Genomic DNA, 57,671 nt, shown 5'->3' on the forward strand with positions numbered 1-57,671 from the left:
CGAACTTCACCCGTCCGCTGAAGCTGGTGGTGAACTCCGGCAACGGGGCGGCGGGGCACGTGATTGATGAGGTGGAGAAACGCTTTGCGGCGGCCGGGGCGCCGGTGACCTTTATCAAGGTGCATCATCAGCCGGACGGCCATTTCCCGAACGGTATCCCGAACCCGCTGCTGCCGGAGTGCCGCCAGGACACCGCGGATGCGGTGCGTGCGCATCAGGCGGACATGGGGATCGCCTTTGACGGCGACTTCGACCGCTGCTTCCTGTTCGATGACGAGGCGTCGTTTATCGAGGGGTACTACATTGTCGGCCTGCTGGCGGAAGCATTTCTGCAGAAGCAGCCGGGGGCGAAAATCATTCACGACCCGCGCCTGACGTGGAACACGGTGGACATCGTGACCCGCAGCGGCGGGCAGCCGGTGATGTCGAAGACCGGGCATGCGTTCATCAAGGAGCGGATGCGCCAGGAAGACGCCATCTACGGCGGGGAGATGAGCGCGCACCACTACTTCCGCGACTTCGCCTACTGCGACAGCGGGATGATCCCGTGGCTGCTGGTGGCGGAGCTGCTGTGCCTGAAGAACAGCTCGCTGAAATCGCTGGTGGAGGACCGCCAGGCGGCGTTCCCGGCGTCGGGGGAGATCAACCGCAAGCTGGGTAATGCGGCGGAGGCGATCGCGCGCATCCGGGCGCAGTATGAGCCGGCGGCCGCACACATCGACACAACGGACGGTATCAGTATTGAATACCCTGAGTGGCGGTTTAACCTGCGCACATCCAACACGGAGCCGGTGGTGCGCCTGAACGTTGAGTCCAGAGCGGATACGGCGTTGATGAACGAGAAAACCGCCGAGCTGCTCAACCTGCTAAAAGAGGAATCGCTTTGAGTCCTATGTTTTCAGCGATCTATCGCTACCGTGGCTTTATTATTGACAGCGTTAAACGGGACTTTCAGTCCCGTTACCAGACCAGCTTTTTAGGCGCGGCATGGCTGATCTTGCAGCCGATCGCCATGATTTCCGTCTATACATTAATCTTTTCTGAATTAATGCGTGCCCGCCTGGCGGGCATGGACGGCCCTTTTGCCTATAGCATCTACCTCTGTTCCGGGGTGTTAACCTGGGGGCTGTTCACGGAAACGCTCAGCAGTCTGGTCAACGTTTTTCTGACCAACGCCAATATTCTTAAAAAGCTCAGCTTTCCACGGATCTGTTTACCGATCATCGTCACCGCTTCGGCGTTCATTAACTTTCTGATCATTTTCGGTCTGTTTGTGCTGTTTCTGATCGTCACGGGGAATTTCCCGGGCATGATTTTCTTTGAAATCATTCCGGTGCTGATCGTCCAGATGCTGTTCACCCTGGGCCTGGGGATTATCCTCGGCGTGCTGAACGTTTTTGTCCGCGACATCGGCCAGTTCGTCAATATCCTGCTGCAGTTTTGGTTCTGGTTTACGCCTATTGTTTACGTGTCCAAAACGCTGCCGGAATGGGTTTCAGGCCTGCTGGCCTATAACCCGATGGCGACCATTATCGGTTCCTACCAGAACGTGATGCTCTATCACCAGAGCCCTGACTGGATGGCGCTGCTTCCGGTCACGGTGGTGTCGGTCATTCTGTTTTTATTTGCCTGGCGTTTATTTAAAAAACATGCCGCTGATATTGTGGACGAGATTTAATCATGAGTATCAAAGTTCAGCACGTCGGCAAGGCGTATAAATATTACCCATCCAAATGGAACCGGGTCATCGAGAAACTGCTGCCGGGCGATAAGCCGCGGCACAGCAAAAAATGGGTGTTAAAAGACATCAATTTCAGCATTGAACCCGGTGAAGCAGTCGGTATTGTCGGGGTGAACGGCGCAGGTAAAAGTACGTTGCTGAAGCTGCTGACCGGCACCACCCAGCCCACCAAAGGCAGCATTGAGATCCAGGGGCGCGTCGCTGCGCTGCTGGAGCTGGGCATGGGTTTCCATCCCGACTTTACCGGCCGGCAGAACGTGTATATGTCCGGGCTAATGATGGGCCTGAGCCGGGAAGAGATCGAGCGCTTAATGCCGGAGATCGAAGCCTTTGCGGATATCGGCGACTACATTGAAGAGCCGGTGCGCATCTATTCCAGCGGCATGCAAATGCGCCTGGCGTTCGCCGTGGCCACCGCTTCTCGCCCGGATATTCTGATCGTCGATGAAGCGCTCTCCGTTGGCGACTCCCGCTTTCAGGCGAAGTGCTACGCCCGCATTGCGGACTTCAAAAAGCAGGGCACCACGCTGCTGCTGGTTTCCCACAGCGCCGGGGATATCGTCAAACACTGCGACCGCGCCATCTTCCTCAAAAATGGTGACATTTGCATGGACGGCACCGCCCGTGACGTGACCAACCGTTACCTGGATGAGCTGTTTGGCAAACCTGATAAAGACAGCGCCAGGAAAAGCGAAACGGCTACCTCGTCAGTCAGTGGCGAAAGCCAGATGTCGCTTGATGAGATTGAAGATGTGTACCACACGCGACCAGGCTACCGTCCGGAAGAGTACCGCTGGGGGCAGGGCGGCGCGAAAATCATCGATTACCATATTCAGAGCGCCGGGGTTGATTTTCCGCCCTCGCTGACGGGCAATCAGCAGACCGATTTTCTGATGAAGGTCGTGTTTGAATACGATTTTGATTGCGTGGTGCCAGGCATCCTGATTAAGACCCTCGATGGCTTATTCCTCTACGGAACCAACTCTTTCCTCGCCTCAGAAGGGCGCGAGAATATTTCGGTTTCCCGCGGCGATGTTCGGGTGTTTAAATTTAGCCTTCCGGTGGATTTAAACAGTGGCGATTACCTGCTGTCATTTGGTATCTCTGCCGGCAACCCGCAGACGGATATGACGCCGCTGGACAGACGTTACGACTCCATTATTTTACATGTGACCAAGAGCATGGATTTTTGGGGTGTCATCGATCTTAAGTCGTCCTTTACTAGCTACCAATGACGTTGAGAAAAACGATTCCATGACTAAAAACTTAAACACGCTGGTTAGCGAATTACCTGAGATTTATCAAACTATTTTTGGCCATCCCGAGTGGGATGGCGACGCCGCTCGCGATTGTAATCAACGTCTCGATTTGATTACCGAACAGTACGATAACTTATCCCGCGCGCTGGGCCGCCCGCTTAAAGTTCTCGATCTGGGCTGCGCTCAGGGCTTTTTCAGCCTGAGCCTGGCAAGCAAAGGCGCGACTATCGTTGGTATCGATTTCCAGCAGGAAAATATTAACGTTTGCCGCGCGCTGGCCGAAGAAAACCCCGACTTTGCCGCCGAATTCCGGGTAGGCAGAATTGAAGAGGTGATCGCCGCGCTGGAAGAGGGCGAGTTTGATCTGGCCATTGGCTTAAGCGTGTTTCACCATATTGTTCATCTTCATGGTATCGATGAAGTTAAACGTCTGCTTTCGCGCCTGGCGGATGTCACCCAGGCGGTGATCCTTGAGCTGGCGGTGAAAGAAGAACCGCTATACTGGGGCGTTTCTCAGCCGGACGATCCACGCGAACTGATTGAGCAGTGCGCGTTTTATCGCCTGATTGGCGAGTTTGATACCCATTTATCCCCCGTTCCGCGCCCGATGTACCTGGTTAGCAACCACCGGGTGCTGCTCAACGATTTTAATCAGCCGTTCCAGCACTGGCAAAATCAGCCCTATGCCGGGGCCGGCCTGGCGCATAAGCGCAGCCGTCGCTACTTCTTTGGCGAAGATTATGTGTGCAAGTTTTTCTATTACGACATGCCCCACGGCATCCTGACGGCAGAAGAGAGCCAGCGTAATAAACATGAACTGCATAATGAAATAAAGTTCCTGGCGCAACCGCCAGCGGGCTTTGACGCGCCGGCATTACTGGCCCACGGCGAAAACGCCCAGTCTGGCTGGCTGGTGATGGAAAAGCTCCCGGGTAGCTTGCTGAGCGATATGCTGGCGGCCGGGGAAGAGATCGATCGTGAAAAAATCCTTGGCACCTTGCTCCGTTCCTTAGCGGCGCTTGAGAAGCAAGGGTTCTGGCATGACGATGTGCGCCCATGGAACGTGATGGTCGATGCCCGGCAGCATGCCCGCTTAATCGACTTCGGCTCTATCGTCACCACCCCACAGGACTGCAGCTGGCCGACAAACCTTGTCCAGTCGTTTTTCGTGTTTGTGAACGAGCTGTTTGCCGAAAACAAAAACATAAACGGTTTCTGGCGCTCGGCGCCCGTGCATCCGTTCAACCTGCCGCAGCCGTGGTCAAACTGGCTGTATGCGGTCTGGCAGGAGCCGGTTGACAGCTGGAACTTTGCCCTGCTGTTAGCGCTGTTCGACAAGAAAGCGAAACTGCCTTCAGCTGAACAGCAGCGTGGGGCGACGGAGCAGTGGATCATCGCTCAGGAGACGGTGCTGCTGGAGCTCCAGTCCCGGGTGCGCAATGAAAGCGCCGGCTCGGAGGCGATGCGTGGTGAAATCCATGCCCTGGAGCAACAGATCGTTCAGCTGCAGGCGGCACAGGATGCGTTAGTCGAGAAAGCGCAACAGCCAGTGGAAGTCAGCCATGAGCTGAGCTGGCTGACTGAGAATATGGCGCAGCTGACCGCGCTGCTGGAGTCGGCACAAGCGCACGCCCAGGCTGACATTCAGCCCGAGCTGCCGCCGGAAACCGCTGAGCTCCTCCAGCGACTGGAAGCCGCTAACCGGGAGATTCACCATTTACATAACGAAAACCAGCAGCTTCGCCAGGAGATTGAAAAAATCCATCGCAGCCGTTCCTGGAGAATGACCAAGGGTTATCGTTATATTGGACTGCAGATCCATTTGCTGAGGCAGTATGGTTTCGTGCAGCGTTGTAAACATTTTATTAAACGCGTCCTGCGGTTTGTTTTCTCGTTTATGAGAAAACATCCGAAGGTAAAACATACCGCGGTAAATGGGTTACATAAGCTGGGCCTTTATCAGCCGGCCTACCGTTTGTATCGTCGTATGAATCCGCTGCCGCACAGCCAGTATCAGGCTGATGCGCAAATTTTATCGCAGACTGAGCTGCAAGTGATGCATCCGGAGCTTTTACCTCCGGAGGTTTATGAAATTTATCTCAAACTAACGAAAAATAAATAAGGAGATTAACTTGCATATTTTGATTGATGTCCAGGGTTACCAGTCGGAAAGTAAATTCCGCGGTATCGGTCGCAGTACCCTGGCCATGAGCCGCGCCATTATTGAAAATGCCGGCGAGCATCGCGTCAGTATTCTGATCAATGGTATGTATCCCATTGACAATATTAATGATGTAAAAATGGCCTATCGGGACCTGCTGGCGGACGAGGATATGTTCATCTTCTCCGCCGTTGCGCCAACGGCCTATTGCAATATTGATAACCACGGCCGTAGCAAAGCCGCCCAGGCGGCCCGCGATATCGCTATCGCCAATATCGCGCCTGATATTGTCTATGTTATTAGCTTCTTCGAAGGCCATGGGGATAGTTATACCGTGTCCATTCCGGCGGACAATGTGCCGTGGAAGACAGTGTGCGTATGCCACGATCTGATCCCGCTGTTAAATAAAGAGCGTTATCTCGGCGATCCGAATTTCCGCGAATTTTATATGAACAAGCTGGCGGAGTTTGAGCGGGCGGACGCGATCTTCGCTATTTCGCAGTCGGCGGCCCAGGAAGTGATCGAATATACCGACATCGCCAGCGATCGAGTGCTGAACATCTCCTCGGCGGTGGGTGAAGAGTTTGCGGTTATCGACTATTCCGCCGAGCGTATTCAGTCTTTAAAAGACAAATACAGCCTGCCCGATGAGTTTATTCTGACGCTGGCGATGATCGAGCCGCGGAAAAACATCGAAGCGCTTATTCACGCCTACAGCATGCTGCCTGCCGAATTGCAGCAGCGCTATCCGATGGTGCTGGCGTATAAGGTGCACCCGGAGGATCTGGAGCGGATTCTGCGTCTGGCGGAAAGCTATGGCCTGTCACGCAGCCAGCTTATCTTTACCGGCTTCCTGACCGACGACGATCTGATTGCCCTGTACAACCTGTGCAAACTGTTTGTGTTCCCGTCGCTGCATGAAGGTTTCGGCCTGCCGCCGCTGGAAGCGATGCGCTGCGGGGCGGCGACCTTAGGTTCAAACATTACCAGCCTGCCGGAAGTCATTGGCTGGGAAGATGCCATGTTCAATCCGCATGACGTGCAGGATATTCGCCGGGTGATGGAGAAGGCGCTGACCGATGAGGCGTTTTACCGTGAGCTGAAGGCGCATGCCCTGACGCAGTCGGCCAAATTCTCCTGGGCCAACACCGCCCATCTGGCGATCGATGGTTTCACTCGCCTGCTGCAGTCGTCCAAAGAGGCGCATGCCGGGCAGGTGGAAGGCGTGACCGCCTCGCGCATTCAGACGATGCAGAAAATTGATGCGCTGAGCGAAGTCGACCGTCTGGGTCTGGCGTGGGCGGTTGCGCGCAACGGCTTTAAGCGCCATACTCGCAAGCTGCTGGTGGATATTTCGGTTCTGGCGAAGCATGACGCGAAGACCGGGATCCAGCGCGTCTCGCGCAGTATTCTTAGCGAATTACTGAAATCCGGCGTGCCGGGTTATGAGGTTTCCGCCGTCTACTACACCCCAGGCGAGTGTTATCGCTACGCCAACCAATATCTGTCCAGTAACTTCCCGGGCGAATATGGTGCCGACGAGCCGGTGCTGTTCAGCAAAGATGATATTCTGATCGCCACCGATCTGACCGCGCATCTCTTCCCGGAGGTGGTGACGCAAATTGACAGCATGCGCGCCGCCGGGGCGTTCGCCTGCTTCGTGGTGCATGATATTTTGCCATTACGTCGCCCGGAGTGGAGTATCGAAGGCATTCAGCGTGAATTCCCGATCTGGCTGTCCTGCCTCGCAGAGCACGCAGACCGGCTGATCTGCGTCTCTGCCAGCGTCGCCGAGGATGTGAAAGCGTGGATTGCGGAAAATAGCCATTGGGTGAAACCGAATCCGCTGCTGACCGTCAGCAACTTCCATCTGGGCGCCGACCTCGATGCCAGCGTACCGTCCACTGGTATGCCGGACAATGCACAGGCGCTGTTAGCCACGATGGCCGCAGCCCCGTCATTTATCATGGTTGGCACCATGGAGCCGCGCAAAGGCCACGCCCAGACGCTGGCCGCCTTCGAGGAGCTGTGGCGCGAGGGCAAAGAGTACAACTTGTTTATCGTCGGCAAACAGGGCTGGAACGTTGACAGCTTGTGCGAAAAATTACGCCATCATCCGCAGCTGAACAAAAAGCTGTTCTGGCTGCAGAATATCAGCGACGAGTTTTTGGCCGAGCTATATGCTCGTTCACGCGCGCTGATCTTTGCCTCGCAGGGCGAGGGCTTTGGCCTGCCGTTGATTGAAGCGGCGCAGAAAAAGCTGCCGGTGATTATCCGCGATATCCCGGTGTTTAAAGAGATTGCTCAGGAACATGCCTGGTATTTCTCCGGGGAAGCGCCGGCCGACATCGCGAAGGCCGTCGAAGACTGGTTAGCCCTGTATGAGCAAAACGCGCATCCTCGCTCAGAAAATATCAACTGGTTAACCTGGAAGCAGAGCGCGGAATTTCTCCTGAAAAACCTGCCGATTATCGCGCCAGCCGCGAAGCAATAATCGCTATCAACAGGGCCGCCCCGGTGGCCCTTGTGATGAGTTCGTTATGAAAATTATTTTTGCTACTGAGCCAATTAAATACCCATTAACGGGCATCGGTCGGTATTCCCTGGAGCTGGTTAAGCGGCTGGCGGTCGCTCGCGAAATCGAAGAGCTGAAGCTGTTTCACGGCGCGTCGTTTATCGATCAGATCCCCCAGGTTGAGAATAAAAGCGATACCAAAGCCAGCAATCATGGTCGTCTGTCAGCGTTTCTGCGCCGCCAGCCGCTGCTGATTGAGGCGTATCGCCTGCTGCACCCGCGGCGCCAGGCATGGGCATTGCGCGACTATAAAGATTACATCTACCATGGTCCCAATTTTTATCTGCCGCATCGCCTGGAACGCGCTGTGACCACGTTTCATGACATCTCCATTTTTACCTGCCCGGAATATCATCCAAAAGATCGGGTTCGCTATATGGAGAAGTCCCTGCACGAGAGCCTCGATTCGGCAAAGCTGATCCTGACCGTCTCTGACTTCTCGCGCAGTGAAATCATCCGCCTGTTCAACTATCCGGCGGATCGGATCGTCACCACCAAGCTGGCCTGCAGCAGCGACTATATTCCGCGCAGCCCGGCGGAGTGCCTGCCGGTCCTGCAGAAATATCAGCTGGCGTGGCAGGGCTACGCGTTGTATATCGGCACCATGGAGCCGCGTAAGAATATCCGCGGTCTGCTGCAGGCCTATCAGCTGCTGCCGATGGAGACCCGCATGCGCTACCCGCTGATCCTCAGCGGTTATCGCGGCTGGGAAGACGATGTGCTGTGGCAGTTAGTCGAGCGCGGTACGCGGGAAGGGTGGATCCGTTACCTGGGTTATGTCCCGGATGAAGACCTGCCTTATCTGTACGCGGCGGCCAGAACCTTTGTTTATCCCTCCTTCTATGAGGGATTCGGTTTACCTATTCTTGAAGCGATGTCTTGCGGTGTGCCGGTAGTATGTTCCAATGTCACTTCTTTGCCTGAGGTGGTTGGCGATGCCGGCCTCGTTGCCGATCCTAATGATGTAGACGCGATTAGCGCGCATATTTTGCAGAGCCTGCAGGATGATAGCTGGCGGGAAATCGCCACCGCGCGCGGTCTTGCCCAGGCGAAACAGTTTTCGTGGGAGAACTGTACGACCCAGACCATTAACGCCTATAAATTACTCTAAGGGTGTCAGTTGAGAGTTCTACACGTCTATAAGACCTACTATCCCGATACCTACGGCGGTATTGAGCAGGTCATTTATCAGCTCAGTCAGGGCTGCGCCCGCCGGGGAATCGCAGCCGATGTATTTACTTTTAGCCCGGACAAAGAGACAGGACCTGTCGCCTACGAAGACCATCGGGTCATTTATAATAAGCAGCTTTTTGAAATTGCCTCCACGCCGTTTTCGCTGAGAGCGTTAAAGCGTTTTAAGCAGATTAAAGATGATTACGACATCATCAACTACCATTTTCCGTTTCCATTCATGGATATGTTGCATCTCTCGGCGCGGCCTGACGCCAGAACGGTGGTGACCTATCACTCTGATATTGTGAAACAAAAACGGTTGATGAAGCTGTACCAGCCGCTGCAGGAGCGATTCCTCGCCAGCGTAGACTGCATTGTCGCCTCGTCGCCCAACTACGTGGCCTCCAGCCAGACCCTGAAAAAATATCAGGATAAAACCGTGGTGATCCCGTTTGGTCTGGAGCAGCACGACGTGCAGCACGATCCGCAGCGGGTGGCGCACTGGCGGGAAACCGTCGGCGATAACTTCTTCCTCTTCGTCGGCGCTTTCCGCTACTACAAAGGGCTGCACATTCTGCTGGATGCCGCCGAGCGTAGCCGGCTGCCGGTGGTGATTGTCGGGGGCGGGCCGCTGGAGGCGGAAGTGCGTCGTGAAGCGCAGCAGCGTGGGCTGAGCAATGTGGTATTTACCGGCATGCTCAACGACGAAGATAAATACATTCTCTTCCAGCTCTGCCGTGGCGTGGTCTTCCCCTCGCATCTGCGCTCCGAGGCGTTTGGCATTACGTTACTGGAAGGCGCGCGCTTCGCCAGGCCGCTGATCTCCTGCGAGATCGGCACCGGGACCTCGTTCATTAATCAGGACAAAGTGAATGGCTGCGTGATCCCGCCGAATGACAGCCAGGCGCTGGTGGAGGCGATGAATGAGCTCTGGCATAACGATGAAACCGCCAGCCGCTATGGCGAAAACTCGCGTCGTCGGTTTGAAGAGATGTTTACTGCCGACCATATGATTGACGCTTACGTCAATCTCTACACTACGCTGCTGGAAAGCAAATCCTGAGGCCAGCTACCCCCGCCGTTGCGGCGGGGGTCAACGCGTTAGTGCCGACTTTTCAGATTATCAATCACTTCCCCGAGATCCAGCCCCTGGTCCTGCAGCAGCACCAGCAGGTGATACATCAGGTCCGACGCCTCATTCTTCAGCTCGAAGCGGTCGTTCACCGTGGCGGCCAGCGCGGTCTCCACGCCTTCTTCTCCCACTTTCTGCGCGATGCGCTTGGTGCCGCTGGCATACAGCTTCGCCGTGTAGGAGCTCTCCGGGTCGGCGTGCTTACGCTCGGCCAGCAGCTGCTCCAGCTGATAGAGGAACAGCCACTGGTGGCCGGCGTCGCCGAAGCAGCTGGTGGTGCCTTTGTGGCAGGTCGGCCCGATCGGATTCACCAGCACCAGCAGCGTATCGTTGTCGCAGTCCGGCGTGATGCTCACTACGTTGAGGACATGGCCCGAGGTTTCACCCTTGGTCCACAGCCGCTGTTTGGTGCGTGAGTAAAAGGTGACCTTGCCGGTGGCTTCGGTTTTCTCCAGCGCCTCCTTGTTCATGTAGCCCAGCATCAGCACTTCGCCGGATACGGCGTGCTGCACGATGGCCGGCATCATGCCGTCCGTTTTTTCCCAGTCCAGCTGTTCAGTCAACATACCCTTATCTCCACGCCCTGTGCCGCCAGGTACGCTTTCAGTTCGCCAATATTAATAATCTGTTTGTGGAATACCGAGGCCGCCAGCGCGCCGTCAACGTCGGCATCGCGGAAGGCTTCGAGGAAGTGTTCCATGGTGCCCGCGCCGCCGGAGGCGATCAGCGGCACATGGCACACCGCGCGAACCTTCGCCAGCTGCTGCAGATCGTAGCCGTTGCGCACTCCGTCCTGGTTCATCATATTGAGGACGATCTCGCCCGCGCCGCGCTTCTGCACTTCCTCCACCCAGTCGAGGGTTTCCCACTGCGTCACCCGGGTGCGGCTCTCGTCGCCAGTGTACTGATTGACGTGATACTTGCCGGTCTCTGCATCAAACCAGGTATCAATCCCCACCACAATGCATTGCACGCCAAAGCGGTCGGCAAGGCGGGTGATTAGCGTCGGGTCGGCGAGGGCAGGGGAGTTAATCGAGATCTTATCGGCGCCAAAGGAGAGGATCTGCGCCGCGTCTTCCAGCGACTTGATCCCGCCCGCCACGCAGAAAGGAATATCAATCACTTCCGCCACCCGCGACACCCAGCTCTTGTCGACCACCCGGCCGTCGCTGGAGGCGGTGATATCATAGAACACCAGCTCGTCGGCGCCTTCGTCGGCATAGCGCTTGGCCAGCGGGACGATGTCGCCGATGATCTCGTGATTACGGAACTGCACGCCTTTCACTACCTGGCCGTCGCGGACGTCGAGGCAGGGGATTATCCGTTTTGCCAGCATTGAATGGCCTCCGTTACGTTGAATTTACCTTCCAGCAGCGCGCGACCGACAATCACGCCGCGCACCCCGGTGCCGCGCAGGGCGGCAATATCATTGAGATCGCCGATGCCGCCGGATGACTGAAACGCCACCTGCGGGTAGCGGGCGCAGACTTCCTCATACAGCGAGACGTTGGAGCCCGCCAGCGTGCCGTCACGGGAGATATCGGTGCACAGCACATGCTGCAGGCCGACCGGCAGATAGCTCTCCACCAGCTCCTCCAGGGTCACGCCGGAGTTTTCCTGCCAGCCGCTGACCGCCACCTGCTTATTGCCGTCGGCGTCGATACGCACGTCGAGCGCCAGCACCAGTCGTTCAGGGCCAAAGCGTTTAAACCAGCCTTTCACTTCCTCCGGGGATTTCACCGCGGTGGAGCCGACCACCACGCGGGCGACGCCGGCTTCAAGCAGGGCCGCGACATCCGCCTCGGTCCGCACGCCGCCGCCGACCTGCACCGGGACGTCAACGCCGGCGACCAGCGATTTCAGCAGCGGGAGCTGGCGCTTCGCCGGATCCTTCGCCCCGGTCAGGTCGACCAGGTGCAGGACTTCCGCCCCCTGAGCGGCATAGGACTGCAGGCGCGGCAGCGGATCGCTGCCGTAGTCGCGCTGCTGGCCGTAATCGCCCTGGTGGAGACGAACGACGGTGCCGTCGATTAAATCTAACGCAGGAATAATCATCACATCTCCAGGAAGTTTTTCAGCAGCTGCGCCCCGGCGCTCCCGGAGCGCTCCGGGTGGAACTGCACGCCAAAGAAGTTATCTTTCTGCACCGCGGCGGTAAACGCCTCGCCGTAATTGCACTGGGCGATGGTGTACGGGTTGACCGGCATGGCGTAGCTGTGGACGAAGTAGAAATACGCGCCTTCTTCAATGCCGCGGAACAGACGATCGCCCGCTTTGGCATACACCCGGTTCCAGCCCATGTGCGGCAGCGGCAGGCCGTGGTCGGTCATCTTCGGCACTTCTTCCTCGATAATGCCCAGCAGATCGACGCCGTTGTTCTCTTCGCTGCGCTTGCCGAGCAGCTGCATGCCCAGGCAGATACCCAGCACCGGCTGGGTACAGGCTTTGATCAGGTCGATCAGCTCGCGGTCGCGCAGCTGGTCCATCGCCGCCTGGGCGGTGCCGACGCCCGGAAGAAACAGTTTATCGGCACGCAATACCACCTCCGGGTCGCGGCTGACCACCGGCTCATAGCCGTGGCGGCCAATCGCCGATTTCACCGAATTGAGGTTGGCGCACCCGGTATCAAGGATCACCACATTCATTACAGCACCCCTTTGGAAGACGGCAGGGCATCGCCCTGGACGCGGATCGCCTGGCGCAGCGTACGGCCAAAGGCTTTGAACAGGCTCTCCACGCGGTGGTGATCGTTCTTGCCCTTGGTTTTCAGGTGCAGCGTCACCGCCATGGTGTAAGAGAGCGAGCGGAAGAAGTGTTCCACCATCTCGGTGCTCAGATCGCCGACGCGCTGGTACGTGAAGTCCGCTTTATATTCCAGGTGCGGACGGCCGGAGATATCCAGCGCGCAGCGGGCGAGACACTCGTCCATCGGCAGCACGAAGCCGAAGCGGTTGATGCCGCGCTTGTCGCCGAGCGCCAGCTTCAGGGCTTCGCCGAGGGCCAGGCCGGTATCTTCCACCGTGTGGTGATCGTCGATGTACAGATCGCCGCCGACGTTGACCTCCATGCGGAAGCCGCCATGGGTGGCGATTTGGTCGAGCATATGGTCAAAAAAGCCGACGCCGGTGTGGATCTTGCTGCCGCCTTCGCGGTCCAGCCACACTTTCACATCCACCTGGGTCTCTTTGGTGATGCGCTCGACGTGGGCATAGCGGTCGCGGCGGGTCAGCTGCTCGCAGATGGTCGGCCAGTTGAGGGTCTCGCGGTCATAGCGCAGACCGATAATCCCCATGTTATCCGCCAGCTCAAGGTCGGTGGCCCGGTCGCCAATCACGTAGCTGTGGGCTTTATCCAGCACGCCCTCTTCCAGCCACGGCAGCACCAGCTGGGTTTTCGGCTTGCGGCAGGCGCAGTTGTCGCCCGGGAAGTGCGGACAAATCAGCACTTCCTCAAAGTTAATGCCCTGCGAGGCGAAGATCTGCATCATCAGGTTGTGTGGGCCATCAAACGCCTCCTGCGGCAGGCTGTCGGTACCCAGACCGTCCTGGTTGGTGATCATCACCAGCTTATAGCCTTCCTGCTGCAGCTTCAGCAGCGCCGGGATCACCTGCGGCTCAAACGCCAGCTTGTCGAAACGGTCCACCTGGAAATCTACCGGCGGTTCGGAAATCAGGGTGCCGTCACGGTCAATAAAGAGATACTTCTGGGTCATACATTCTCCGCAGTCAAGGCGTCAATCACGCGCTGGCTCTCGGCACGGGTACCGATAGTGATACGCAAACAGCCGCTCAATGAAGGTTGTTTATTCTGGTCACGTAAGATAATGCCCTGATCCCACAAAGATTTAAACACTGCGCTGGAGGCGGTTATCCGCGCCAGGACGTAGTTGGTCTCGGAATCGAAGACCTGCTCCACGCAGGCGATGCCGCGCAGCTGTTCCACCAGGTAGCGTCGCTCGTCGAGGATCTGCGCCACGCGCTGACGCATCGCGGCGATCCCTTCCGCGCTCAGCGCCTGGGCGGCGATATCGGCCACCGGCGTGGAGAGCGGGTACGGCGCGATCACTTTCAGCAGGACGTTAATCACCTCGGCGTTGGCGAGGGTGAAGCCGCAGCGCAGGCCGGCGAGGGCGAAGGCTTTGGACAGCGTGCGCAGCACCACCAGGTGCGGGTAGTCGCTGAGCCAGCCGGCGAGCGTCGCCTGCGGGCAGAATTCAATATAGGCTTCGTCGGCCACCACGATGGCTTTGCCGCGGGTCATCTCCAGCAGGTCGCGCATCGACTGCGGGTCGATAATCTGCCCGGTCGGGTTGTTCGGGCTGCAGACGAAGACCACTTTCACCCCGTCCAGCTTTGCCTCAATGCCCGGCAGGTCGAGCTGCCAGTCGGCGAGGGTCGGCACGGTGCGGCATTCGACGCCGATGGTCTCGGCGCTGACGCTGTACATGCCGTAGGTGGGCGGGCAGTAGAGCACCGCGTCTTCGCCTGGCTCGCAGAAGGCGCGGATCAGCAGCTCAATGCCTTCGTCGGCGCCGCGGCTGACCAGCACCTGCTCCGGTTTAACCCCGGCGTAGCGGGCGTAGTTCTCAATCACCGCCTTCGGCTGCGGCTCCGGGTAGCGGTTCAGCGTCTGCTCGGTCAGCTGGAAGGCCACGGCGGTGGGGAATTCGTTAGCGTTCAGCCAGACGTCGCCTTTCCCGCCCAGGCGGCGAGCGGATTGATACGGGGTCAGCGCGCGGACGTTGGCGCGGGCTAAATCTTCAATGCTCATGCTTGCTCCTTCAGGGCGGCAACGCGCAGCGTTACGGCGTTTTTGTGGGCGTCAAGGCGCTCGGCGGCGGCCAGAATCTCAATCGTCGAAGCGAGGGCGGCAAAGCCGTCGCGCGACAGCTCCTGCACGGTCATCCGCTTCTGGAAGTCGGCCAGGCCGAGGCTTGAGCAGGTGGCGGTATAGCCATAGGTCGGCAGAACGTGGTTGGTGCCCGAGGCGTAGTCGCCCGCGGATTCTGGCGACCAGTCGCCGAGGAAAACCGAACCGGCGCTGGTGATGCTGTCCACCAGCTCACGGGCCTGGCGGGTCTGAATGATCAGGTGCTCCGGGCCGTACTGGTTGGAGATAGCCACGCACTGCGCCAGGTCGCGGGCCACGATGATCCGGCTGGCGGAGAGCGCCACGCGGGCGGTTTCGGCGCGAGGCAGGGCGGCCAGCTGGCGCTCCACGGCCTCGGCGACGCGGCTGCCCATCCCGGCGTCCGGGGTCAGGAGGATCACCTGCGAGTCCGGGCCGTGTTCCGCCTGGGACAGCAGGTCAGAGGCGACAAAGTCCGGGTTGGCGCCGCTGTCGGCGATCACCAGCACTTCCGACGGGCCGGCCGGCATGTCGATGGCCGCGCCGTCCAGACGCTGGCTGACCTGGCGTTTGGCTTCCGTGACGTAAGCGTTACCCGGGCCAAAGATTTTATCCACCTTCGGCACCGACTCGGTACCGAGGGCGAGGGCGGCGATGGCCTGCGCGCCGCCGACGTTAAAGATGGTTTTCACGCCGCACAGCTGCGCGGCGTAGAGGATCTCATCGGCGATCGGCGGCGGCGAGCAGAGCACCACCTGCTGACAGCCGGCGATGCGCGCCGGCGTCGCCAGCATCAGCACCGTGGAGAACAGCGGCGCCGAGCCGCCCGGAATATACAGCCCGACGGAGGCGATAGGGCGGGTCACCTGCTGGCAGCGCACCCCCGGCAGCGTTTCGACATCCACCGCCTGCAGCTGTTGCGCGTTGTGGAAGGTCTCGATGTTTTGCACCGCCACCGCCATCGCCTGCTTCAGCTCGTCGCTGAGGCGCTCGCCGGCGGCAGCGATCTCCGCCTCGCTCACCTGCAGCGCGGCGACGGTGGTTTTATCAAACTTCGCGCTGTATTCGCGCAGCGCCGCGTCGCCGTTGGCTTTGACGTTATCGAGGATCGCCGCCACCGTTTTACTGATGCTGTCGGAGGCGGAAATCGCCGGGCGCGTTAAGAGTTGTTGCTGTTGGTCTGCGCTACAGCCGTTCCAGTCGATGATTGTGTTGAAGCTCATGATTGTTTTCCCCTGTGTGTCCCGTGACCGGCTGGCCGATTACTCCATCATCTTCTCAATCGGCAGCACCAGAATGGAGCTGGCGCCCAGCGCCTTCAGTTTTTCCATGGTCTCCCAGAACAGGGTTTCGCTGCTGACCATGTGCATCGCCACGCGCTGCTTGTCGCCCGCCAGCGGCAGAATGGTCGGCCGTTCGGCGCCCGGCAGCAGGGCAACCACTTCTTCCAGACGTTCGGTCGGGGCGTGCATCATGATGTATTTCGACTCGCGGGCCTGGATCACGCCCTGAATACGGGTCAGCAGGCGGTCAATCAGCTGCTGTTTGGCGTCGTCCATTTCGCCGTCGCGCTGGATCAGGCAGGCTTTGGAGCGGTAGATCACTTCCACTTCGCGCAGGCCGTTGGCTTCCAGGGTGGCGCCGGTGGAGACGAGGTCGCAGATGGCGTCGGCGAGGCCGGCGCGCGGCGCCACTTCCACGGAGCCGTTCAGCAGACAGGATTTAAAGGAGATACCTTTTTGATCGAGGTAACGCTTCAGCAGGTGCGGGTAAGAGGTGGCGATACGTTTGCCGTCCAGCGCCGCCGGGCCGTTCCAGGCTTCATCCACCGGGGTCGCCAGCGACAGGCGGCAGCCGCCGAAGTCCAGACGACGCAGGGTGAAATAGCGCGGGTCTTCGCCCTGGGCGCGGCGGCTGAGCAGCTCTTCTTCCAGCACGTTTTCGCCGATAATGCCGAGGTCGACAACACCGTCCATCACCAGGCCCGGGATATCGTCATCACGCACGCGCAGAATGTCGATTGGCATATTTTCCGCCAGCGCAATCAGACGCTGGGTGTGCAAATTGACTTTAATGCCGCAGCGGCTGAGTAATTCGCGTGAATCTTCGCTTAAACGGCCTGATTTCTGAATAGCTATGCGTAAACGGGTGTTGTCTAACATTGTTCTTTTCCTCTGAATACCTGTCTGAATCTGTCCGAATTTGGTCCAAAAAAAAGCCCCCGGAAGTGAATCTTCCGGGGGCTCTCTGCGCGTTCATGCACCACTGGAAGATCCAAATGTCTTCCAGCACACATCGCCTGAAAGACTAGTCAGGATGATGGTGATGATGGTGGTGTTTAAATTGAACGCGGTTCATAAAAATTCTCTGTGAATGACTATGCATTTGATGTCCTTTAACCTAAACCACTTTCGCCGCAGAAAGCAAGGGCTTTTTTCTATCATTAATTCATTTCACATTGAGCGAAGAAATTGTCAGTTGCCGCTGGCTGGCGTAGCCTGTAATCAGCACAGCGAAAGAGTCAGGAGCCTGGGATGAAAAAGGTCGCGATAGTCGGTTTGGGATGGCTGGGGATGCCGCTGGCGCTGTCGTTGACGGCGCGAGGCTGGCAGGTCACCGGCAGTAAAACCACGCAGGATGGCGTGGAGGCGGCGCGGATGTGCGGGATCGACAGCTATCCGCTGCGCCTGGAGCCGCAGCTGGTCTGTGATACCGAGGACCTCGACGCGCTGATGAACGTCGATGCGCTGGTGATCACGCTGCCGGCCCGGCGGACCGGGGCAGGGGAAGGGTTTTATCTGCAGGCGGTGCAGGAGATCGTCGATACCGCGCTGGCGTACCATATTCCGCGGATCGTCTTCACCAGCTCCACCTCGGTGTATGGCAACGTCAACGGTACGGTGAAAGAGAACTCCCCGCGCCTGCCGCAAACCGCCAGCGGGCAGGTGCTCAAGGAGCTGGAGGACTGGCTGCACAATCTGCCGGGGACCTCGGTGGATATTCTGCGCCTGGCCGGGCTGGTGGGGCCGTCCCGCCATCCGGGGCGTTTTTTCGCCGGCAAGTCGGCGCCGGATGGCCAGCACGTGGTCAACCTGGTGCATTTGCAGGATGTGGTGGCCGCCATCGAACTGCTGCTGCAGGCTCCGAAGGGCGGGCACATCTATAATCTATGTGCGCCCCGCCATCCGGCGCGCGGCCTCTTTTATCCGCAGATGGCCCGCGAGCTGGGGCTGCCGCCGCCGGTCTTCAGCGACAGCCCGGACGGCGGCCAGGGCAAGATTGTGGATGGCAATCGTATCTGCAATGAGCTGGGGTTTGAGTACCAGTACCCCGATCCGCTGGTGATGCCGATGGAGTGATCCGCCAGCGGTGATTCGCATACCGTAAGGGGGTAGCGATGAAACCACTGCTGGATGTCCTCGTGATCCTCGACGCGCTGGAAAAAGAGGGGAGCTTTGCCGCGGCGTCGGCAAAGCTCTTTAAAACGCCCTCGGCGCTGAGCTACACCATTCACCGGCTGGAAAGCGATCTCAATATTCAGCTGCTCGACCGCAGCGGCCACCGCGCGCGCTTTACCCCCACCGGACAGATGCTGCTGGAGAAAGGGCGGGAAGTGTTGCACATCGCCCGCGAACTGGAGATCCGGGCGGTTAAGTTGCAGCAGGGGTGGGAACATACCCTCCGCCTGGCGGTGGACAGCACTTTTCCCGTGGCGCAACTCTCGCCGCTGATCGCCGCCTTTTATCAACAGCAGCCGCTCACCCGGCTGCGCTTCACGCTGACCCCCTCGCTGCTGGACTGGCGGCCCTTGACGGAAGGGCAGGCCGATCTCCTGCTGGGGGCGCTCGGCGAGCCGCCGCCGCTGAGCGGCTATGATTATCTTCCCCTTGGCGAGCTGGAGCTGCTGCTGGTGGTCTCCCCGCAGCATCCTCTGGCGGAGCGCCGCGCCCCGTTGAGCTGGCGAACCCTGCGGCGTTACCGCGCGGTGGCCACCGGCGAGGGTGGGGCGCTGCTCGCCGATCAGGATACCCTGACGGTGTGTGACGCCGCGGGGCAGCTGGCGCTGCTGCGCATGGGGCTGGGGTGGGGTTGCCTGCCGCGTTATCAGGTGCAGGGGCTGCTGGAGAGCGGCGAGCTGGTCAGCCTGGCCGTGCGCGGGCTGTCGCCTCGTCAGCGCGCGTGGATCGCCTGGAATGACGCCGCCTGCGGTTTGGCCGGGAAATGGTGGCGCGAAGCGCTATTAGCAAATAGTGCTATTTTTACAATTTATCATACGGAAATCGTATAGATATTAGCATCTTAAAAATTATGCTCACGCAATGAACTTCATAACATCTTGTCAACGCCGTTGATATTGTTGCAAAATATGCGGCCTGAAAACCAGAGACTAGCCGACGCTTTTTTTAAAGTGTCGGTTATTTTTTTGGTCGAAAGACACATCATTCAATACCAAGAGGCCGGGCTTCGTACCGGATAGATATTTACTAAAAACCGACAGTCGTTGTCGCTGAGGAATAGAAAGAAATGGGGCAATTTTTTGCTTACGCGCTGGCGTTCACCGTAAAAGGGGATAACTATGTCGCATAACGCTACTCCAAATACCTCTCGCGTGGAATTACGTAAAACACTTACGTTAGTTCCGGTTGTAATGATGGGCCTGGCCTATATGCAGCCGATGACGCTGTTCGATACGTTTGGTATCGTCTCTGGTATGACCGACGGTCACGTGCCGACGGCCTACGCCTTTGCGTTAATCGCTATCCTGTTTACTGCCCTGAGCTATGGCAAGCTGGTACGTCGTTACCCGTCCGCCGGCTCGGCGTATACCTATGCGCAGAAATCCATCAGCCCGACCGTTGGCTTTATGGTGGGTTGGTCCTCGCTGCTCGACTACCTGTTCGCGCCGATGATCAACATTCTGCTGGCGAAAATCTATTTTGAAGCGCTGGTGCCTTCGATTCCGTCGTGGGTGTTTGTTATCGCGCTGGTCGCCTTTATGACCGCCTTTAACCTGCGCAGCATTAAATCCGTGGCCAACTTCAACACTGTGATCGTGGTGCTGCAGGTGGTGCTGATTGCCGTTATCCTCGGCATGGTGATTTATGGCGTGTTTGGCGGCGAAGGCGCCGGTACGCTGGCCAGCAGCCGTCCGTTCTGGTCCGGTGACGCGCACGTGATCCCGATGATTACCGGGGCGACAATCCTGTGCTTCTCGTTTACCGGCTTCGACGGCATCAGCAACCTGTCTGAAGAGACCAAAGATGCAGAGCGCGTCATTCCGCGCGCGATCTTCCTGACCGCGCTGATCGGCGGCCTGATCTTCATCTTTGCCACCTACTTCCTGCAGCTGTACTTCCCGGATATCTCGCGCTTTAAAGATCCGGATGCGTCACAGCCGGAAATTATGCTCTACGTGGCAGGTAAAGCCTTCCAGGTTGGCGCGCTGATCTTCTCCACCATTACCGTACTGGCGTCCGGTATGGCGGCGCACGCTGGCGTGGCGCGTCTGATGTACGTGATGGGCCGTGACGGCGTGTTCCCGAAAAGCTTCTTCGGCTATGTGCACCCGACCTGGCGCACCCCGGCGATGAACATCATCCTGGTCGGCGCTATCGCCCTGCTGGCGATTAACTTCGACCTGGTGATGGCGACGGCGCTGATTAACTTTGGTGCGCTGGTGGCGTTTACCTTCGTTAACCTGTCGGTGATTTCGCAGTTCTGGATCCGTGAGAAACGCAACAAGACGCTGAAAGACCACTTCCAGTATCTGTTCCTGCCGATGTGCGGCGCCCTGACCGTCGGCGCGCTGTGGGTCAACCTGGAAGAGAGCTCGATGATTCTGGGCCTGATCTGGGCCGGTATCGGTCTGGTCTATCTGGCCTGCGTGACCAAAAGCTTCCGCAACCCGGTGCCGCAGTACGAAGACGTGGCGTAAGGCGTAGCGTGATGTGAATGAGAAAAGCCGGAGGGAAACCTCCGGCTTTTTTTTCGTCTGCTGTCTGCGTCTGGGCCTGCTTTTTTGCCCGGCGGCGCTGCGCTTGCGCGGGCCTACGGTGATGGTTAATCTTCTGAAATTTAATGGTTATGTAGGCCGGGTAAGCGAAGCGCCACCCGGCAACATATTGGGCACGGAGCCTGATGTATTGCGCGGCGGCGGTGGAGACTGTTATCGGTTTACCACGTTCTCAGACTCCGTAGGCCGGGTCAGGCGCAGCCGCCACCCGGCAATATGTTGGCCACGTAAACGATGGCCGGACAGCTCCGTCTCCCCTGGGAGAGGGCCAGGGGGAGGGGAAGCAACGCCGATTGGTTCTTTATGTTATCTGTGGCTTCAGCGCACATTGCGCTCCCGGTTAATTTTCTGCGTTATGTCTCTTACGGTGCAGGGAGCGCACAGGGGGCGGCCAGTCGCCGCCGCCCCCTGTACCCCCGGGCTCCGGCCAGCAAAATCGCCGCTACGCGGTCCCCTCGACTTATCTCTGCAGGCTGCGGGTCGGGCCGAGGCAGCGTCCGTGCAAAACACGGCCCTCAGCCCGCATCCATGCGGGCTGCCCCGGCCTTCCGGGAACGTCTCAGCGATTTTGAGGCCGCCAGCACCGGCAGTTTCAGCAAGGCTGGTGAAAAAATTAACGACAGGTCGCACGAACTCCAGGCCGGGTAAGGCGTAGCCGCCACCCGGCACAGAAGCGGCACTGCGCCCGCTGTCCTTGCCCGGAGGCGCGGCGCTTGCCGGACCTGGGATGTTGAGTAACCTTCTGATAGGTAGATGACTTTGTAGGCCGGGTAAGCGAAGCGCCACCCGGCAGAAATCCGCGTAAAGCGGTTAAACAGGGGCATTTTGGGGGCAGCCGCAGGGGCACCTGCGGGGTGTTTATTGCGGCGGCGGTTCGAAGCAGAGGCTACGCTCCAGGCATTCGTCGCAGCTCGGCGAGCGGCAGACGATCTCCCCCTGTGACTGCAGGCAGCGCTGGCGATAAAAGAACTTCTTCCAGCGCATATGGTGGACGTTCTGCGCCACCAGCTGCGGAAAGCAGTCGCTCATCAGCCGGCCCAGTTCCGCCCGCGAATCCAGACCCAGATCCTCCCATAGATGATTAAACGCCAGCGCTGCCCCGGCGACGATCGGCGCCATCGGTTCGGCTCCCGGCGCGATCCACTCCGCCAGCCATCGCGCCAGCTGGCGGCGCTCTTCGTCGCGGGTGGCATTCAGCTCCGTCATCAGCCGGCGACGGCTCAGCGCCTCGCTGTCCAGCGGCGTCGCCACCTCGCCCAGCCGCTGCTGCAGGGCCAGCCACGCCTCGACGCTCAGCCCCATGCGCAGCGGAAAGCAGCCTTTTCCGGCGTGATACCGTCGCCACAGGCGGGTCAACCAGTCGACCGGCGCCATCAGGCGACCCCCTGACGCAGGCGCGATGCCGCCAGGCTCTGTCGCCGCCGCTGCCACCAGGCGGGCAGCACCTCGGCGACCGACCGCCACGCGCCGTCCACCTGCGGCTCAATGCCCTGTCGCTCGAGCTGTTGCCATGGCGTATGGCCGATACGCACGCAGAACACCGCTTTCACGTCGGCGAGCAGCGCGAGAAGCGCCGCCAGTCTGGCTTCGTTCTCCTGTGGCTCGCACTCCTCCGCGCCGCGGCAATATTTCGGCGTAAAGCGCTCGCCCACCAGCACCATGCCGGCGGCAGACAGGCTGTAGATCGAGAAGCGGTCGGCATGGCCAAAATGACAATCAATCACCTCGCCGCGGCTGGAGGCCACTGCCACCAGACAGGCATCATCGGCCTCCGACTCTCCCCGGGTGGCGAGGCTGGCATGAAGTTCGGCGCGCTGATGGAGGATGGGCAGCCAGTCGGGGAGGCTGTCCGGGTCCGGCAGCTGGGTAAACTGCTGGCTGCGGTCTTCGCCCAGCATGCCGATGGCGTCGGCGCGGCACTGGTGGCAATGCGTCATCTGCGGCATCGCGGCCCCGCACTGGCTGCGGATCGCGGCGAGCATCCCGGCGTCCGGCTCTGGCTGGCCGTTGAGGCCAAAGACCGTGCCGTGCTCCGGTCTGGCAATCAGCGGCATAATATTGTGAATAAACGCGCCGCTTTCCCGCAAACAACGGCTGACCTCGGCCATGCCGCTGTCGTTGATCCCCGGGATCAGCACCGAGTTTATCTTGACCAGCACCCCGGCGTTGGTCAGCCTGCGGACCCCCTCCAGCTGGCGGGCTATCAGGATCTCCCCGGCTTCCCGCCCGCGGTAGCGTTCGCCGTCGAGCCACAGCCAGGCGTAGATTTGTCCGGCGATGCCGGCATCCAGCGTATTGATGGTCACCGTAACGTGATCCACACCGACCTCCAGCAGGCGATCCACCGCGTCGGGCAGCATCAGCCCGTTGGTCGACAGGCATAATTTCAGGTCCGGAAGCCGATCGCGGACCAGCTCCAGGGTGCGGAAGGTGCGGGTCATATTGGCCAGCGGATCGCCGGGCCCGGCAATGCCGACCACCGACAGCTGCGGGATGGCCTGGGCCACCTGGCGCACTTTCAGCACCGCCTGCTCGGGGGTCAGCAGCGTCGAAGACACCCCGGGGCGGGATTCATTGCTGCAGTCGAATTTACGATTGCAGTAGTTGCACTGCAGATTGCAGGCCGGAGCGACCGGGAGATGCATCCGGGCGAAACGGTGGTGCCCGCTGCGGGAGTAGCAGGGGTGCGCGGCGACCTTATCGGCCACCCGCGGCGCTAACGCGCTGGCGTCCGCCGACTGACAGGCGTTGCCGCCGGAAAAAGAAGAGCAGGAAGTCATGGTCGTACCTTCTTGGTTGGGCGATACCTTCCTGCTGCAAAGGGCATACCAGAGAGGGATTTTTTATCATGCTGAAAAGAAAGGTGTTATTCCGCATCCCTGCGGCAAAATATTGTCGCGTTCCCGCCGCGCAGGCGACAATGTCCTGAACCTGACACCGTGGCTTACAGACGCGGCAGGGTGATATCCATGATCTGGATCCGGTAGGCGACCTGGCGCGGCGTCATCCCCAGCAGCCGCGCCGCCTTGGCCTGCACCCAGCCGGCTTTTTCCAGCGCGGCGATCAGCCGCTGGCGTTCGTCCAGGCTGTTGTCCAGCCAGCTGTCTTCCGCCGGCCCGCTGGCGGGCAGGGCTTTGGCCGGACGTTCCTGGTGGGTGAAGAGGATCACGTCGCGATCGATCAGGCCGCTCTCGGACATCACCGCCGATCGTTCGAGGCAGTTCTCCAGTTCGCGAACATTGCCCGGCCAGCTGTACTCCATCAGCAGACGGATCGCCCCCTCGCTGATCCGCAGCGTGCGCCCCTGATGCTGGCCAATTTTGCGCACCAGAAAGTGCGCCAGCTCGGCGATGTCCTCCTGACGCTCGCGCAGCGGGGGCAGGGCGATGGGCATCACGTTCAGGCGATAGTACAGATCCTCGCGGAAGTGGCCCAACCGGACCTCCTCCTCCAGGTGGCGGTTGGTGGCGGCGATGATGCGGACATTCACCCGCAGGGTCTCATCGCCGCCGACCCGTTCCATCTCTCCCTCCTGCAGGATGCGCAGCAGCTTAGCCTGGAACGAGGCGCTGCTTTCGCCAATTTCGTCGAGGAACAGGGTGCCGCCATCCGCCAGCTCAAAACGCCCCTTACGCTGGCGCACCGCGCCGGTAAAGGCGCCTTTTTCATGGCCGAACAGTTCGCTTTCCAGCAGGTTGTCCGGCAGCGCCGCGCAGTTAAATTTGACGAAGGCGGCGCCAGCCCGCGGGGAATGGTGGTGGATGGCATTGGCGATCAGCTCTTTCCCGGTGCCGCTTTCGCCGCGTACCAGCACAGTGGTGTCCCAGCGTGAAACCTGGCGGATCACCTCCACGATCTGGCGCATCGCCGGGCTCTTGCCGACCATATTGTCAAGGCCCACCCCGCGCGACGACGAGCAGGCAGGCGGCCGTTCCACCTTCGGCGGCTGGCGGCCCGGCAGGGTGGCGGAGGCCGGGAGGATCATCAGCCGGATGGTCTGGGCGATGAGGTTGGCGACGGTTTCGAGAAAGCGGGTGCAGGCCGGCAGCCGCTCTTCCTGGCGCGCCATCGGCTGGGCCGCCAGCACGCCCATGGGCCGGGCGTTGGGCCCCATTAGCGGCACGGCGATAAACGGCAGATCGTAATCGTAGAGGCTCAGGCGGTCGAGAAAACGCTGATCGTCGGCGACCCGGGGCAGCACCAGCGATTGCCCCTGGGCCAGCACCGTCCCCACCAGCCCCTCGCCGGGACGATAGCGGATCTGCGCGCTGCCGGGGAGAGTCTGCTGCTCGGTTTGCTGCAGCGCTTCGATACTGAGGATCTCCTGCTCGCTGTCGTACAGACAGATCATCCCGTGCTGCATAAAGGCATCGTTGTGCAATACGCTGAGCACCTCCTGCAGCGTTTTGCTGGCCTCGGTGGCGCGGCTCAGCACCACGCTTATCCGCTGCATGGCGGTGAACTGCTGAGAGAGGTCGAAGCGTCTGACGGTGGTGTCCGGGTCGGATTCGGGGATCATGCTTCACCTCCGGTCAGGGTGTTAAACAGCGGGAAACGCAGGGTCAGGCAGGTGCCGCCCTGCGGCCGGGAAGTCAGCTCGATGGCCCCGCGATGGTGCGCCACCAGGGTCTGGATCAGCCGCAGCTCCATGCCTTTGCCCGGCGAGTTCAGCGCGTCGGGGGAGTGGGCGTAGCGCACCTGCAGCAGCGGCACGTTGTCGGTCAGGTACAGCGCCAGCCAGCCGTCGTTTTCCTCGGCATAGAGCTGCATCGCCAGCGGGACGGAAGGCAGCTCGGCGGCGAGGGCCAGGGTGCGGTCGAACCACAGGCTTAAGCACGCCAGCAGCTGAGTGCGCTGGCCAAAGCCGATCAGATGCGGCGAGGCCATGTCCAGCTGCAGCCCCTCGGCATCGAAGCGGGTGCGGTAGAGGGCGCACAGGTCGTCGAAAAAGGGCTGCAGCGGCCAGACGGCGGGGTTTTCGAGATCCAGCGACGGACGACAGCGCTGGAGCCGGGCCATCGCCTCTTCCCCTTCGCGCCAGGCGGCCTCCAGCGCCACGTTGCCGCTGCTCTCGCCGTTCAGCCGACGGGCCGCCGCCAGCATGTTAATCGGGCAGTTCAGCTGGATCAGCGCGGCGTCCAGCGACTCGCGGATCGCCGCCAGCAGCTTGCCGGCGGTCATTTGCTGCTTCAGCCGGTCGAGGCGGCCCTGCTCCTGCTGCTGGCGCTGCTGGGTACAGTCGGCGATCACCACCAGGGTTCGCGCCAGGGCGCTGTCGATAAAGTAGCGGCTGGCCTCTTCGCTGACGCCGGGCAGCGGCCAGCAGGTCACCGACAGCCAGCGCGCGGCCCCGCGGATCGCCACCGGCAGGATCTGCTCCACGCCGGGCGTCATCCGGCCTGGGGAGACCTGCAGCTCGGTGAGCAGCTCCCGGCCGCCGCAGTCGGCGCAGAAGGTTTTATAGGCAAGGTTGTCCATCACCACCCGATCCTGCTCGTCCACTACCACCACGGCGGCGGGAATATTATTCAGCACCGCCTCCATCAGGGTCATATGGTTGCGCAGCCGCTGCTCCAGGGTATAGCTGACGCTGATATCCCGCTGCATTGCCAGATAATGCTCCAGTTCCCCTTGCGGACTGAGCACCGGAGTGATGTCAATCTCCACCAGGTACAGGCCACCGTCCCGCCGCTGGTTAATCAGCTGGCCGCGCCACGGCTGACGCTGGAGCAGGGTATGCCACATCTCCTGATAGATCTCGCGCGGCGTCTGGCTGCTGGCCAGCAGGCGCGGGTTCTGATTTAACAATTGCGCCAGCGAATAGCCGGTCTGGCGGCAAAACGCCGGGTTGGCGTAGATGATCCTGGCGCTGGCGTCGGTGAGGGAAATCGCCACTGAGGCCTGTTCCACCATGGTAAAAAACAGCCCCGGATGTTGTTGAGTCAGCGCGCCGGCGATGGCTTCCGGCGCGGCGTTATCGAGCATCATATTCAGGGTCATCGCAAACTCCTGTGTCGCAGTTATGACAAATTGTCCGACACCCTGCGCGGATCGCGGCGGGCTGAGCCGAACCCGGATAACCATGCAAACGGTGCGCCCTTATCGAAACGACCGAACGAAACATTGATCCGACAGGGGGAAAATCCGCTGATTTTTACCTTTCGGTCCGCCGGGGGCGCCTTGCGCGGGCGCTGCGGCGGCGGAAAGCGATCCTGTTGGGGCAGGGATGAGCCGTCACGGTGCAGGGCAACCTGGCACAGCCTTCGCAATACCCCTGCGGTAATCCCTATTTCCGACACCATTCCGACAGGAGCGTACTATGGCGAACATTGGCATTTTCTTTGGCACCGATACCGGTAAAACCCGCAAGATCGCGAAACTGATCCACAAGCAATTGGGGGAGGCCGCCGCCGCCCCGGTCAATATTAACCGCGCCACGCTGGCGGACCTGCTGGCCTACCCGGCCCTGCTGCTGGGCACGCCGACGCTGGGCGACGGCCAGCTGCCGGGCCTTGAGGCCGGGGGCGAGAGCGAGTCGTGGGCCGAGTTTATCCGCAACCTCGACGACGTCAGCCTGCAGGGAAAAACGGTGGCGCTGTTTGGCCTCGGCGATCAGCGCGGCTATCCCGATAACTTCGCCAGCGGGCTGCGGCCGCTGTACGACGCCCTGCGCGCCCGCGGGGCGACAATGATCGGCAGCTGGCCGAACGAGGGGTATGAGTTCAGCGCCTCATCGGCGCTGGAGGGGGAGCGGTTTGTCGGGCTGGTGCTGGACCAGGATAACCAGTTCGACGAGACCGAAACGCGTCTGGCGACCTGGCTTGAGGAGATCAAACCGCACCTGCTGTAGACGCTGGCGGGTGGCCTGTCGGCTACCCGCACAGCCCCGGCTGGCGCGCTAACATCTCAGCCAGCCACTGGCGCTGGTGGCGGCGCTGGCTCTGTTGAATAAGGTAATCGCGGGCGCTTTCCAGCGCCTGTTCAGGCGTCATCGGCGCGGCGGGGCGGATGGCTTCGCACCATACCAGGTGCCAGCCCAGCTCGCTGGCCACCGGCGCGCTCAGCGCATTTTCCGTCAGCGCAAACAGGGCCTCCTCCAGCTGCGGATAGAGTAACCCCCGCCCGATCCACCCCAGTCGCCCGCCGTCCAGCGCGCTCGGGCAGTGGGAGTGTCGCTGGGCCAGCGGCGCAAACGCCTCGCGGGAGGCCGCGATTTGCCCATGAAGCGCCTGGATGCGCGAGTAAACCGCCTGCTCATCGCCATCGACGGTGAGCAGCAGATGGCGGGTCAACCGCTGTTCCGGGCGCATAAACTGCGCCTGGTGCCGCAGATACCACGCCTGCACCGCGGCGGGATCCGGCAGCGGCGCCTGGCTGGCAATCCCGGCGAAGGCGGTTTCCAGCCGGGCATGGTGCAGGACGATCGCCGCCCGCTCCGGCGGCGTAAATCCGCCCTCATCCAGCCAGAGGCGCAGCGAAGCGGCGAGGCCTTCCCGTAGCGCGGCGGGGATCGCCTCCGCCGCGACCTCGGCGACCAGCGCCTGCTCCACGCGGGCCTGACGCTGCCAGGCCGCCTCGAAGGCCTCCCGGTCCGCCGCGGCGATGGCCGCCGGTTCGCAGTTCCAGCGGCTCTGCGCCAGCCGCCGCCGGCCAAATCGTTGCCATGGCTGCATTATTCTTCCTCCTCTGCCAGGGCCAGCGCGGTCACCGGAACCTGGAACCAGCGGCCGCCGAAGTCGACGATATAGCCGTCCCCGCGTTCGCCCCGATCGGTGGCCTCAATACGCCCCTGCTGACCGATGTTGACCACCACTTCGCCCTGCAACGTCAGCGCCGTCTGGCAGGTGACGTTATCGCCATACTGCAGATTCCCCGCCAGCCAGGGACGATCGCCGGCAATCAGCTCCTGTTCGCGGCAGCCGACGATCCGGTCGCTCTCCGGGAAGTGCACCTGGTAGATGACCTGGTCCTGCAAGAATACCCCCCAGTCGCGGACATAGCCGATGCTGCCCCGGCGCACCAGCAGGGCGCCGGACGGCAGGCCCGCATAGGTGCCATCGTTACGGATGGCACGCACGACGCGGACCGCTTCGCTAAAGGTAAATGTGGGTCTCATGGCGTGTTCTCCTCGAACTGCTGCTGATAACTCTCCGCCAGCAGCCGGCGCGCCAGCAGCCAGTGGGCGCGCGGGTTCTCCTCCAGCTGGTTGAGCAGGGGCACTTCCGCCCGCAGCTTACGGTGAAAGGCGGCCAGCACCGGCAGGCTGCAATGGGCCAGACGCTCGGGCTGGTAGGGAACGGCGAAAAACTGAAAGAAGGCGTCGGCGGAGCGCAGGTCGTCTACGCCGGGGATCTGATAAAACCACTCCATGCTTACCCCCTGGCCTGCAGCGTTTCGGCGCCGCAGAGCGCGTGATAGATTGCCGCCAGCTCTTCATCCCGCGGGCTGCGTTTGCCGGTTTCCGCAAAGTGGCGGAGCGCCGGCAGCAGCTGGTCAATTTGCGCTGACGTCAGGTGATAGCCCATCCGGTCGAAGACGCCGTTAACCGCCTGGCGACCGGAGTGTTTGCCCAGCACCAGCCGATAGCCGCGGCCCAGCAGGGCGGGGTCGATCGCCTGATAGCTCTCGCTGTCGCGCAGCAGCGCCGCGACGTGCACGCCGGACTCATGGGTAAAAACCAGCTCGCCCACCAGCGGCTGCTGGGGATCGACAGGGCGGCGGGTGGCGAGGGCCACCTGTTCGCACAGCGCCGGCAGGGCGGTGAAACGCACCCCGGTCTCGACGCCCAGGCAGCGCTCCAGCCCAAGCGCCACCGTTTCCAGCGCCGCGTTGCCCGCCCGTTCGCCCAGGCCCAGCACGGTGGTGTTCACGCTGGTGGCCCCGGCGCGTACCGCCGCGAGGGTGTTGGCGGTGGCCAGCCCGAGATCGTTATGGGCGTGCATCTCGAGTTCGCCGGGCCAGACGTTACGCAGGGCGGCGATCTGCGCCGCGGTGGTAAACGGGTCGAGGATACCGACGGTGTCGGCATAGCGCAGACGGGCAGCCCCCGCCTCGCCGGCCTGCCGGGCAATATCCCGTAGCGTCGCGTCGCTGGCCCGCGAGGCGTCCTCACAGCCAATGCAGACCTTCAGGCCAAGGGTATGGGCGAGGTGGATCAGACCCGTCAGCCGCTCCAGCAGCAGCGGTAAGCTCTCGCGCAGTTTGTACTGCCGCAGCTTGTCGGAGGCGGGGATGGAGATATCCACCCAGTCCATGCCCAGCTCGGCGCTCAGGCGAATTTCGCCGGCCTGCATCCGGCACCAGGTCATCAGCGTGGCGCCCGGAAGCTGACGGCGCACCAGCCGGATACGGGCGCACTCCTCCTCGCCCATCGCCGGGGTGCCGACTTCCAGCGCCTCGATCCCCGCCGCGTACAGCGCCTCGGCGATGGCGATTTTTTCGCTGGCCTGGAAGGCCACGCCGGGACTCTGTTCGCCATCGCGCAGGGTGGTGTCATTGATCAGTACGCGTCCCATTGTCGTCTCTCCGTCTTAACCGTAGACCGGCGCGAAGGCGCCATCCTGCAGGAGCGGCTGGCCGTTTCGCCAGTAGGGCGACAGGGCGCGCAGCCGGTCGATAACAGGAGGCAGGGCGGCGATGACGTAGTCGATCTCTTTTTCCCGGGTGTAGCGCGAGAGGGAGAAGCGAACGGTGCCGTGGGCCGCGGTGTAAGGAATATTCATCGCCCGCATGACGTGCGACGGCTCCAGCGAGCCGGAGGTGCAGGCGCTGCCGCTGGAGGCGGCGATCCCGGCCTGATTCATCAGCAGCAGGATCGCCTCGCCTTCAATGCACTCGAAGGCCAGATTAAGCGTGCCGGGCACCCGCGGCTGGCTGCCGCCCATCACCGTTACCGCCGGAATGGCGCTCAGGAGATGATGTTCAAGGCGATCGCGCAGCTGGCTAATCTGCGCCATGCCCGGGAGGTGGACCTGCGCCAGCTCGCTGGCGGCGCCCATGCCGACAATGCCGCTGATATTTTCCGTACCGGCCCGCCGGCCATGCGCCTGGTGGCCGCCGCGCAGCAGCGGACGAAAACGCGTTCCCCGCCGCAGCCAGAGGCAGCCCACCCCTTTGGGGCCGTGGAATTTATGCGCCGAGCAGGAGAGCATATCGATCCGCGTCTGGCTGAGCGCCATCGGGATTTTGCCCACCACCTGCACGGCGTCGCAGTGAAACAGCGCGCCCTGCTCATGGGCCAGCTCCGCCAGCTCGGGCACCGGGAACATGACGCCGGTTTCGTTATTGGCCCACATGATGCTGACCAGCGCCACGCGTGGGCTAAGCGCCGCCCGAAACTGCGCCATATCCAGAGCGCCCTGCCGATCCACGGCGATACGGTGGATCAGGTATCCCTGGCGCTCCAGCTGTTCGCACACCGCCAGGGTGGCGGGATGTTCGACCGCGCTGGTGATGATCTCGCGCCGCTCCGGCATCAGGGCCACCGCTGAGGCGATGGCGGTGGTCGTGGCCTCGGTGGCGCAGGAGGTAAAAATGATCTCGCTGGGGTAGTCGGCCCCGAGCAGAGCGGCCACCTGCTGGTGCGCCCGTTCAAGGGCGGCCTGCGCCGGCAGACCAAAATCGTGAATCGACGAGGGATTGCCGTAAAAGTCGGTCAAAAAGGGCATCATCGCGTCGAGAACCATCGGGTCGAGACGGGTGGTGGCGTTGTTATCGAGATAAACAGGTTTCATTGTGTCCCCCTGGGGTTAGTTAACCGCGGCCGGGGCCGCCACCACATCCATGTAACTTCCGGTGCGCTCCATCAGCTTTTGCTGCAGCCAGGCGAGGGTCATGTCGGTCATCATGCAGCCGCTGCAGCTGCCGGAGAGGCTGACGGTGACCTGGCGCGGGGTGACGCTCACCAGCGTCATGTCGCCGCCGTCGGCCTGAATGTGCGGGCGCAGCTCGTTGATGGTATCGACCACGCTTTGCCACTGCGCATCGTGGGCCGTCTCCGCCGGCAGGGGGGCGGGCGGCTGTTGGGCGAGGATCGCCGCCAGCGCCAGCTCAATTTTTTCATGGCAGGCGGTACAGCCCCCGCCGGCCTTGGTGTAGTTGATCACCTCCTCGAGGGTGGTCAGGCCGTTGTTCACCACGGCCCGGCGAATATGTCCTTCGTCGACGCCGAAGCATTTACAGATCAGCTTGCCCTCCTCATGCTCCTCCTCAAGGCTTTCGCCGCGAAAATGGGCGATAGCCGCACGCAGCGCCTCCTGGCCCATCACCGAGCAGTGCATTTTCTCCGGCGGCAGGCCGTCAAGGTAGTCGGCGATCTGCTGGTTGGTGATCTGCCCGGCTTCGGTCAGGGTGTGGCCGATAATCAGCTCCGTCAGCGCGGAAGAGGAGGCGATGGCGCTGCCGCACCCGAAGGTCTGGAAGCCGGCCTCCTCGATGATCTCGGTGTGCGGATCAACCCGCAGCATCAGGCGCAGCGCATCGCCGCAGCTTAATGAACCCACATCGCCCACCGCGTTGGCGTTGTCGACCACGCGCGCGTTGCGGGGATGAAAAAAATGGTCTTTCACTTTCTCGGAGTAGTTCCACATGCTGTCAGCTCCAGGGATGATGACGAAAACGCCGGGGCGCGGTGCACCGCAGACTGGCGGTGGTACTGTTCCCCAAGCAATTGCGGTACCAACGCATAAAAACCTTATTTGTTAATGACCTGGTGGGTTAACTGCCCCCGACAGAGCCGACACTGTTGTGGCGTTTTGTGGGCTTTGTCACATAAACGACAGGCTCAGGGCTGCGGGTCGGGCTCTTCCCGCCACGTCTGCTCCTCCAGCAGGCGGTTAAAGCGCTGCGGATCGCGTTGCCGCGCGCTGCGGCGCTGCGCTTTTTCATACCAGGAGAGCTGGATCTCCTGCAGTAAGCCGAGGATGGTGGTCTGATCGGGAACCCGTTCGGCGCGGACGCCCACCTGCAGCAGCTGGCGAAAAACCGCCTCGCCAATCGCCACGCAGAACAGGGTGACGCAATCCTCCAGGGCGTGGATGCGCTCGGCAATTTTCTCGGTCTGATGGCCGCTGACGACCGGGAACTCCACCACCCGCAGCAGGGTGACCCGATCCGCCTTGACGCCGTAGACCACCAGCCGCGGCGTGGCGCCAAAATGCTGATCGACATGGCGGTAATCGGAGCTGGCGAAGGCGACTTTCATCGACCACTCGTCGGCGTCGACCATCTCAAACTGACGGTTAATGGGCGGCATAAGCGTCTCCTGAAGCTTGCTGGGGGTCGGCGCCCTGGCGAAGCGGCGATCGGTAGAGGGCGGTGTGGTGATGGCGGTCGCGCAGTAGATTGGCCAGCTCAAAAAGCGTGTCGCGCATGCCGGCGTACCCCTGGCGGACCCGGCGAAATTCGCCGAGCCGATCGAAAAGGGGAAAGCCGACGCGGATCAGCGGCAGGGCAAACTGCTCCGCCAGATCGCGGGCGTGAGAGTTAGCCACCAGCAGATCGGCGGGTTGCTGGCTCAGCAACTGCTGGAGATCCTCCAGATCCCCCGGCACCACCCGCTCGACCGGCAGCTGGCGCAGGCTGGGGTGGCTGGTGGGGGCGACCAGCGGGCCGGGCTGTATCCCCTGGCTGCGGGCGAAATCACACCAGGCCGCCAGCAGGTCGCCCTCCGCGGCCATCGCCATGCGCTGGCCCTGCAGCCACATATGGCAGTCGATCATCGCATCCTGCAGCTGGCCGCGCTGGCGCTCAATCCAGGCCGGTACGCGGCGCCCGGACAGCTTCGCCAGCTGATGGATAAAGGTATCGCAGTGGTCGAGGGTCATCAGGTGCGGCAGGGCGATCACCTCTCCTCGGCTGCGCTGGCTCAGGAGCGATGCCGCCCGCTGCAGCGACACGCCGATGGCGAAGCTGCCCAGACTCTGGCCCATCTGCGCAATCTGGCGCAGCGAGGCGCCGCCCTGGGTCAGGGGCGTAAAATCCCCCTGACCCAGGTGGCCATCCATCGACAGGGAGAGGTCCGGCAGGACCACCGGCTGCAGGCCAAAGGCCTCCACGCAGCGGCTCAGCCATTCGATATCCCCTGGCGAACAGAGGTGGCTGACCAGCAGGTTGACCCGCCGGGGCCGCTGCCCCGGACGCGGCGTCGGCGCCACCCACTGCTCGATGATGCTCTCGATCACCGCGCTGTAGCCGTTTTCCATGGAGCCAAAAAAATCCGGGGTGTTGACGGTGAGGATCGCCACGCCGTGATGGCGGGGATGCGCCTCGCGAAACTGGCGTACCACCCGGGCGATATCGCTGCCCTGCGCCTCCGCCAGTCCGGTGCTGAGCAGCACAATGGCCTGCGGACTGTGGCGCTGGAAGAGGGTGTCGAGCGCGGTGAAGATATTGCCGTCGGCGCCCATGATCGTGGCGGTCGGATCCATGGCCGTCGACTGCAGGGGCACCGGGTCATGAAAATGCTGAATAAAGAAAACTTTGGCGAAGGCGCTGCAGCCCTGGGCGCCATGGACCAGCGGGATGGCCTGGGCCAGCCCAAGGCTGGCGAGGATCGCCCCGAGCGGTTGCCCGGTTTTAATCGGGCTCACCGCCAGCGGTTTTTCGCTACGGATAAGGTCTGCCATGGTGTTCTCCTAGCGCCACGGGGCGCGGGCATGCGTTTGCGGCCAGACGGGGCTGGCGAGGGTCAGACAGAGCTGGCGGGCGAGGGTGATGATGCCCTGGTAGCCAGCGTAGGCGTGCTCCCGCTCCTGATTGATATCGAGGAACGGCAGCCGGGCTTTCCAGGCGGTGTACATATTGCGTCCGCCGGCGATCATCAGATCCGCCTGATAGCGGTACACCACGTCGAGCAGGGTGCGGGCGTTGCCCTCCTCAAGCATCACCGCCTCGTCGCCCATCAGCTCCCGGATCCGCTGTTTGTCCTCCTCGGTGGATTTCCGCGTGCCGGTGGCCACCACGGTCATGCCGAGATCCTGCAGGGCCGAGACCACCGACCAGGATTTCACGCCGCCGGTGTAGAGCAGCACTTTGCGCCCGCGGAGCTGCTCGCGCCACGGCGCTAGCGCCTGCTCCGCTGCTCGCTCCTCGCGGGCGATCAGTGCCTCGGTGCGGCGGCACAGGTCGTCATCCCCCAGCAGCGCCGCCAGCTGGCGCAAGGCGTCGGAGGTGGCGCGGATCCCGTAGAAGCTGCCCTCAAACCACGGCGTGCCGTAGCGTAGCTCCAGCCCCCGGGCGACGTTGATCAGCGCTCGCGAGCACACCAGCATATTGGCCTGCGCCCGGTGCAGGGTCTGGATCTCGGCAAAGCGGCCGTCGCCGGAGAGGCTGCCGAGGACGCGGATCCCCAGTTCGTCGAGCAGCGGCTGGACCTGCCAGAACTCGCCGGCGATATTGAATTCGCCAATCAGGCCGATATCGTGGCGCTGGGCCGGGGCAAAGGGCGTGTTATCCGGCCATGGGGCGGGTTCGCGCTGGCCAATCACCTGCCTGAGCATTACGTCGCCCGCCATCCGGTTGCCAAGATTTTTGCTGCCGTAGAAGCCGGCGGCGTCAATGGCGATGACCGGGACGCCGGTGGCGGTCTGCGCGGCCTGGCACACCGCCTCAATGTCATCGCCTTCCATCGCCGGTACGCAGGTGTTGTAGATAAAGACCGCCGCCGGGCGATAGCGGTCGACGATGTGACGCACGGCATGGAACAGGCGGCGTTCGCCGCGGCCCATAATCACATCCTGTTCGTTGAGATCGGTGGTAAAGCCGAGCCGGTTGAGGGCCGGGCCGGCGCTGACGCTGCCGCGGTTATCCCACGAGCTTCCCGCGCAGCCGATAGGGCCGTGCACCAGGTGCGCGACGTCGGCAATGGGCAGGAGCGTTATCTGCGCGCCGTCGAAGGCGCAGCCGCCGGCGGTGGCGCCGGGCTTAGGGGCGCTGCAGCCGGATTTTTGCTTCTGGTTGTGTTCGCAGGCGGGTTCGTCCAGCAGCGCCAGAATTTCCTTTCCCTTCATAGTGACCTCGTTGACGGTGGGAGACCGGGGAGGTGATGCAATTCGCGCTCCAGGGAGAGGGGGGTTGATTTTTAAGGAAAAAGGGTTGTGGGCTTTGCGACAAAGGCAACAATCAGACAGGGGGGAGGCATGATTTATCGCGCTGATAACTGGATTTACCGCGACAGTATTGCCGCATATTGGCGAATGACGGGAAGCGTCGATAAGGTGGAATATTCCGTTCACCAACCTTCCTCTCTATTTCATCGCGCCCTCTGCGGGTGAACGGCATGGGGGGCGTTTCGCCCGCCCCCCATGACCCCCCGCATGGCGCTGAAAATTGCCGCTGCGCGGTCCGCTCCACTCCGGCTTCATCTGGCGGAACGGGCGGACTCGACATCCTTGTCTCGACCGCCCTCTGGCCGCCGTCCTGGCGGCCAGTCCTGGATGCGCGCCTGCGTTCTCGCCAATTTTCCTGATGCGCCTAACCCCCCGCTGTCACTTTTGTCCCTGTCCTGCGGCGCTTGCCTAGCTGAAAGAAAGGATGTCCCTGCAGGGGCAAAAAAAAATCCCGCAGGGTCGACGGGCAACCAGCACAACATTTCCTGATGCGCCTAATCCCCCGCGGTCACTTTTGTCCCTGTCCTGCGGCGCTTGCCTTGCTGAAAGAAAGGATGTCCCCTGCAGGGACAAAAAAAGCCCGCGGGGTCGGCGGGCAACAAGCACAACACAACGATTAAAAAACACGTTCCTCCAGAGGGTTATCCCGGTTGAGGCGCTTCGCCAGCCACGGCGGCAAACGGCCGGCCAGCAGCGTATTGATCGCCTCGCACTGGGCCTGGATCGTCGTGCCCGGCGGCGCTTTCATCGGATGGATCTGATGGCGGATCAACCTCGCGGCGGCAGGCCCGCCAATCTCCTGGCAAAACAGCAAATGGCAATCCTCCAGCAGCCTGGCGCGCATCTCGCTGGCGTCAGACGTCGCCGAAGGGGAGGCATAGCGGCGCAGATCCGCCAGCCAGCCGCCCTGGTCATCGAAGGCATAGATAAAAAACAGCCGGTTCTGGCCAAAATGACCATTGATGACCAGGCCATCCTGTGAACAGAAGGCGACCCGCAGCTGCGGCGTCCGCTGGGGTGACCGGGCGATGCGCAAATGGCCGGGCAGCACCCCCTGCAGGCAGGCGATGACCCGCGCCCAGCGGGCCGGGGACATCACCGCCGTCGCCGAAGGAAAGCTGGCGGCCAGCTGAGGCTGCGTCAGGGTGGTTAACCGTGCCGGGGTCAAGGTTTCGCCGCACTCCTGCGCCAGCCAGTCGACGACTTGCACCGGCTGCAGCTCCGGCAGCGTCTGGAACAGCGCCAGCAGACGCCAGAAAAGGGTATCGTTATCGGACATTTCCAGCTCCTTATAGCAGCGTGCTGCGGGTGGCGCGCAGGCTTATCGGAAAGACCGGCCGCCCCGGCTGCGGATTGACGTAGTAGCGACGTCCCCCTTCAAGGGCAATCGCGCCGCCCCAGCGGTCCGTCTCGTCATGTTCGACCTGAAGCACCCGGGCCTCCAGATCCTGTTTGGCGATATAGGCATACAGCGCCTCGCCGCGCTCACGGAAAATCACGATGGGCATACTCCCTCCTGGCCCCGCCTGCGGCGGGGCGCCTGATGGTTAACGAACGAGGTCGAAGCTGTAATCGGTTTTGCCCAGCTGGCTGGTGTCGTGGTCCAGTTTTTCCAGCACGGCGTTCACCAGCGTCGTGACGATGTTCATCGCGCCTTCATAGCCCCAGGTGGTCTGGCGGTGCAGATGATGGCGGTCGAACAGCGGAAAGCCGAGACGGATCAGCGGCACTTCGAAGGCTTTGCCCTTCGCCAGGGTATCGCGCTGGATAAACTTGCCGTAGGAGTTACCGATCATAAAGTCCGGCTGACGGGTGAACATCAGCGACCGGAAGTGCCACAGGTCGCAGTTGATGAATACTTCGCTGTCCTGGCCGTATGGCGAGGCGTCGAGCATTTTCTTCATCGCCTTTTGCCAGCGTTTATTGGCGTTATGGCTGAGGATCACCGTCGGCTCGCAGCCCAGCTCCAGCAGGAAGCGCGTCAGGCCCATCACGAAATCCGGATCGCCGTAGAGGCCGAATTTTTTGCCGTGCAGCCAGGTGTGGGAGTCCAGCATCATGTCCACCAGCCGGCCGCGCTCAAGGGTCAGGGCGTCGGCGATCGGTTTGCCGGTCAGTTGACTGACGGTCATCAGCAGCGCGTCGGTAGCGGCCAGACCCAACGGAACGGCCACCTCCGTGGCGGGCTGATTCCACAGCTCCTGAACCACCTTTTTGCTTTTCACCAGCTGCCATGGCTGCAGCAGCAGGGTGTCAATGGCGTCCGGCGCGGTTTTGATCTCCTGCTGGCTGGTGCCGCCGGCGTACATCCGGTAATGGCCGTCGGCGGGGGTGTCGAGCACCTCTGAAGGGTCGGAGAGCAGGCTGCAGGGGACATCCATCTGCGCCATCATCCGCTTCAGCACGCGGAAGTTGCCGAGATAGGTCTCAAATCCGGTCACCAGATTGAGCTTTTGCAGTTTGCCCGGCTGCCCGGCGTAGTCAGCGGTAAAGGTCTTCGCGAACCCTTCGAACATATTGTCCCAGCCGGTGACATGGCTGCCGATAAAGCTGGGGGTATGGGCGTAAGGAATGGCGATACTGTCGTCAACAAATCCCTCTTTTTTGGCGTTGGCGATAAACGCCTGCAGATCGTCGCCGATCACCTCGGCCATGCAGGTGGTGGAGACGGCGATAATCTCGGGTTTATACAACGCGCTGGCATTCTGCAGGCCCAGATTCATGTTGTTGTTGCCGCCGAACACCGCCGCGTCCTCGGTCATCGAGTCGGAGACGCAAGCCACCGGCTCCTTAAAATGGCGGTTAAAGTAGGTGCGGAAATAGGCGACGCAGCCCTGAGAGCCGTGGACGTAGGGCAGGGTGCCGGCGAACCCCAGCGCGCAGAGCACCGCCCCGAGCGGCTGGCAGGCTTTGGCCGGGTCGACGGTCAAAGCCTCGCGCTGGAAGTTCAGCGCTTCATACTCGGCGGTGGTGGTCCAGGCAAATACCTCCTGGACGCGCTGCGCGTCGTGCGCCTCTTCAAGGCTCTTTTTGTTCTGGAACAGGGTCTGGTATTCATCCTGTTCAAACAGCGGATAACAGCTGTGAATTTTATCGATCGTTTGGCTCATGGTGTTCTCCTCCCGCGCCACAAATCGGTGGACTGACGGGACAGTGAAGTGGCAATCACGCAGACTTCAGCCACGGGGCAGTCAGTTCGTTCCACGCCGGATTGTTCAGGGTCATATCCATATCGCGGGCAAAGATGGCGAAGCCGTCATAGCCGTGATAGGGGCCGGAATAGTCCCAGGAGTGCATCTGGCGGAACGGCACCCCCATTTTCTGGAAGATATATTTCTCTTTGATCCCGGAGCCGATGAGGTCGGGCTTCAGCGCTTTGACGAAGGCCTCCAGCTCATAGCTGCTGGCATCGTCAAACAGCAGAGTGCCCTCTTTCAGGTCCGGCAGGGTGCGGTCGTAATCATCGTTATGGGCAAACTCGTAGCCGGCGGCGATGATCTCCATCCCGAGATCCTCATAGGCGCCGATGACGTGGCGCGGCCGCAGCCCCCCCATGTACAGCAGCACTTTGCGCCCCTCCAGCCGCGGGCGATATTTGGCGATGATGGCCGCCATCTGCCCCTCATATTTGGCGATCACCGCTTCCGCATTGGCGCGAATGGCGTCATCAAATTGATCGGCGATCTTGCGCAGCGATTCGGCGATTTTGGTCGGGCCGAAGAAGTTATATTCCATCCACGGGATCTGATGTTTCTCCTCCATATGGCGGGCGATATAGTTCATCGAACGGTAGCAGTGGACGAGGTTTAGCTTAACGAACGGGGTGTTCTCCATCTCCACCAGGGTGCCGTCGCCGGACCACTGCGCCACTACGCGCAGCCCCATCTCTTCCAGCAGAATGCGCGAGGCCCAGGCGTCGCCGCCGATGTTGTAATCGCCAATGATGGCGACATCATACGGGGTGCTGGCAAACGGCTGCCCTTCGCGGTTGTTCAGCACCCAGTCGCGCACCACGTCGTTGGCGATATGGTGGCCCAGCGACTGCGAGACGCCGCGAAAGCCTTCGCAGCGCACCGGGATCACCGGTTTATCCAGCGCCTTGCTGCTGGCGTTGGCCACGGCGCTGATGTCATCGCCGATGAGGCCCACCGGGCACTCCGACTGAATAGTGATCCCTTTGGTCAGCGGGAACAGCAGCTCCATCTCTTCAATCAGTTTGCTCAGCTTTTTATCGCCGCCGAAGACAATATCGCGCTCCTGAAAATCAGAGGTGAAGTTCAGGGTGCCGAAGCTGTCGACGCCGCTGACGCCGGTATAGTAGTTGCGCCGTCCGGCGCGCGAGTACTGGCCGCAGCCGATGGGGCCGTGCGAGATATGGGCCATGTCTTTAATCGGCCCAAACACCACCCCTTTCGAGCCGGCGTAGGCGCAGCCGCGCACGGTCATCACCCCGGGCTGCGATTTACGGTTCGAGATAATGCACTTGCCGACGCTCTCCATCTGCGGATCGCTGATCATCATGTGCTTTCTGCGCTCTTTGCGCGCGGTTTCGGGAAACACCTCCAGGACTTCCTGGATGAGCGCAAGGTTACGTTCGCCTGTTGCGTTGGTCATGGTGAGGATCCTGTGCTCAGGCCGCGTTTTCTTCAGCGGCGGTTTTACCAATGATGCTGGTGTCTTCTTCTTCCATGATGCCGAATTCCATCAGCAGCGACTCCAGCTCGTCCATGGTGCAGGGGGTCGGCACCACTTTTTTGGTGTTATTGACGATCTTCTGCGCCAGCTGACGATATTCGTTGGCCTGCTGACAGGTCGGGTCGTACTCGATCACCGTCATCCGGCGGATCTCTGCGCGCTGCACAATGTTGTCGCGGGGAACAAAGTGGATCATCTGGGTGCCGAGCTTTTCCGCCAGGGCGATGATCAGCTCGTCTTCGCGGTCGGTTTTGCGCGAGTTACAGATCAGGCCGCCGAGGCGTACCTTGCCGGATTTGGCGTACTTCACGATCCCCTTGGAGATATTGTTGGCGGCATACATCGCCATCATCTCCCCGGAGCAGACGATGTAGATCTCCTGGGCTTTGTTTTCGCGGATCGGCATGGCGAAGCCGCCGCAGACCACGTCGCCGAGGACGTCATAGAAGACGAAATCCAGATCTTCTTCATAGGCGCCTTCTTCTTCGAGGAAGTTGATGGCGGTGATCACCCCGCGTCCGGCGCAGCCAACGCCTGGCTCCGGGCCGCCGGATTCGGCGCAACGTACATCGCCATAGCCGATTTGCAGTACGTCTTCGAGCTCCAGATCCTCGACCGAGCCCACTTCCGCCGCCATCTCCATAATGGTGTTTTGGGCTTTCGCGTGGAGGATCAGACGGGTGGAGTCCGCCTTCGGATCGCAGCCGACGATCATCACTTTCTTACCCATCTCGGCGAGGGCCGCGACAAGATTCTGGGTGGTGGTGGATTTACCGATACCGCCTTTACCGTAGATAGCGCATTGACGCATGGTCATGGTGACTTCTCCTGTTGTTGAGTGTTTGCCAGCAGAGAAGTGCAGGGAACATACCAGCTTTGATTTTTTATGCAGTTATTTGATAAATAATTATTTTCTGTAAACCGGCCGCGCCGGGGGCCTGCGCAAACGGCACAATAACGCCACCAAATGTGCGAAACAGGACAATTTCCCGCCACCGGCCCGGCGCGGCGCTTTGTCGCCTGTTCAACAGCTTGTCGCGCCCTGTGTCTTATTCCCCGCAATTCCGCCGGACGGACCTGCGCCTCTCTTCCCTTAACCTGTTGAATTATTAAGCGACAGGCGGCAATCCGCGAGCTGGCACAGGCTGTGCTTGAAGAGGAAACAGGGTTTGCCGCGGGCTGTCGCGGTAAAGAGAACGCTCACCTTCGAGGATTGAACGATGTCCGGAAACATGAAAACAATGGATGGCAACGCGGCGGCGGCCTGGATCTCCTACGCCTTTACCGACGTGGCGGCCATCTATCCCATTACCCCCTCCACCCCGATGGCGGAGAATGTCGATGAATGGGCCGCTAAGGGGAAAAAGAACCTCTTTGGTCGGCCGGTGCGCCTGATGGAGATGCAGTCTGAAGCCGGCGCCGCCGGGGCGGTGCACGGCGCGCTGCAGGCGGGGGCGCTCACCACCACCTACACCGCGTCGCAGGGGCTGCTGCTGATGATCCCCAATTTGTACAAAATTGCCGGGGAGCTGCTGCCGGGCGTCTTTCACGTTAGCGCCCGGGCGCTGGCGACCAATTCGCTGAATATTTTTGGCGACCATCAGGATGTGATGGCGGTGCGCCAGACCGGCTGCGCCATGCTGGTGGAGAATAACGTTCAGCAGGTGATGGACCTGTCGGCGGTGGCGCATCTGGCGGCGATCGCCGGGCGGATACCCTTTATCAACTTCTTCGACGGCTTTCGCACTTCGCACGAAATACAGAAGATCGAGGTGCTGGAGTATGAGCAACTGGCGGCGCTGCTGGACCGCCCGGCGCTGGAGCGCTTTCGTCGTCAGGCGCTGCATCCGGATCACCCGGTGATCCGCGGCACCGCGCAAAACCCGGATATCTACTTCCAGGAGCGGGAGGCCGGTAACCGCTTCTACCTCGCGCTGCCCGATCTGGTGGAAAGCTATATGGCGAAGATCACCGCGCTCACCGGGCGGGAATATCACCTGTTTAATTACCACGGCGCGCCGGACGCCGAGCGGGTGATTATTGCCATGGGCTCAGTGTGCGACACCGTCCAGGAGGTGGTGGATGCGCTGAATGCGGCGGGGGAGAAGGTGGGGCTGCTCAGCGTTCATCTCTATCGCCCGTTCTCGCTGGCGCACTTCTTCGCGCAATTGCCCGCCAGCGTGCAGCGCATTGCCGTCCTTGACCGCACCAAAGAGCCGGGGGCGCAGGCGGAACCGCTGTGCCTCGACGTCAAAAACGCTTTCTATCAACGCGACGATGCGCCGCTGATTGTCGGCGGCCGCTACGCCCTCGGCGGTAAGGATGTGCTGCCCAACGATATCGCCGCGGTGTTTGACAATCTTCGGCAGCCGCAGCCGAAGGACGGGTTTACCCTGGGCATTGTCGATGACGTCACCTTTACCTCGCTGCCCGCCCGGCAGGTGCCGCTGGCGGTCTCCCACGCCGGGATCACCGCCTGCAAATTCTGGGGCATGGGCTCGGATGGCACCGTCGGGGCGAACAAAAGCGCCATTAAGATCATCGGCGATAACACGCCGCTCTATGCTCAGGCCTACTTTTCCTACGACTCGAAAAAGTCGGGGGGGATCACCGTCTCGCACCTGCGCTTTGGCGACCGGCCAATCACCTCGCCCTACCTGATCCACCGGGCCGATTTTATCGCCTGCTCTCAGCAATCCTATGTCGACCGCTACGACCTGCTGGAGGGGCTGAAGCCGGGAGGCACCTTTTTGCTCAACTGCAGCTGGTCCGAGGCGGAGCTGGAGCAGCACCTGCCGGTCAGCGTCCGGCGCTATCTGGCGCAGGAAAAGATCGACTTTTATACCCTCAACGCGGTGGACATCGCCCGCGAGCTGGGCCTCGGCGGGCGCTTTAACATGCTGATGCAGGCGGCGTTCTTTAAGCTGACGGCGATTATCGATCCGCAAACCGCGGCGGACTATCTCAAACAGGCGGTGGAGAAAAGCTATGGCAGCAAAGGGGCGAGCGTCATTGAGATGAACCAGCGGGCGATCGAGCTGGGGATGGCGGCGCTGCGTCGGGTGACGGTTCCCGCCCACTGGGCGACCCTCGAGGCGCCGGCGCCGCAGGCGACAACCCTGATGCCGGACTTCATCCGCGATATTCTGCAGCCCATGAACCGCCAGCGCGGCGATCTGCTGCCGGTGAGCGCCTTCGCCGGGATGGAAGACGGCACCTTTCCCTCCGGCACCGCCGCCTGGGAGAAGCGCGGCATTGCCCTGGAGGTGCCGGTCTGGCAGCCCGACGGCTGCACCCAGTGTAACCAGTGCGCCTTCGTCTGCCCGCATGCGGCGATCCGCCCGGCGTTGCTGAACGCGGAAGAGCAGGATACGGCGCCCGCCGGGCTGCTGAGCAAACCGGCCCAGGGGGCCAAAGACTACCACTATCATCTGGCTATCTCGCCGCTGGACTGCTCCGGCTGCGGCAACTGCGTGGAGAGCTGCCCGTCGCGCGGCAAGGCGCTGCAGATGGCCTCCCTCGACAGCCAGCGCGCGATGGCCCCGGTCTGGGACTACGCGCTGGGGCTGGCGCCAAAAGACAACCCGTTTCGCAAAACGACGGTCAAAGGCAGCCAGTTCGAAACGCCGCTGCTGGAGTTTTCCGGCGCCTGCGCGGGCTGTGGCGAAACGCCCTATGCCCGGCTGATCACCCAGCTGTTTGGCGACCGAATGCTGATCGCCAACGCCACCGGCTGCTCTTCGATCTGGGGCGCCAGCGCGCCTTCGATGCCCTATACCACCAACCACCGCGGCCACGGGCCGGCCTGGGCAAACTCGCTGTTTGAGGACAACGCCGAGTTCGGGCTGGGCATGATGCTCGGCGGCCAGGCGATCCGCCAACAGATCGCCGGGGAGATGACCCGCGCCCTGGCGCTGCCGGTCAGCGACGCGCTTCACGCCGCGATGCGGCAATGGCTGGCGCAGCAGGACGAGGGGGAGGGGACCCGCGAGCGTGCGGACCGCCTTAGTGCGTTGCTGGCGGCGGAAAAAGAGGGGGTTCCGCTGCTGGAGCAGCTCTGGCAGAACCGTGACTATTTCGTCCGGCGTTCGCAGTGGATCTTCGGCGGCGACGGCTGGGCCTACGATATTGGCTTCGGCGGTCTCGATCATGTGCTGGCCAGCGGGGAAGACGTCAATATTCTGGTGTTCGATACCGAGGTCTACTCCAACACCGGCGGCCAGTCGTCCAAATCGACCCCGGTGGCGGCGATCGCCAAGTTTGCCGCCCAGGGGAAACGCACGCGGAAAAAAGATCTCGGCATGATGGCGATGAGCTACGGCAATGTTTACGTTGCGCAGATCGCCATGGGCGCTGATAAAGATCAGACCCTGCGGGCCATCGCCGAGGCTGAAGCCTGGCCGGGACCGTCGCTGGTGATCGCCTACGCCGCCTGTATCAACCACGGCCTGAAAGCCGGGATGCGCTGCAGTCAGCGCGAGGCGAAGCGGGCGGTGGAGGCGGGATACTGGCACCTGTGGCGCTACCATCCACAGCGCGAAGCCGAGGGCAAAACGCCGTTTATACTGGACTCCGAAGAGCCGGAAGAGAGCTTCCGCGACTTTCTGCTTGGCGAGGTGCGCTATGCCGCGCTGCACAAAACCACCCCGGATCTGGCGGACGCGCTGTTCCGGCAAACGGAGGAGGATGCCCGGGCCCGTTTCAGGCAGTACCAGCGGCTGGCGGGGGAGTAGCAGGCAGCAGGTTAGCGATTCACGACTGCTGCATCACGTTCAGCAGTGTATCCAGCAGGCCGGGAAAACGGGCGTCCAGATCTTCCCGGCGCAGCGAAATCATATTCTCCCGTCCCTGAGGCCGCTGCCAGATCACACCGCTGTCGCGCAGGACGCGCCAGTGGTGGGTCATGGTGGACTTGGCCACCTCTTCCTGACGCAGAGCGTTACAGCTCTGCTCGCTGCCGTCGGCCAGCGTGCGGATGATCTCCAGTCGCAGCGGGTTGCCGAGCGCGGAAAGGACATTTTCCAGGCGAATTTGTTCTCGTTCAGGGTGATTGGCGATCATAATAATCCTGTGTCGGCGGTGGCGCGGCGCATGGCGGTCGCAGTCCGTATCGGCGGCTGGCGGCTACTATACCCAAACTCCTGTTCTCATGCCACGCGCGCCGCCGCATCCTGACCAATCATAATAATAGTAAAAATAGTTCGAATATACTCGTACAATTGTACTATCATAAGCGGCAGTGAAATGAACTGCGGATCATTCCGACCGCAGACTGACAGTCAAAACGACTAAGGACGCATCATGCCCCGACCCATCCCCCTCGAACGTTATCGCAACATCGGTATCTCCGCGCATATCGATGCCGGTAAAACCACCACCACCGAGCGCATCCTGTTTTACACCGGGATGAGCCATAAGCTGGGTGAAGTACACGATGGCGCGGCAACCACCGACTGGATGGCCCAGGAGCAAGAGCGCGGGATCACCATTACCTCGGCGGCGGTGAGCTGCTTCTGGCCGGGTATGGACCGCAGCTTCGAGCCGCACCGGATCAATATCATCGACACTCCGGGGCACGTGGATTTCACCATTGAGGTGGAACGTTCCATGCGCGTGCTCGACGGCGCGGTGATGGTGTATGACTCCGTCGGCGGGGTGCAGCCCCAGTCGGAGACCGTCTGGCGCCAGGCGAATAAATACCATGTCCCGCGGCTGGCCTTCGTCAACAAGATGGACCGCCCCGGCGCGGACTTCTTCCGCGTGGTGCAGATGATGATCGACCGCCTGAAGGCCAACCCGGTGCCGATTGTCATCCCCATTGGCGCTGAAGAGCATTTCACCGGCGTCGTCGACCTGGTGAAAATGCGCGCCATCCTGTGGGATGACGCCACCCAGGGCATGACCTTCAGCTACGGACCGGTCCCTGACGATCTGCTGGCGACTGCCCGCGAGTGGCGGGAGAAAATGGTCTCGGCGGCGGCGGAGGCCAGCGACGCGCTGATGGATAAATACCTCGAAACCGGCGAGCTGGACGAGGCGGAGATCGTCGCCGGTCTGCGCCAGCGCACGGTGAAGGGTGAAATCCAGGCGGTGCTCTGCGGTAGCGCCTTTAAAAACAAAGGCGTGCAGCGCATGCTCGACGCGGTGGTGGAGCTGATGCCGTCGCCGCTGGATATTCCGGCGATACAGGGCGTGGATGAGAAAGGCCAGCCGGCGGAACGCCATCCGAGCGACGATGAGCCGCTGTCGGCGCTGGCGTTCAAACTGATGACCGACCCCTACGTCGGCCAGTTGACCTTTATCCGCGTCTACTCCGGGACGCTGAAGAAAGGCGATGCGGTGTGGAATCCGGTGAAGGGCAAGAAAGAGCGCATCGGGCGTATCGTCCTGATGCAGGCCAACGATCGCCACGAAGTGGACGAACTGCACGCCGGGGATATCGCGGCCTGCGTTGGGCTGAAGGATGTCACTACCGGCGATACGTTATGCGACCCGGATGCGGTGATTACCCTTGAGCGGATGGAGTTTCCGGAGCCGGTGATTTCGCTGGCGATTGAGCCGAAGACCAAAGCGGACCAGGAGAAAATGGGCATCGCGCTGCAGCGGCTGGCGGCGGAAGATCCGTCGTTCCGTCTGCATACCGATGAAGAGTCCGGCCAGACGATTATCTCCGGCATGGGCGAGCTGCATCTGGAGATCATTGTCGACCGGATGAAGCGCGAGTTTAACGTCGAGGCCAACATTGGTCGTCCGCAGGTCACCTACCGCGAAACCCTGCGCAAGAAAGTGACGGACGTGGAGGGCAAATTTGTGCGCCAGTCCGGCGGTAAAGGACAGTACGGGCACGTCGTGCTGACCCTTGAGCCGCTGGAGCCGGGCAGCGGTTTCGTCTTCGAGGACGCCACCAAAGGCGGGGTAGTGCCGCGCGAGTACATCCCTTCCGTGGAGAAAGGGCTGCGCGAAGCGATGGGCACCGGCGTGCTGGCGGGCTATCCGGTGGTTGACGTGAAAGCGACCCTGACCTTCGGATCGTACCACGATGTGGACTCCTCGGAGATGGCGTTCCGTATGGCGGCGATCTTCGGCTTCCGGGAAGGGGCGCGCAAAGCGGACCCGGTGATCCTTGAGCCGGTGATGCACGTGGAGGTGGAAACGCCGGAAGAGTACGCCGGGAATATCATGGGCGATCTCTCTTCCCGTCGCGGGATGGTGCAGGGAATGGAAGAGCGCTTCGGCAGCCAGATCATCCGCGCCGATGTGCCGCTGGCGGAGATGTTTGGTTATTCCACCACGCTGCGCTCGATGTCTCAGGGACGAGCAACCTACAGCATGGAGTTCCACCACTACGCGGAAGCGCCGCGCAACGTAGCGGATGAAATCATCGCCAGCCGCGCGAAAAGTTAAGCCAGTCATCCCGGGTAGCGGCTTCGCCTTACCCGGGCTACTCTGGCACCAGCGCCCAGGCCCGGTAAGGCGAAGCCGCCACCGGGCAAAAAGGTAAGCACGAACCGGGGATGCAATGCCCGGCGGCGCTGCGCTTGCGCGGGCCTACGGTCAGGTGTCCTCCCCGGTCATCGTTTGTAGCCCGGGTAAGGCGGTAGCCGCAACCCGGGAATTTCAGCCAATCAGACAATATCCTGCGCGTACTGACACAGCGCCTTCAGCTGCGCCAACTTCTCTTTATCATCCGCATACAGCTGATACAGTTTGTAGCCCGGGTAAGGCGTTAGCCGCAACCCGGGAATTTCAGCCAATCAGACAATATCCTGTGCGTACTGCCACAGCGCCTTCAGCTGCGCCAGCTTCTCTTTATCATCCGCATACTGCTGATACAGCATCTGCAGTTCATCGGCATAGGCCTGCAAAAACTCAGGCGTAAATACCTGACGACGGTGCTCTAACCAGCGCTGCTGCTCGGCTTCATCGAGCGTGCCGGGAAAGTTGCGCGCCCGGTAGTTAAACAGCAGGCGTTCGATGCGCTTGTCGGCGAAGGTGATATCCAGCGCCGGCAGATTGCGCGGTTCCGTTTCCAGCACGATTTTCATCGCCGCGCGGTCGGCATCGCTAAAGAACCCATTGTAAAGCTGGGCGTCGACGTTTTCGGACGGCACGAACGGCTCGGCTTCGGCATAGACCGCCACCACTTTCTCCCGCACCTGCGGATTCGCCCGCAGCAGCTGGGCATTCTCCAGACAGCGCTGAATGGAGATCCCCAGCCGGTCGGCATCCTGCGGGCGCAGGGTATTGGCCTGAGCCAGCACCGGACATTTGTTCAAATGCACCAGCTTAATCGGCGCCGCCGGCAGATCGCCAAGCTCGGCGCGCGGGGTGTAAAGCCGCTCGCGCAGGGCGTCCGCATCCAGCTCCAGCAGCGGCGCCATATCCCCCGCCAGATCGACCATAATCACCGCATTGCGGTTTTCCGGATGCCAGGCCAGGGGCGCCACCAGGCTGGTGTTGCCGCGCGCGGCGCCGAACATGCCGGAGACATGCACCAGCGGCTTCATCTGCGGTACGTCGATGAGCGTCGCCAGCTTGCGCTTATTGCGGTGGCTGTAGAGATAGTCAAACAGCCGCGGCTGCCGGGTTTTCACCAGCTTCGCCATGGCGATGGTGGCGTACACGTCGGCCATCGCGTCATGGGCGTTCTGGTGTTCAATACCGTTGGCGACGGTCAAATGTTCAAGGCGGAAGCTCGGCAGACCCTCGTCATTTTCCGGCCAGGCGATCCCTTCCGGACGCAGGGCATAGCAGGCGCGCATCACGTCGAGCAGATCCCAGCGCGAGTTATCGTGCTGCCAGCTCCAGGCATAAGGGTCATAGAAGTTGCGATAGAAGATATTCCGCGTCACTTCGTCATCAAAGCGCACGTTGTTATAGCCGACGATGCAGGTTTGCGGCACCGTGAACAGATCGTGGATGCGGCGGGCAAACGCGGCCTCGTTATCCCCTTTGGCCAGCGCTTCCTGCGGGGTGATCCCGGTGATCATTACCGCCTGCGGCTGCGGCAGGTAATCGTCAGCGGGCTTGCAGTAAAACACCTCGGGCTCGCCCAGCACGTTTAACTCCGCGTCGGTGCGGATGGCGGCGAACTGCGCCGGCCGGTCAAGGGAAGGGCTGGTGCCGAAGGTTTCATAATCGTGGAATAAAAATCCGGGCTGGTTGACGCTGTCTTGCATAGTCTGTTCATTATCCGTGGTGGCGTGCGACCGGTATGGTAAACGATTTGCCCGGTCATCAGAAGGGTAACGGCAAGCAACATCCTCCGCCGTGTCATATTTTCTTGCAATTAAACCCTGATATGAAACGCGAAGTTCCGTAAAAAGGACGGCGGATCTGTAAATCTAGAGGATATGCCGTTGAAAGGCCGTTTGTTTATTGCTGTATCTTTGCTCGCTTCGAGCGTTTCCTGCGCATTTGCCGTCGACTTACCTGCTACGGTCGCGCCGCCTTCCATTCAGGCTGGCTCCTGGGTGCTGATGGATTACACCACCGGTCAGGTATTGACCGCGGGTAACGAACATCAGCAGCGCAATCCTGCCAGCCTGACCAAATTAATGACCGGCTACGTGGTCGATCGCGCCATCGACAGCCATCGTATCACCTTTGACGATATCGTCACCGTGGGGAAAGACGCCTGGGCGAAGGGCAACCCGGTGTTCGACGGGTCATCCCTGATGTTCTTAAAGCCAGGGGATCGCGTCAGCGTCCGCGACCTCAGCCGCGGGCTAATTGTCGACTCCGGCAACGACGCCTGCGTCGCGCTGGCCGACTATGTCGCCGGGGGTCAGCCGCAGTTTGTCGCCCTGATGAATCAGTATGTCGAAAAACTGCATCTGCAGGATACCCATTTCGAAACCGTCCACGGCCTCGATGCCCCGGGCCAGCACAGTTCGGCCTATGACCTGGCGGTGCTGTCGCGGGCGATAATCCATGGCGAGCCTGACGTCTACCACATGTACAGCCAGAAAAGCCTGACGTGGAACGGCATTACCCAGCAAAACCGTAACGGTCTGCTGTGGGATAAAACCCTGAACGTCGATGGCCTGAAAACCGGACACACGTCGGGCGCCGGGTTCAACCTGATCGCCTCGGCGGTGGATGGCCAGCGTCGGCTGATCGCCGTGGTGATGGGGGCCGACAGCCCGAAAGGCCGCGAGCAGCAGGCCGCGAAACTGCTGCACTGGGGACAGCAGAACTTCGACACCGTGCAGGTGCTGCAGAAGGGGCAGAAGGTCGGCAGCGAGCGCATCTGGTACGGCGATAAAGAGCAGATTAAGCTCGGCACCGATCAGGATTTCTGGTTAGCGCTGCCGAAGGCGGAAGTGTCGCGGATTAAGGCGAAATACGTGCTGGATAAAAAGGATCTGGAGGCGCCGATCGCCGCCAACCAGCGGGTCGGCGAGATTTCGCTGTATGACGGCGACAAGATCGTGGGCCACTATCCGCTGGTCACCCTCGAAAGCATTAATAAAGGCGGGGTGTTCTCGCGAATGAGCGATTACCTGCACCACGAGCTGTAACCACGCCAACCGCCTCTTTGCAGGCGGTTTTTTTTCGCCTGCCGCCCGGCAGACGCGGCGACAACATCGCCGTTTTTTTCATCAGCCGCAATGGCGACTCTGTGAATTCGCGCACATACTGAGGGGGGATCTCCTGCTAGATTGACTGTACGTTTATACAGTAATTTGTTCATGAAGGAGGCAAGATGAACTACAGCGTCACCCCCCTCGGCAAGAAAACCATTGCCGGTTTCCATCTGGTCGGGCCCTGGGATCAAACCGTCAGGCAGGGGTTTGAGCAACTGATGATGTGGGTTGAGGGCCGGCAGGTGCCCGCCCGCGAGTGGCTTGCCGTCTACTACGATAACCCGGAGGACGTGCCGGCGGAAAAACTGCGCTGCGCCACCGTGGTCGCCGTTGACGAGGATTACGTCATTCCCGCCAACAGCGAAGGGGTGATCATAACGGCGATTGCCGGCGGGGATTACGCCTGCGCCCGCGCGCGGGTGGTGGATCACGACTTCGCCACCGCGTGGAGGCAGTTTTTCGACAGCCTGCTGCAGAGCACGGCGTATCGCATCGCCCCTCAGCCCTGCTTTGAGGTCTATCTTAACGACGGCAACCACGACGGCTACTGGGATATCGACATGTATGTTCCCGTCGCCCGCGTCGCGTCGTAGCGATTTACCCCTGTTCCGGACAAGGATTTTTACATTCCCGGCACGCTCCGGGCGAAAAAGCAGTTACAATTGGCCTTTTCGTTTTGCCGGAGAGGGTTGTGCGCGCTGATAAATCACTCAAGCCATTTGAGATCCGCTTGTATCGCCATTATCGGGTGGTGCATGGTGTGCGGATTGCGCTGGCCTTTGTGCTCACCTTTTTGCTGGTGCGGCTGCTGAACGTGCCTGAGGGGACCTGGCCTCTCATCACCCTGGTGGTGGTGATGGGGCCGATCTCCTTCTGGGGCAACGTCGTGCCGCGGGCGTTTCAGCGCATCGGCGGCACGATCCTCGGCTCGGCGCTGGGGCTGGTGGCGCTCAAGCTTGAGCTTATCTCCCTGCCGCTGATGGTCCTCTGGTGCGCGGCGGCGATGTTCCTCTGCGGCTGGCTGGCGCTGGGCAAGAAACCCTATCAGGCGCTGCTGATCGGCATCACCCTGTCGGTGGTGGTCGGGGCGCCGCCGGGCGATATGCATACCGCCCTGTGGCGAAGCGGCGACGTGATCTTCGGCTCGCTGCTGGCGATGCTGTTTACCGGTATCTGGCCGCAGCGGGCGTTTATCCACTGGCGCATCCAGATGGCCAGCTATGTCACCAACTTCAACCGCCTCTACCAGGCCGGCTTCTCGCCAAATCTGGTGGATCGGCCGCGGCTGGAAAAGCATCTCCAACAGGCGCTCAACGACGTCGTCAAAATGCGCGGGCTGATCACCCCCGCCAGCAAAGAGACGCACATCCAGAAGGCGATCTTCGAGGCTATCCAGACCGTCAGCCGCAACCTCGTGTGCATGCTGGAGCTGCAGATCAACGCCTGGTGGGCAACCCGTCCGGGCCATTTCGTAATGCTGAACGCGCACACCCTTCGGGAGACGCAGCAGATGACCCAGCAGACGCTGTTGGCCATCGCCCACGCCTTGTATGAAGGGAACCCTCAGCCTGTGCGCGCCAACAATGAAAAGCTGAATGAAATCGTTCTCGAACTGCGCCAGCTGATGAAAGAGCAGGGTGACGATAGCCTGGCGGAAACCCCGATCCATGGCTATGTTTGGCTCTCTATTGAACTGGCGCGCCAGCTGGAGCTGCTGTCGCATCTGATCTGCCGCGCGTTGCGCAAATAAGCACCAGATGCACCGGGTAACTGCACGGGTTGTTTCGATTCAGCAGCGTTTAGGGTTATGATAAACGCAAAGGAAAAAACATTGTCATCAGCGACTGCTAGCAGTTATGTTAGCCCTATAACGCAGTCGCTTTACGAATCCGAATCTCAATTATTAGGGGTGTAAAAATGGAAACAACTAAGCCTTCTTTCCAGGACGTACTGGAGTTTGTTCGTCTGTACCGTCGTAAGAACAAACTGCAGCGTGAAATTCAGGACGTTGAGAAAAAGATCCGTGATAACCAGAAGCGCGTTCTGCTGCTGGACAACCTCAGCGACTACATCAAACCGGGCATGAGCGTGGAAGCCATCCAGGGCATCATCGCCAGCATGAAGAGCGATTACGAAGACCGCGTTGATGACTACATCATCAAGAATGCCGAGCTGTCCAAAGAGCGCCGCGACATCTCTAAAAAACTGAAAGTGATGGGTGAAGCCAAAGTCGAAGGCTAATCCCAGCTGTCCGGCGGCGTCAGCGTCGCCGGGCTGTTCTGCACTACCCCCTCCCGTCTCTTTTTCTGCGAAAACTTTGTCCCGGCAACTGCCTCTCTGCACCGACTCTTTGCTATACTGCCCCGCGAAAACGTATTGATATCGGAAAGGTTTCTCTCATCCTGGCCGGGCATCTGACGCAGCGGCGTCAGGGCGATATCTCAACACCTCTCACCTCTCCGACGATCGATTCGCCAGAAGACAAACTCAGGTGCTGACCGGGCGCGACAGAATCTCTTCCGCTGCTTTCGCCGACAGGAGTCAACCCCACGTGATTAAGTCATTCTTTGCCGCACTCTCGTTTATCAGCCGTCTGCCGGTCCCGGCGCGGTTATCTCAGGGCCTGGAGATCGAACAGTACCAGCGCAGTATCGTCACCTTCCCGCTGGTCGGTTTACTGCTCGGCGCCATCGCCGGCGCGGTGGTGTACCTCCTGCAGCCGTGGTGCGGCGTCCCGCTGGCGGCGCTGTTCGGCGCGCTGGCGCTGGCGCTGCTCACCGGCGGATTTCACCTTGACGGGCTGGCCGATACCTGCGACGGCATCTTCTCCGCCCGCACCCGCGATCGAATGCTGGAGATCATGCGCGACAGCCGGCTGGGTACCCACGGCGGGCTGGCGCTGATTTTTGTGCTGGTGGCGAAGGTGCTGGTGGTCGGCGAACTGCTGCTGCGCGATGTCAACCCCATCGCGGCGCTGGCGGCGGCCTGCGCCGTCGGTCGCGGAATGTCGGTGCTGCTGATGTATCGCCATCGCTATGCGCGGGAAAAAGGGCTGGGCAATCTGTTTATTGGCAAAATTAGCCTGCAGCAGACGCTGGTGACGATGGCGCTGGCGATCGCGCTGGCCACCGCCCTGCTGGGGCTGCATGGGCTGCGCGCCGCGCTGATCGCCCTGGTGCTGATCTGGGGTCTGGGGTGGGCGCTGAAGCGAACCCTCGGCGGGCAGACCGGGGATACCCTCGGAGCGGCGATCGAGCTGGGTGAATTACTCTTTTTACTGGCGCTACTGTAAGGCCTGGCATCAACGGTGAGGAACAGAATGGAAACACTTTCGGCGTTACTGGCTGCCATTCCGCAGCCCGATGTGACGGGCATGGCGCGCGCGCAGCAGCATATTGATGGCCTGTTAAAGCCGCCCGGCAGCCTTGGCCGTCTGGAGAGCCTGGCGGTACAGCTGGCCGGTCTGCCGGGGCTGCAGGGGCAGCTGGCGCTGACTGAAAAAGCCATCGTGGTCATGTGCGCCGACCACGGCGTCTGGCATGAAGGCGTGACCCCTTCCCCGCAGGCGGTGACGGCCATTCATGCCGGCAATATGGTGCGGGGCAATACCGGCGTCTGCGTGCTGGCGGCGCAGGCTGGCGTGAGAGTGGAGGTGGTGGATGTCGGCATCGACGCCGAGCCGCTGCCGGGCCTGATCAACCTCAAGGTGGCCCGCGGTAGCGGAAATATCGCCCGGACGGCGGCGATGAGCCGTCAGCAGGCGGAGGCGGTGCTGCTGGCCAGCATGCGTTTCACCCGCCAGCTCGCCGCCGACGGGGTGAACGTCTTTGGCGTGGGGGAGCTGGGGATGGCCAATACCACCCCGGCCGCTGCGACGATCAGCGTCCTGACCGGCAGCGACCCCGACGCGGTGGTGGGCTGCGGGGCCAATCTGCCGCTGGCGCAGCGGGGCCATAAGGTGGCGGTGGTGCGCCAGGCGATCGCTCATAACCAGCCGAACCCGGCGGACGGGCTGGACGTGCTGGCTAAGGTGGGCGGTTTTGATCTGGTGGGTATGACCGGGGTGATCCTCGGGGCGGCCTCCTGCGGCCTGCCGGTGGTGCTGGATGGCTTCCTCTCCTACGCTTCGGCTCTGGCGGCCTGCCGCATGGCCCCGGCGGCGCACCCGTATCTTATCCCTTCGCACCTGTCGGCGGAGAAAGGGGCGCGGATCGCCCTCGACGCGCTGGGTCTGCGCCCGTATCTCGATATGGACATGCGCCTGGGGGAGGGCAGCGGCGCCGCGCTGGCCATGCACCTGCTGGATGCCGCCAGCGCGATGTACCACCAGATGGGGACCCTGGCGCAGAGCAACATTGTGCTGCCCGACAGCGCGCCAGCGTCCTGATGATAAAGCGCATCGTCTCGAGGAAGGGGGACGGTGCGCCGGGTTTACAGCGCCTGCTGCCAGACCGCCTGCGGCAGCAGGTAAACCTGCGCCGGGGCGCGCATACCGTCGCTGACAATATGGCCGATACCGCTGGCCATCACCGCCAGGGTGACGTCAAAGGCGTTAAGGCTGTCGCCGAAGCCGGCGGTCAGGTTGAGCATCGAGCCATTGGCCATCAGGTAGACGGTTTTGTCAGCCATGCGGTAGGCGTTGATATACGGCATCACCTCTTCCTGAGGGTACTGGCGCAGGTACTCGCCGTCGATCTCTTCCGCCACGTGGCCGACGTTAAGGATAAACACGCCCGCTTTCGCCCGGTCCAGCGCCTGGCGATTAACCACGTTTTTACCGCCTGTCGCGGTGGCTACCACGTCCGCCGAGGCGATAGCCTCCTGCAGATCGACCACGTGCCAGCCGTCATAGGCCGCCTGCAGCCGACGGGCAGGATCGATCTCCGCCACCATCACCTGGCCGCCAAAGGCTTTTGCCGCCGCCGCGACGCCCTGGCCAACCAGGCCGTAGCCGATCACCAGCACTTTTTTCTCATGCAGGGTGAGATGAGTGGTCTGGAAGAAGGTGTGCCAGGCGGTGAGACCGACCATATGGCGGTTATGCAGCCCCTCTTTGACCGGCAGATCGTCCCAGTTAAAGATCGGATAGCCGGGCTGAATATCCCCCAGCCGATTGACGCCGGAGCCGGTGGCTTCCAGACCCGCCACGATGTTGCCGAACTCGCCGCGCTGATGGAGGAGGGTGGTGATATCGGCCCCCATTTCGCACAGGTGAGTGGGCTGCCAGGCGATCGCTTTTTCCCATGACTGTTGCCAGTCGGCATCGCTCATATTGCGCCAGGCGCAGGCCTCGGCGCCGCGCTCCACCAGCCAGGCCACCACGTCGTCCTGCACGGTGGTGGGGTTACAGGTGGTTAAAAAGACCTGAGCGCCCTTGTCGAGGATCCCCTGCACCAGCGGGATCATTTTCATGTCGAGGTGCATACAGCAGGCAAGGCGGACGCCGCTGAGGTCGGGCAGGGCGGCGACCTGACGCAGGGTACGCGGCATATTCTGGCTGGCCCATGCCACTTCTTTCGCTAAAGAGATTTTATTATTCACTGGGTTATGACCTTCAGTTCGCAAAAGGGGTATCCCCCTGACAGAAAAGGGATTCTATCAGCCCGGGCGAGAATTCACAGCCCTGCGCCGCCCGGAAATCGCCGCCCGCGCGATCCCCTGCTAAATACAGGGTTGTTAATGTAAGGTTAAAAAAAGAAAATAAAATATAAGTAACTCCTATGATCTGAGCGATAAAGCGATGTTGAGTGTTATTCCCGCGGGCCTGTTTTCACGGCTGCGGATTTTCCTTGGGCGGCTGAAGCCGCACGCGCTGCCGGTGGCTCGTCGGCATATTGTGCTGGGCTCCATCGGCGCCGGCACCGGGCTGGCGGTGACCAGCATGTTCAGCCACTGGCTGCTCGGCGAAGTCAATCTGTGGTTTATTGCCCCCATGGGCGCATCGGCGGTACTCCTGTTTGGCGTGCCGAGCAGTCCGCTGGCGCAGCCGTGGTCGATTGTCGGCGGTAATGTGCTGTCGGCGCTGATCGGCGTCACGGTGGGTATGCTGGTGCCCGACCCGGCGCTGGCCTGCGGGCTGGCGGCGGCGCTGGCCATCGCCGGGATGTATTTTCTGCGCTGCCTGCATCCTCCCGGCGGCGCGGTGGCCCTGACGGCGATCCTCGGCGGCGCCGGGGTGCACAGCGAAGGCTATCACTTTGTGCTGACGCCGGTGCTGCTCAACTCGCTGATGCTGGCGCTGCTGGCCATCGTGTTTAACAATCTGGTTGGCCGCCGCTACCCCCATCCGCTGGCGGCGGAGGAGGTCAAATCCCGTGCGGTGCCGCTGGGCATTTCGGTTACCCGGGAAGATATTCACGCCGCCCTGCTGGAAGGCCA

General features: G+C 61.3%; 51 protein-coding genes, 1 pseudogene and 1 other annotated feature (1 of these 53 running past the window's edge). Of the genes and pseudogenes, 21 read left to right on the forward strand and 31 right to left on the reverse strand.

Translation table 11 applies throughout. From position 1 onward, the window contains the following. From rfbK to wbdC, 7 genes and pseudogenes are all read left to right on the forward strand, one after another. Positions 1-887 (forward strand): annotated as a pseudogene (rfbK, locus tag MKR05_RS05435) (O9 family phosphomannomutase RfbK); the annotation flags it as partial. 5 nt (positions 888-892) lie between these two features. After that, positions 893-1,678: an O9 family O-antigen export ABC transporter permease subunit gene (wzm, locus tag MKR05_RS05440; protein WP_243806151.1), complete on the forward strand. Its 786-nt coding sequence runs from the start codon at positions 893-895 to the stop codon at positions 1,676-1,678. A gap of 2 nt (positions 1,679-1,680) precedes the next feature. After that, positions 1,681-2,976, forward strand: coding sequence for an O9 family O-antigen export ABC transporter ATP-binding subunit (gene wzt, locus MKR05_RS05445; RefSeq protein WP_284118197.1), 1,296 nt, complete (start codon positions 1,681-1,683; stop codon positions 2,974-2,976). Positions 2,977-2,995: 19 nt separating this feature from the next. Then, positions 2,996-5,122 (forward strand): methyltransferase domain-containing protein, encoded by a 2,127-nt coding sequence (locus MKR05_RS05450; protein ID WP_087827370.1) that lies wholly within the window; start codon positions 2,996-2,998, stop codon positions 5,120-5,122. A 10-nt stretch (positions 5,123-5,132) separates the two neighbouring features. Further along, positions 5,133-7,655 carry a polymannosyl GlcNAc-diphospho-ditrans,octacis-undecaprenol 2,3-alpha-mannosylpolymerase WbdA gene (gene wbdA, locus MKR05_RS05455; RefSeq protein ID WP_049014735.1) on the forward strand — a complete coding sequence of 841 codons (2,523 nt, stop codon included), beginning with the start codon at positions 5,133-5,135 and terminating at the stop codon, positions 7,653-7,655. 46 nt (positions 7,656-7,701) lie between these two features. Further along, positions 7,702-8,847 carry a glycosyltransferase family 1 protein gene (locus MKR05_RS05460; protein WP_008804110.1) on the forward strand — a complete coding sequence of 382 codons (1,146 nt, stop codon included), beginning with the start codon at positions 7,702-7,704 and terminating at the stop codon, positions 8,845-8,847. Between the two features lie 9 nt (positions 8,848-8,856). After that, positions 8,857-9,972, forward strand: a complete 1,116-nt coding sequence (gene wbdC / locus MKR05_RS05465; RefSeq protein ID WP_044524108.1) for an N-acetyl-alpha-D-glucosaminyl-diphospho-ditrans,octacis-undecaprenol 3-alpha-mannosyltransferase WbdC — start codon at positions 8,857-8,859, stop codon at positions 9,970-9,972. A gap of 38 nt (positions 9,973-10,010) precedes the next feature. Here the strand turns inward: wbdC and hisIE are convergent, their stop codons facing one another. The 9 genes from hisIE to hisL all read right to left on the reverse strand — a co-directional run bounded on the left by hisIE (position 10,011) and on the right by hisL (position 17,247). Continuing rightward, the gene (hisIE, locus tag MKR05_RS05470) at positions 10,011-10,607 is read right to left on the reverse strand and encodes a bifunctional phosphoribosyl-AMP cyclohydrolase/phosphoribosyl-ATP diphosphatase HisIE (protein ID WP_023290360.1); all 597 of its coding nucleotides are present in this window, start codon (positions 10,605-10,607) and stop codon (positions 10,011-10,013) included. Then, the gene (gene hisF, locus MKR05_RS05475) at positions 10,601-11,377 is read right to left on the reverse strand and encodes an imidazole glycerol phosphate synthase subunit HisF (RefSeq protein ID WP_004180497.1); all 777 of its coding nucleotides are present in this window, start codon (positions 11,375-11,377) and stop codon (positions 10,601-10,603) included. The genes hisIE and hisF overlap by 7 nt, the downstream gene beginning before the upstream one ends. Further along, positions 11,359-12,096, reverse strand: a complete 738-nt coding sequence (gene hisA / locus MKR05_RS05480) for a 1-(5-phosphoribosyl)-5-[(5-phosphoribosylamino)methylideneamino]imidazole-4-carboxamide isomerase (RefSeq protein ID WP_211778541.1) — start codon at positions 12,094-12,096, stop codon at positions 11,359-11,361. Before hisA ends, hisF begins: the two co-directional genes overlap by 19 nt. Further along, positions 12,096-12,686, reverse strand: a complete 591-nt coding sequence (gene hisH / locus MKR05_RS05485; RefSeq protein ID WP_002912227.1) for an imidazole glycerol phosphate synthase subunit HisH — start codon at positions 12,684-12,686, stop codon at positions 12,096-12,098. Before hisH ends, hisA begins: the two co-directional genes overlap by 1 nt. Next, a complete protein-coding gene (hisB, locus tag MKR05_RS05490) occupies positions 12,686-13,753 on the reverse strand; it encodes a bifunctional histidinol-phosphatase/imidazoleglycerol-phosphate dehydratase HisB (protein WP_243817198.1) in 1,068 nt (355 codons plus the stop codon). The genes hisH and hisB overlap by 1 nt, the downstream gene beginning before the upstream one ends. Next, positions 13,750-14,811: a histidinol-phosphate transaminase gene (gene hisC, locus MKR05_RS05495; RefSeq protein WP_032453441.1), complete on the reverse strand. Its 1,062-nt coding sequence runs from the start codon at positions 14,809-14,811 to the stop codon at positions 13,750-13,752. Before hisC ends, hisB begins: the two co-directional genes overlap by 4 nt. Further along, positions 14,808-16,112 carry a histidinol dehydrogenase gene (gene hisD, locus MKR05_RS05500; protein WP_023290357.1) on the reverse strand — a complete coding sequence of 435 codons (1,305 nt, stop codon included), beginning with the start codon at positions 16,110-16,112 and terminating at the stop codon, positions 14,808-14,810. Before hisD ends, hisC begins: the two co-directional genes overlap by 4 nt. Before the next feature lie 39 nt (positions 16,113-16,151). Continuing rightward, positions 16,152-17,051 carry an ATP phosphoribosyltransferase gene (hisG, locus tag MKR05_RS05505; protein ID WP_023290356.1) on the reverse strand — a complete coding sequence of 300 codons (900 nt, stop codon included), beginning with the start codon at positions 17,049-17,051 and terminating at the stop codon, positions 16,152-16,154. A gap of 47 nt (positions 17,052-17,098) precedes the next feature. After that, positions 17,099-17,221, reverse strand: a sequence feature (His leader region). Next, positions 17,197-17,247: a his operon leader peptide gene (hisL, locus tag MKR05_RS05510; protein WP_004899375.1), complete on the reverse strand. Its 51-nt coding sequence runs from the start codon at positions 17,245-17,247 to the stop codon at positions 17,197-17,199. Its footprint overlaps the feature before it by 25 nt. A 176-nt stretch (positions 17,248-17,423) precedes the next feature. On the opposite strand from hisL, the gene MKR05_RS05515 reads away from it, so the two are divergent. The 4 genes from MKR05_RS05515 (at position 17,424) to plaP (ending at position 20,824) form a co-directional block, all read left to right on the forward strand. Continuing rightward, positions 17,424-18,248 (forward strand): SDR family oxidoreductase, encoded by an 825-nt coding sequence (locus MKR05_RS05515; protein ID WP_004152513.1) that lies wholly within the window; start codon positions 17,424-17,426, stop codon positions 18,246-18,248. Positions 18,249-18,286: 38 nt separating this feature from the next. After that, complete coding sequence (locus tag MKR05_RS05520) at positions 18,287-19,177, forward strand: LysR family transcriptional regulator (RefSeq protein WP_218799136.1); 891 nt, start codon at positions 18,287-18,289, stop codon at positions 19,175-19,177. A gap of 236 nt (positions 19,178-19,413) precedes the next feature. Further along, the gene (yoeI, locus tag MKR05_RS27025; protein ID WP_096335043.1) at positions 19,414-19,476 is read left to right on the forward strand and encodes a membrane protein YoeI; all 63 of its coding nucleotides are present in this window, start codon (positions 19,414-19,416) and stop codon (positions 19,474-19,476) included. Continuing rightward, the gene (gene plaP / locus MKR05_RS05525; protein WP_004203583.1) at positions 19,466-20,824 is read left to right on the forward strand and encodes a putrescine/proton symporter PlaP; all 1,359 of its coding nucleotides are present in this window, start codon (positions 19,466-19,468) and stop codon (positions 20,822-20,824) included. The genes yoeI and plaP overlap by 11 nt, the downstream gene beginning before the upstream one ends. 936 nt (positions 20,825-21,760) lie before the next feature. On the opposite strand, the gene MKR05_RS05530 is transcribed toward plaP, so the two are convergent. The 4 genes from MKR05_RS05530 to nifL form a co-directional block, all read right to left on the reverse strand. Further along, positions 21,761-22,276, reverse strand: coding sequence for a nitrogen fixation protein NifQ (locus tag MKR05_RS05530; RefSeq protein ID WP_023290352.1), 516 nt, complete (start codon positions 22,274-22,276; stop codon positions 21,761-21,763). After that, on the reverse strand, positions 22,276-23,682 hold the full coding sequence (gene nifB / locus MKR05_RS05535; protein WP_072413427.1) for a nitrogenase cofactor biosynthesis protein NifB: 1,407 nt from the start codon (positions 23,680-23,682) through the stop codon (positions 22,276-22,278). The genes MKR05_RS05530 and nifB overlap by 1 nt, the downstream gene beginning before the upstream one ends. A gap of 164 nt (positions 23,683-23,846) precedes the next feature. Further along, complete coding sequence (nifA, locus tag MKR05_RS05540; protein WP_004203574.1) at positions 23,847-25,421, reverse strand: nif-specific transcriptional activator NifA; 1,575 nt, start codon at positions 25,419-25,421, stop codon at positions 23,847-23,849. Next, complete coding sequence (gene nifL, locus MKR05_RS05545; RefSeq protein WP_023290350.1) at positions 25,418-26,902, reverse strand: nitrogen fixation negative regulator NifL; 1,485 nt, start codon at positions 26,900-26,902, stop codon at positions 25,418-25,420. The genes nifA and nifL overlap by 4 nt, the downstream gene beginning before the upstream one ends. A gap of 319 nt (positions 26,903-27,221) precedes the next feature. Between nifL and MKR05_RS05550 the strand changes: the two genes are divergently transcribed. After that, complete coding sequence (locus tag MKR05_RS05550; protein ID WP_284118194.1) at positions 27,222-27,752, forward strand: flavodoxin; 531 nt, start codon at positions 27,222-27,224, stop codon at positions 27,750-27,752. A 22-nt stretch (positions 27,753-27,774) separates the two neighbouring features. Here the strand turns inward: MKR05_RS05550 and nifM are convergent, their stop codons facing one another. The 14 genes from nifM to nifH form a co-directional block, all read right to left on the reverse strand. Further along, on the reverse strand, positions 27,775-28,575 hold the full coding sequence (gene nifM, locus MKR05_RS05555) for a nitrogen fixation protein NifM (RefSeq protein WP_284118193.1): 801 nt from the start codon (positions 28,573-28,575) through the stop codon (positions 27,775-27,777). Further along, a complete protein-coding gene (locus tag MKR05_RS05560) occupies positions 28,575-29,018 on the reverse strand; it encodes a nitrogen fixation protein NifZ (protein ID WP_265899867.1) in 444 nt (147 codons plus the stop codon). Before MKR05_RS05560 ends, nifM begins: the two co-directional genes overlap by 1 nt. Next, positions 29,015-29,272, reverse strand: a complete 258-nt coding sequence (locus tag MKR05_RS05565) for a nitrogenase-stabilizing/protective protein NifW (RefSeq protein WP_023290346.1) — start codon at positions 29,270-29,272, stop codon at positions 29,015-29,017. The genes MKR05_RS05560 and MKR05_RS05565 overlap by 4 nt, the downstream gene beginning before the upstream one ends. 2 nt (positions 29,273-29,274) lie before the next feature. Next, on the reverse strand, positions 29,275-30,417 hold the full coding sequence (nifV, locus tag MKR05_RS05570; RefSeq protein WP_065812882.1) for a homocitrate synthase: 1,143 nt from the start codon (positions 30,415-30,417) through the stop codon (positions 29,275-29,277). A 15-nt stretch (positions 30,418-30,432) separates the two neighbouring features. After that, positions 30,433-31,635 (reverse strand): cysteine desulfurase NifS, encoded by a 1,203-nt coding sequence (gene nifS, locus MKR05_RS05575; RefSeq protein WP_049015431.1) that lies wholly within the window; start codon positions 31,633-31,635, stop codon positions 30,433-30,435. A gap of 15 nt (positions 31,636-31,650) precedes the next feature. Then, a complete protein-coding gene (gene nifU / locus MKR05_RS05580; RefSeq protein WP_032454927.1) occupies positions 31,651-32,490 on the reverse strand; it encodes a Fe-S cluster assembly protein NifU in 840 nt (279 codons plus the stop codon). Between the two features lie 194 nt (positions 32,491-32,684). Beyond that, the gene (locus tag MKR05_RS05585) at positions 32,685-33,155 is read right to left on the reverse strand and encodes a NifB/NifX family molybdenum-iron cluster-binding protein (protein ID WP_048297853.1); all 471 of its coding nucleotides are present in this window, start codon (positions 33,153-33,155) and stop codon (positions 32,685-32,687) included. Next, positions 33,142-34,527, reverse strand: a complete 1,386-nt coding sequence (gene nifN, locus MKR05_RS05590) for a nitrogenase iron-molybdenum cofactor biosynthesis protein NifN (RefSeq protein WP_284118192.1) — start codon at positions 34,525-34,527, stop codon at positions 33,142-33,144. Before nifN ends, MKR05_RS05585 begins: the two co-directional genes overlap by 14 nt. A 9-nt stretch (positions 34,528-34,536) precedes the next feature. Next, a complete protein-coding gene (nifE, locus tag MKR05_RS05595) occupies positions 34,537-35,910 on the reverse strand; it encodes a nitrogenase iron-molybdenum cofactor biosynthesis protein NifE (protein WP_032454924.1) in 1,374 nt (457 codons plus the stop codon). A gap of 715 nt (positions 35,911-36,625) precedes the next feature. Beyond that, a complete protein-coding gene (locus MKR05_RS05600) occupies positions 36,626-37,288 on the reverse strand; it encodes a NifB/NifX family molybdenum-iron cluster-binding protein (RefSeq protein WP_130941710.1) in 663 nt (220 codons plus the stop codon). Positions 37,289-37,298: 10 nt separating this feature from the next. Further along, positions 37,299-37,517, reverse strand: a complete 219-nt coding sequence (gene nifT / locus MKR05_RS05605) for a putative nitrogen fixation protein NifT (protein WP_004203557.1) — start codon at positions 37,515-37,517, stop codon at positions 37,299-37,301. Between the two features lie 39 nt (positions 37,518-37,556). After that, positions 37,557-39,119 carry a nitrogenase molybdenum-iron protein subunit beta gene (gene nifK, locus MKR05_RS05610; protein WP_048297850.1) on the reverse strand — a complete coding sequence of 521 codons (1,563 nt, stop codon included), beginning with the start codon at positions 39,117-39,119 and terminating at the stop codon, positions 37,557-37,559. A 55-nt stretch (positions 39,120-39,174) separates the two neighbouring features. Continuing rightward, positions 39,175-40,623, reverse strand: coding sequence for a nitrogenase molybdenum-iron protein alpha chain (gene nifD / locus MKR05_RS05615; RefSeq protein WP_023290337.1), 1,449 nt, complete (start codon positions 40,621-40,623; stop codon positions 39,175-39,177). 16 nt (positions 40,624-40,639) lie between these two features. Continuing rightward, positions 40,640-41,521, reverse strand: a complete 882-nt coding sequence (nifH, locus tag MKR05_RS05620) for a nitrogenase iron protein (protein WP_004203553.1) — start codon at positions 41,519-41,521, stop codon at positions 40,640-40,642. Between the two features lie 403 nt (positions 41,522-41,924). Between nifH and nifJ the strand changes: the two genes are divergently transcribed. Then, the gene (gene nifJ / locus MKR05_RS05625; protein ID WP_130941708.1) at positions 41,925-45,437 is read left to right on the forward strand and encodes a pyruvate:ferredoxin (flavodoxin) oxidoreductase; all 3,513 of its coding nucleotides are present in this window, start codon (positions 41,925-41,927) and stop codon (positions 45,435-45,437) included. A gap of 19 nt (positions 45,438-45,456) precedes the next feature. On the opposite strand, the gene MKR05_RS05630 is transcribed toward nifJ, so the two are convergent. After that, positions 45,457-45,765 carry a helix-turn-helix transcriptional regulator gene (locus MKR05_RS05630; RefSeq protein WP_023290335.1) on the reverse strand — a complete coding sequence of 103 codons (309 nt, stop codon included), beginning with the start codon at positions 45,763-45,765 and terminating at the stop codon, positions 45,457-45,459. 240 nt (positions 45,766-46,005) lie between these two features. On the opposite strand from MKR05_RS05630, the gene fusA reads away from it, so the two are divergent. Next, positions 46,006-48,108, forward strand: coding sequence for an elongation factor G (gene fusA / locus MKR05_RS05635; protein ID WP_032453436.1), 2,103 nt, complete (start codon positions 46,006-46,008; stop codon positions 48,106-48,108). Positions 48,109-48,329: 221 nt separating this feature from the next. On the opposite strand, the gene MKR05_RS05640 is transcribed toward fusA, so the two are convergent. Beyond that, positions 48,330-48,458, reverse strand: a complete 129-nt coding sequence (locus MKR05_RS05640; protein WP_284118191.1) for a hypothetical protein — start codon at positions 48,456-48,458, stop codon at positions 48,330-48,332. Then, complete coding sequence (gene sbcB / locus MKR05_RS05645; RefSeq protein WP_023290333.1) at positions 48,459-49,883, reverse strand: exodeoxyribonuclease I; 1,425 nt, start codon at positions 49,881-49,883, stop codon at positions 48,459-48,461. It abuts the gene before it with no gap. Between the two features lie 180 nt (positions 49,884-50,063). Here sbcB and dacD point away from each other — a divergent pair, with 180 nt between their 5' ends. The 6 genes from dacD to cobT all read left to right on the forward strand — a co-directional run bounded on the left by dacD (position 50,064) and on the right by cobT (position 55,680). Then, positions 50,064-51,227, forward strand: coding sequence for a serine-type D-Ala-D-Ala carboxypeptidase DacD (gene dacD, locus MKR05_RS05650; protein ID WP_050533861.1), 1,164 nt, complete (start codon positions 50,064-50,066; stop codon positions 51,225-51,227). 185 nt (positions 51,228-51,412) lie between these two features. Further along, a complete protein-coding gene (sbmC, locus tag MKR05_RS05655) occupies positions 51,413-51,886 on the forward strand; it encodes a DNA gyrase inhibitor SbmC (protein WP_211778554.1) in 474 nt (157 codons plus the stop codon). 98 nt (positions 51,887-51,984) lie between these two features. Further along, a complete protein-coding gene (locus MKR05_RS05660) occupies positions 51,985-53,043 on the forward strand; it encodes an FUSC family protein (RefSeq protein WP_004203544.1) in 1,059 nt (352 codons plus the stop codon). 167 nt (positions 53,044-53,210) lie between these two features. Continuing rightward, complete coding sequence (locus MKR05_RS05665) at positions 53,211-53,534, forward strand: DUF496 family protein (RefSeq protein WP_002911883.1); 324 nt, start codon at positions 53,211-53,213, stop codon at positions 53,532-53,534. Between the two features lie 310 nt (positions 53,535-53,844). Beyond that, positions 53,845-54,585: an adenosylcobinamide-GDP ribazoletransferase gene (gene cobS / locus MKR05_RS05670; RefSeq protein ID WP_284118189.1), complete on the forward strand. Its 741-nt coding sequence runs from the start codon at positions 53,845-53,847 to the stop codon at positions 54,583-54,585. Between the two features lie 27 nt (positions 54,586-54,612). Further along, on the forward strand, positions 54,613-55,680 hold the full coding sequence (gene cobT, locus MKR05_RS05675; RefSeq protein WP_101996469.1) for a nicotinate-nucleotide--dimethylbenzimidazole phosphoribosyltransferase: 1,068 nt from the start codon (positions 54,613-54,615) through the stop codon (positions 55,678-55,680). Between the two features lie 44 nt (positions 55,681-55,724). Here cobT and MKR05_RS05680 read toward each other — a convergent pair whose 3' ends face one another. Further along, positions 55,725-56,834, reverse strand: coding sequence for an adenosylhomocysteinase (locus MKR05_RS05680; protein ID WP_004203536.1), 1,110 nt, complete (start codon positions 56,832-56,834; stop codon positions 55,725-55,727). A 199-nt stretch (positions 56,835-57,033) separates the two neighbouring features. Here MKR05_RS05680 and MKR05_RS05685 point away from each other — a divergent pair, with 199 nt between their 5' ends. Beyond that, positions 57,034-57,671, forward strand: partial view of an HPP family protein gene (locus tag MKR05_RS05685; protein WP_023290328.1) — the 5' portion only. The gene runs 94 nt beyond the window's last position; the window shows 638 of its 732 coding nt (coding positions 1-638); the start codon lies at positions 57,034-57,036; its stop codon lies off the right edge, out of view.

It is taken from the genome of Klebsiella sp. K5-204 (genome assembly GCF_030128585.1).
Taxonomy (GTDB): Bacteria; Pseudomonadota; Gammaproteobacteria; order Enterobacterales; family Enterobacteriaceae; genus Klebsiella; species Klebsiella quasipneumoniae.

Coding starts and splice junctions, on each gene's coding strand:
- hisC (WP_032453441.1), bottom strand. CDS start 14,811: ATGAGCATTGAAGATTTAGCCCGCGCCAACGTCCGCGCGCTGACCCCG.
- wzt (WP_284118197.1), top strand. CDS start 1,681: ATGAGTATCAAAGTTCAGCACGTCGGCAAGGCGTATAAATATTACCCA.
- nifE (WP_032454924.1), bottom strand. CDS start 35,910: ATGAAGGGAAAGGAAATTCTGGCGCTGCTGGACGAACCCGCCTGCGAA.
- nifN (WP_284118192.1), bottom strand. CDS start 34,527: ATGGCAGACCTTATCCGTAGCGAAAAACCGCTGGCGGTGAGCCCGATT.
- sbmC (WP_211778554.1), top strand. CDS start 51,413: ATGAACTACAGCGTCACCCCCCTCGGCAAGAAAACCATTGCCGGTTTC.
- sbcB (WP_023290333.1), bottom strand. CDS start 49,883: ATGCAAGACAGCGTCAACCAGCCCGGATTTTTATTCCACGATTATGAA.
- cobT (WP_101996469.1), top strand. CDS start 54,613: ATGGAAACACTTTCGGCGTTACTGGCTGCCATTCCGCAGCCCGATGTG.
- nifM (WP_284118193.1), bottom strand. CDS start 28,575: ATGCAGCCATGGCAACGATTTGGCCGGCGGCGGCTGGCGCAGAGCCGC.
- MKR05_RS05460 (WP_008804110.1), top strand. CDS start 7,702: ATGAAAATTATTTTTGCTACTGAGCCAATTAAATACCCATTAACGGGC.
- nifB (WP_072413427.1), bottom strand. CDS start 23,682: ATGACTTCCTGCTCTTCTTTTTCCGGCGGCAACGCCTGTCAGTCGGCG.
- MKR05_RS05560 (WP_265899867.1), bottom strand. CDS start 29,018: ATGAGACCCACATTTACCTTTAGCGAAGCGGTCCGCGTCGTGCGTGCC.
- MKR05_RS05530 (WP_023290352.1), bottom strand. CDS start 22,276: ATGGCGCCGGTCGACTGGTTGACCCGCCTGTGGCGACGGTATCACGCC.
- hisF (WP_004180497.1), bottom strand. CDS start 11,377: ATGCTGGCAAAACGGATAATCCCCTGCCTCGACGTCCGCGACGGCCAG.
- hisD (WP_023290357.1), bottom strand. CDS start 16,112: ATGAGCTTCAACACAATCATCGACTGGAACGGCTGTAGCGCAGACCAA.
- nifT (WP_004203557.1), bottom strand. CDS start 37,517: ATGCCCATCGTGATTTTCCGTGAGCGCGGCGAGGCGCTGTATGCCTAT.
- nifV (WP_065812882.1), bottom strand. CDS start 30,417: ATGGGACGCGTACTGATCAATGACACCACCCTGCGCGATGGCGAACAG.
- hisIE (WP_023290360.1), bottom strand. CDS start 10,607: ATGTTGACTGAACAGCTGGACTGGGAAAAAACGGACGGCATGATGCCG.
- hisH (WP_002912227.1), bottom strand. CDS start 12,686: ATGAATGTGGTGATCCTTGATACCGGGTGCGCCAACCTCAATTCGGTG.
- nifJ (WP_130941708.1), top strand. CDS start 41,925: ATGTCCGGAAACATGAAAACAATGGATGGCAACGCGGCGGCGGCCTGG.
- MKR05_RS05450 (WP_087827370.1), top strand. CDS start 2,996: ATGACTAAAAACTTAAACACGCTGGTTAGCGAATTACCTGAGATTTAT.
- MKR05_RS05565 (WP_023290346.1), bottom strand. CDS start 29,272: ATGGAGTGGTTTTATCAGATCCCCGGCGTAGACGACCTGCGCTCCGCC.
- hisA (WP_211778541.1), bottom strand. CDS start 12,096: ATGATTATTCCTGCGTTAGATTTAATCGACGGCACCGTCGTTCGTCTC.
- nifH (WP_004203553.1), bottom strand. CDS start 41,521: ATGACCATGCGTCAATGCGCTATCTACGGTAAAGGCGGTATCGGTAAA.
- nifU (WP_032454927.1), bottom strand. CDS start 32,490: ATGTGGAACTACTCCGAGAAAGTGAAAGACCATTTTTTTCATCCCCGC.
- MKR05_RS05665 (WP_002911883.1), top strand. CDS start 53,211: ATGGAAACAACTAAGCCTTCTTTCCAGGACGTACTGGAGTTTGTTCGT.
- fusA (WP_032453436.1), top strand. CDS start 46,006: ATGCCCCGACCCATCCCCCTCGAACGTTATCGCAACATCGGTATCTCC.
- hisG (WP_023290356.1), bottom strand. CDS start 17,051: ATGTTAGACAACACCCGTTTACGCATAGCTATTCAGAAATCAGGCCGT.
- hisB (WP_243817198.1), bottom strand. CDS start 13,753: ATGACCCAGAAGTATCTCTTTATTGACCGTGACGGCACCCTGATTTCC.
- MKR05_RS05515 (WP_004152513.1), top strand. CDS start 17,424: ATGAAAAAGGTCGCGATAGTCGGTTTGGGATGGCTGGGGATGCCGCTG.
- nifK (WP_048297850.1), bottom strand. CDS start 39,119: ATGAGCCAAACGATCGATAAAATTCACAGCTGTTATCCGCTGTTTGAA.
- nifD (WP_023290337.1), bottom strand. CDS start 40,623: ATGACCAACGCAACAGGCGAACGTAACCTTGCGCTCATCCAGGAAGTC.
- MKR05_RS05630 (WP_023290335.1), bottom strand. CDS start 45,765: ATGATCGCCAATCACCCTGAACGAGAACAAATTCGCCTGGAAAATGTC.
- nifL (WP_023290350.1), bottom strand. CDS start 26,902: ATGACCCTGAATATGATGCTCGATAACGCCGCGCCGGAAGCCATCGCC.
- MKR05_RS05600 (WP_130941710.1), bottom strand. CDS start 37,288: ATGTCCGATAACGATACCCTTTTCTGGCGTCTGCTGGCGCTGTTCCAG.
- nifA (WP_004203574.1), bottom strand. CDS start 25,421: ATGATCCCCGAATCCGACCCGGACACCACCGTCAGACGCTTCGACCTC.
- wzm (WP_243806151.1), top strand. CDS start 893: ATGTTTTCAGCGATCTATCGCTACCGTGGCTTTATTATTGACAGCGTT.
- plaP (WP_004203583.1), top strand. CDS start 19,466: ATGTCGCATAACGCTACTCCAAATACCTCTCGCGTGGAATTACGTAAA.
- nifS (WP_049015431.1), bottom strand. CDS start 31,635: ATGAAACCTGTTTATCTCGATAACAACGCCACCACCCGTCTCGACCCG.
- MKR05_RS05550 (WP_284118194.1), top strand. CDS start 27,222: ATGGCGAACATTGGCATTTTCTTTGGCACCGATACCGGTAAAACCCGC.
- MKR05_RS05585 (WP_048297853.1), bottom strand. CDS start 33,155: ATGCCGCCCATTAACCGTCAGTTTGAGATGGTCGACGCCGACGAGTGG.
- MKR05_RS05520 (WP_218799136.1), top strand. CDS start 18,287: ATGAAACCACTGCTGGATGTCCTCGTGATCCTCGACGCGCTGGAAAAA.